Source organism: Candidatus Eisenbacteria bacterium (genome assembly GCA_016930695.1).
Taxonomy (GTDB): domain Bacteria; phylum Orphanbacterota; class Orphanbacteria; order Orphanbacterales; family Orphanbacteraceae; genus JAFGGD01.
In genome coordinates, this window is sequence record JAFGGD010000020.1 from 1 (window position 1) to 57,671 (window position 57,671).

Annotated in this window: 46 protein-coding genes (1 of these 46 running past the window's edge); 22 read left to right on the top strand and 24 right to left on the bottom strand. The window is 67.5% G+C overall.

All coding sequences use genetic code 11. The annotated features are described in order from the left end of the window. Window positions 1-404 precede the first annotated feature (404 nt). Window positions 405-3,239, top strand: a complete 2,835-nt coding sequence (locus tag JW958_03070) for a DUF2961 domain-containing protein (GenBank protein MBN1825221.1) — start codon at window positions 405-407, stop codon at window positions 3,237-3,239. 420 nt (window positions 3,240-3,659) lie between these two features. Here the strand turns inward: JW958_03070 and JW958_03075 are convergent, their stop codons facing one another. Next, window positions 3,660-5,621, bottom strand: a complete 1,962-nt coding sequence (locus JW958_03075) for a glycogen debranching enzyme family protein (GenBank protein ID MBN1825222.1) — start codon at window positions 5,619-5,621, stop codon at window positions 3,660-3,662. Window positions 5,622-5,798: 177 nt separating this feature from the next. Between JW958_03075 and JW958_03080 the strand changes: the two genes are divergently transcribed. Further along, on the top strand, window positions 5,799-8,480 hold the full coding sequence (locus JW958_03080; GenBank protein MBN1825223.1) for a bifunctional acetate--CoA ligase family protein/GNAT family N-acetyltransferase: 2,682 nt from the start codon (window positions 5,799-5,801) through the stop codon (window positions 8,478-8,480). Window positions 8,481-8,544: 64 nt separating this feature from the next. Here the strand turns inward: JW958_03080 and JW958_03085 are convergent, their stop codons facing one another. The 3 genes from JW958_03085 to JW958_03095 all read right to left on the bottom strand — a co-directional run bounded on the left by JW958_03085 (window position 8,545) and on the right by JW958_03095 (window position 10,708). Then, entirely contained in the window at window positions 8,545-8,973 is a 429-nt protein-coding gene (locus JW958_03085; protein MBN1825224.1) for a peptidylprolyl isomerase, read from the bottom strand. Between the two features lie 134 nt (window positions 8,974-9,107). Beyond that, the gene (gene add / locus JW958_03090; GenBank protein MBN1825225.1) at window positions 9,108-10,106 is read right to left on the bottom strand and encodes an adenosine deaminase; all 999 of its coding nucleotides are present in this window, start codon (window positions 10,104-10,106) and stop codon (window positions 9,108-9,110) included. Further along, window positions 10,103-10,708 (bottom strand): nitroreductase family protein, encoded by a 606-nt coding sequence (locus JW958_03095; protein ID MBN1825226.1) that lies wholly within the window; start codon window positions 10,706-10,708, stop codon window positions 10,103-10,105. The genes add and JW958_03095 overlap by 4 nt, the downstream gene beginning before the upstream one ends. A 273-nt stretch (window positions 10,709-10,981) precedes the next feature. Here JW958_03095 and JW958_03100 point away from each other — a divergent pair, with 273 nt between their 5' ends. Continuing rightward, a complete protein-coding gene (locus JW958_03100) occupies window positions 10,982-12,481 on the top strand; it encodes an SDR family oxidoreductase (protein ID MBN1825227.1) in 1,500 nt (499 codons plus the stop codon). Between the two features lie 4 nt (window positions 12,482-12,485). Here the strand turns inward: JW958_03100 and JW958_03105 are convergent, their stop codons facing one another. Then, window positions 12,486-12,833, bottom strand: coding sequence for a YkgJ family cysteine cluster protein (locus JW958_03105; protein MBN1825228.1), 348 nt, complete (start codon window positions 12,831-12,833; stop codon window positions 12,486-12,488). Between the two features lie 190 nt (window positions 12,834-13,023). Here JW958_03105 and JW958_03110 point away from each other — a divergent pair, with 190 nt between their 5' ends. The 5 genes from JW958_03110 (at window position 13,024) to groL (ending at window position 18,031) form a co-directional block, all read left to right on the top strand. Next, window positions 13,024-13,830 (top strand): NTP transferase domain-containing protein, encoded by an 807-nt coding sequence (locus tag JW958_03110; protein ID MBN1825229.1) that lies wholly within the window; start codon window positions 13,024-13,026, stop codon window positions 13,828-13,830. Continuing rightward, window positions 13,827-14,606, top strand: coding sequence for a ribonuclease Z (locus JW958_03115; protein MBN1825230.1), 780 nt, complete (start codon window positions 13,827-13,829; stop codon window positions 14,604-14,606). Before JW958_03110 ends, JW958_03115 begins: the two co-directional genes overlap by 4 nt. Further along, on the top strand, window positions 14,603-15,571 hold the full coding sequence (locus tag JW958_03120) for a Gfo/Idh/MocA family oxidoreductase (GenBank protein ID MBN1825231.1): 969 nt from the start codon (window positions 14,603-14,605) through the stop codon (window positions 15,569-15,571). The genes JW958_03115 and JW958_03120 overlap by 4 nt, the downstream gene beginning before the upstream one ends. A gap of 517 nt (window positions 15,572-16,088) precedes the next feature. Continuing rightward, entirely contained in the window at window positions 16,089-16,376 is a 288-nt protein-coding gene (gene groES, locus JW958_03125; GenBank protein MBN1825232.1) for a co-chaperone GroES, read from the top strand. A 23-nt stretch (window positions 16,377-16,399) separates the two neighbouring features. Next, on the top strand, window positions 16,400-18,031 hold the full coding sequence (groL, locus tag JW958_03130) for a chaperonin GroEL (protein MBN1825233.1): 1,632 nt from the start codon (window positions 16,400-16,402) through the stop codon (window positions 18,029-18,031). Here the strand turns inward: groL and JW958_03135 are convergent. Next, window positions 18,028-18,642 (bottom strand): hypothetical protein, encoded by a 615-nt coding sequence (locus JW958_03135; protein ID MBN1825234.1) that lies wholly within the window; start codon window positions 18,640-18,642, stop codon window positions 18,028-18,030. The two genes, groL and JW958_03135, sit on opposite strands and share 4 nt — an antisense overlap. After that, window positions 18,639-19,484, bottom strand: a complete 846-nt coding sequence (locus tag JW958_03140) for a metallophosphoesterase (GenBank protein ID MBN1825235.1) — start codon at window positions 19,482-19,484, stop codon at window positions 18,639-18,641. The genes JW958_03135 and JW958_03140 overlap by 4 nt, the downstream gene beginning before the upstream one ends. A gap of 168 nt (window positions 19,485-19,652) precedes the next feature. Here JW958_03140 and JW958_03145 point away from each other — a divergent pair, with 168 nt between their 5' ends. Genes JW958_03145 through JW958_03155 form a run of 3 tightly spaced genes read left to right on the top strand, consistent with a single transcriptional unit; the run spans window position 19,653 to window position 22,388 of the window. Continuing rightward, on the top strand, window positions 19,653-20,663 hold the full coding sequence (locus tag JW958_03145) for a Gfo/Idh/MocA family oxidoreductase (GenBank protein ID MBN1825236.1): 1,011 nt from the start codon (window positions 19,653-19,655) through the stop codon (window positions 20,661-20,663). A gap of 43 nt (window positions 20,664-20,706) precedes the next feature. Continuing rightward, window positions 20,707-21,363, top strand: coding sequence for a class I SAM-dependent methyltransferase (locus JW958_03150; GenBank protein MBN1825237.1), 657 nt, complete (start codon window positions 20,707-20,709; stop codon window positions 21,361-21,363). Then, on the top strand, window positions 21,360-22,388 hold the full coding sequence (locus JW958_03155; protein ID MBN1825238.1) for a flippase-like domain-containing protein: 1,029 nt from the start codon (window positions 21,360-21,362) through the stop codon (window positions 22,386-22,388). Before JW958_03150 ends, JW958_03155 begins: the two co-directional genes overlap by 4 nt. Here JW958_03155 and JW958_03160 read toward each other — a convergent pair. After that, complete coding sequence (locus JW958_03160) at window positions 22,385-23,722, bottom strand: NCS2 family permease (protein ID MBN1825239.1); 1,338 nt, start codon at window positions 23,720-23,722, stop codon at window positions 22,385-22,387. The two genes, JW958_03155 and JW958_03160, sit on opposite strands and share 4 nt — an antisense overlap. 144 nt (window positions 23,723-23,866) lie before the next feature. Here JW958_03160 and JW958_03165 point away from each other — a divergent pair, with 144 nt between their 5' ends. Further along, window positions 23,867-25,756 (top strand): tetratricopeptide repeat protein, encoded by a 1,890-nt coding sequence (locus JW958_03165; protein ID MBN1825240.1) that lies wholly within the window; start codon window positions 23,867-23,869, stop codon window positions 25,754-25,756. Here the strand turns inward: JW958_03165 and JW958_03170 are convergent. Further along, window positions 25,753-27,915 (bottom strand): DUF2723 domain-containing protein, encoded by a 2,163-nt coding sequence (locus JW958_03170; protein ID MBN1825241.1) that lies wholly within the window; start codon window positions 27,913-27,915, stop codon window positions 25,753-25,755. The genes JW958_03165 and JW958_03170 overlap by 4 nt on opposite strands. A gap of 279 nt (window positions 27,916-28,194) precedes the next feature. Between JW958_03170 and JW958_03175 the strand changes: the two genes are divergently transcribed. The 4 genes from JW958_03175 to JW958_03190 all read left to right on the top strand — a co-directional run bounded on the left by JW958_03175 (window position 28,195) and on the right by JW958_03190 (window position 31,516). Then, complete coding sequence (locus JW958_03175) at window positions 28,195-28,404, top strand: YXWGXW repeat-containing protein (GenBank protein ID MBN1825242.1); 210 nt, start codon at window positions 28,195-28,197, stop codon at window positions 28,402-28,404. A gap of 170 nt (window positions 28,405-28,574) precedes the next feature. Next, window positions 28,575-29,450 (top strand): TIGR02757 family protein, encoded by an 876-nt coding sequence (locus tag JW958_03180; GenBank protein MBN1825243.1) that lies wholly within the window; start codon window positions 28,575-28,577, stop codon window positions 29,448-29,450. Between the two features lie 296 nt (window positions 29,451-29,746). Beyond that, window positions 29,747-30,025: a hypothetical protein gene (locus JW958_03185; protein ID MBN1825244.1), complete on the top strand. Its 279-nt coding sequence runs from the start codon at window positions 29,747-29,749 to the stop codon at window positions 30,023-30,025. Between the two features lie 123 nt (window positions 30,026-30,148). Further along, window positions 30,149-31,516: a sulfatase gene (locus JW958_03190; protein MBN1825245.1), complete on the top strand. Its 1,368-nt coding sequence runs from the start codon at window positions 30,149-30,151 to the stop codon at window positions 31,514-31,516. On the opposite strand, the gene JW958_03195 is transcribed toward JW958_03190, so the two are convergent. The 3 genes from JW958_03195 to JW958_03205 form a co-directional block, all read right to left on the bottom strand. Next, the gene (locus JW958_03195) at window positions 31,504-33,486 is read right to left on the bottom strand and encodes a Na+/H+ antiporter NhaC family protein (GenBank protein MBN1825246.1); all 1,983 of its coding nucleotides are present in this window, start codon (window positions 33,484-33,486) and stop codon (window positions 31,504-31,506) included. The genes JW958_03190 and JW958_03195 overlap by 13 nt on opposite strands. A gap of 108 nt (window positions 33,487-33,594) precedes the next feature. Continuing rightward, window positions 33,595-35,328, bottom strand: coding sequence for a glycosyltransferase family 39 protein (locus JW958_03200; GenBank protein MBN1825247.1), 1,734 nt, complete (start codon window positions 35,326-35,328; stop codon window positions 33,595-33,597). Then, window positions 35,312-36,316, bottom strand: a complete 1,005-nt coding sequence (locus tag JW958_03205; protein ID MBN1825248.1) for a PAS domain-containing protein — start codon at window positions 36,314-36,316, stop codon at window positions 35,312-35,314. Before JW958_03205 ends, JW958_03200 begins: the two co-directional genes overlap by 17 nt. A gap of 157 nt (window positions 36,317-36,473) precedes the next feature. On the opposite strand from JW958_03205, the gene JW958_03210 reads away from it, so the two are divergent. Beyond that, on the top strand, window positions 36,474-36,956 hold the full coding sequence (locus tag JW958_03210) for a hypothetical protein (GenBank protein MBN1825249.1): 483 nt from the start codon (window positions 36,474-36,476) through the stop codon (window positions 36,954-36,956). Window positions 36,957-37,137: 181 nt separating this feature from the next. On the opposite strand, the gene JW958_03215 is transcribed toward JW958_03210, so the two are convergent. The 5 genes from JW958_03215 to JW958_03235 all read right to left on the bottom strand — a co-directional run bounded on the left by JW958_03215 (window position 37,138) and on the right by JW958_03235 (window position 40,229). Next, on the bottom strand, window positions 37,138-37,404 hold the full coding sequence (locus tag JW958_03215) for a hypothetical protein (protein ID MBN1825250.1): 267 nt from the start codon (window positions 37,402-37,404) through the stop codon (window positions 37,138-37,140). A 123-nt stretch (window positions 37,405-37,527) separates the two neighbouring features. After that, window positions 37,528-38,220, bottom strand: a complete 693-nt coding sequence (gene queC / locus JW958_03220) for a 7-cyano-7-deazaguanine synthase QueC (GenBank protein ID MBN1825251.1) — start codon at window positions 38,218-38,220, stop codon at window positions 37,528-37,530. Between the two features lie 5 nt (window positions 38,221-38,225). Further along, window positions 38,226-38,864, bottom strand: coding sequence for a radical SAM protein (locus JW958_03225; GenBank protein ID MBN1825252.1), 639 nt, complete (start codon window positions 38,862-38,864; stop codon window positions 38,226-38,228). Then, a complete protein-coding gene (locus JW958_03230) occupies window positions 38,861-39,340 on the bottom strand; it encodes an acyl-CoA thioesterase (GenBank protein ID MBN1825253.1) in 480 nt (159 codons plus the stop codon). Before JW958_03230 ends, JW958_03225 begins: the two co-directional genes overlap by 4 nt. Next, the gene (locus tag JW958_03235; protein ID MBN1825254.1) at window positions 39,330-40,229 is read right to left on the bottom strand and encodes a PDZ domain-containing protein; all 900 of its coding nucleotides are present in this window, start codon (window positions 40,227-40,229) and stop codon (window positions 39,330-39,332) included. The genes JW958_03230 and JW958_03235 overlap by 11 nt, the downstream gene beginning before the upstream one ends. A 597-nt stretch (window positions 40,230-40,826) precedes the next feature. Here JW958_03235 and JW958_03240 point away from each other — a divergent pair. Both JW958_03240 and JW958_03245 read left to right on the top strand, forming a co-directional pair. After that, window positions 40,827-41,624 (top strand): electron transfer flavoprotein subunit beta/FixA family protein, encoded by a 798-nt coding sequence (locus tag JW958_03240; protein ID MBN1825255.1) that lies wholly within the window; start codon window positions 40,827-40,829, stop codon window positions 41,622-41,624. Window positions 41,625-41,639: 15 nt separating this feature from the next. Beyond that, the gene (locus JW958_03245) at window positions 41,640-42,623 is read left to right on the top strand and encodes an electron transfer flavoprotein subunit alpha/FixB family protein (protein ID MBN1825256.1); all 984 of its coding nucleotides are present in this window, start codon (window positions 41,640-41,642) and stop codon (window positions 42,621-42,623) included. A 14-nt stretch (window positions 42,624-42,637) separates the two neighbouring features. Here the strand turns inward: JW958_03245 and JW958_03250 are convergent, their stop codons facing one another. Further along, window positions 42,638-44,470, bottom strand: a complete 1,833-nt coding sequence (locus JW958_03250; GenBank protein MBN1825257.1) for a sulfatase — start codon at window positions 44,468-44,470, stop codon at window positions 42,638-42,640. Window positions 44,471-44,634: 164 nt separating this feature from the next. Here JW958_03250 and JW958_03255 point away from each other — a divergent pair, with 164 nt between their 5' ends. From JW958_03255 to JW958_03265, 3 genes are all read left to right on the top strand, one after another. After that, a complete protein-coding gene (locus JW958_03255) occupies window positions 44,635-45,078 on the top strand; it encodes a polymer-forming cytoskeletal protein (GenBank protein MBN1825258.1) in 444 nt (147 codons plus the stop codon). Between the two features lie 127 nt (window positions 45,079-45,205). Then, window positions 45,206-45,724, top strand: a complete 519-nt coding sequence (locus JW958_03260; GenBank protein ID MBN1825259.1) for a cob(I)yrinic acid a,c-diamide adenosyltransferase — start codon at window positions 45,206-45,208, stop codon at window positions 45,722-45,724. Window positions 45,725-45,787: 63 nt separating this feature from the next. Continuing rightward, window positions 45,788-46,282, top strand: a complete 495-nt coding sequence (locus JW958_03265) for a MogA/MoaB family molybdenum cofactor biosynthesis protein (GenBank protein ID MBN1825260.1) — start codon at window positions 45,788-45,790, stop codon at window positions 46,280-46,282. Here JW958_03265 and JW958_03270 read toward each other — a convergent pair. The 6 genes in view from JW958_03270 to JW958_03295 are tightly spaced (at most 41 nt apart) and all read right to left on the bottom strand, a layout consistent with a single transcriptional unit that may run on beyond the window. After that, complete coding sequence (locus JW958_03270) at window positions 46,273-47,619, bottom strand: HAMP domain-containing histidine kinase (GenBank protein ID MBN1825261.1); 1,347 nt, start codon at window positions 47,617-47,619, stop codon at window positions 46,273-46,275. The two genes, JW958_03265 and JW958_03270, sit on opposite strands and share 10 nt — an antisense overlap. A gap of 13 nt (window positions 47,620-47,632) precedes the next feature. Next, on the bottom strand, window positions 47,633-48,019 hold the full coding sequence (locus JW958_03275; GenBank protein MBN1825262.1) for an STAS domain-containing protein: 387 nt from the start codon (window positions 48,017-48,019) through the stop codon (window positions 47,633-47,635). Then, window positions 48,016-48,567, bottom strand: a complete 552-nt coding sequence (locus JW958_03280; GenBank protein ID MBN1825263.1) for an ATP-binding protein — start codon at window positions 48,565-48,567, stop codon at window positions 48,016-48,018. Before JW958_03280 ends, JW958_03275 begins: the two co-directional genes overlap by 4 nt. 41 nt (window positions 48,568-48,608) lie before the next feature. After that, window positions 48,609-50,150, bottom strand: coding sequence for a SpoIIE family protein phosphatase (locus JW958_03285; protein ID MBN1825264.1), 1,542 nt, complete (start codon window positions 50,148-50,150; stop codon window positions 48,609-48,611). A 7-nt stretch (window positions 50,151-50,157) separates the two neighbouring features. Continuing rightward, window positions 50,158-52,224 (bottom strand): hypothetical protein, encoded by a 2,067-nt coding sequence (locus JW958_03290; protein ID MBN1825265.1) that lies wholly within the window; start codon window positions 52,222-52,224, stop codon window positions 50,158-50,160. Beyond that, a protein-coding gene (locus JW958_03295) for a DNRLRE domain-containing protein (protein MBN1825266.1) crosses the window boundary here: on the bottom strand, window positions 52,193-57,671 show its 3' portion. Its footprint extends 2,348 nt past the window's final position; only the last 5,479 of its 7,827 coding nucleotides appear in the window; its start codon lies beyond the right edge, outside the window — the gene reads right to left on this strand; it ends in the stop codon at window positions 52,193-52,195. The genes JW958_03290 and JW958_03295 overlap by 32 nt, the downstream gene beginning before the upstream one ends.

Sequence of the window (57,671 nt, forward strand, 5' to 3'; positions counted from 1 at the left end):
GAATCTGTCGAGCTTATCGGGGCGGGCGGAGGTGGGTCGGCGAGCGAGAAGAGGGAGGATGCAAAGCATCCGGACCGTGCCCCGAAGGGAGACCGGTGGGGGAAGGAAAGGCACCCTCACCCGAACCCTCTCCCGCCATACTCTCCGCCTCCTCCTCGGACGGACTCCGAGAGGGATTACCCGTCCGTCCTTTCTCCCCACATCGTGCCCCGAAGGGAGATCGGGGGTGGAAGGGATTCTCGATCTCGATCCCGATTCGAGTACGGGGGTATGTATGGAATGAATGAGCGGGGGAAGGGGGGATCCACTACCGTGATATCCGGTAACGATCTATGCGTTTTCCGCGTTTCCGCACGGGTTTCTTTCCCCTCGCGCGTGCGTCGGGATCGCGGTATGGTCGGGGCATGAAGGATTTCATCGGACGGGCATTCGCGGCGGCGCTTCTCGCCCTTTTTATCGGCGCCGGCGTGGCGGCGGGAGAGGAGGCGGACGTCTGGGCGTTCCTGGACGCCGATCTCTCCCGTCTCCCGGAGTTCTCCGACTCGAAAAGCGTCCTCTTCTCCAGCACCGACCGGACCGGCGGGAACGACGACGGTTTCAGCGGTCTCTACTCCCGCCTCAGGATCGACGAGAAGGGGGAACACGTTCTCGCCGAGATGGACGGACCCGGGTGCGTCACCCGTATATGGATGACCTGGCCCGGCCGGGAGACCCGCCTCCGGGTATACATCGACGGCGCGCGCGAGCCGGTCCTGGACGCGCCTCTGGAGGCGCTCTTCTCCGGACGCGTTCCCCCCTTCCTCGATCCCTTCGTCGGCGGCGCGAAGGAGAACGGCGGGGTGAACTTCTCCTACATCCCTATCCCCTTCGAGAAGAGCATTCGCATCACCACCGTCGATGGGATCCGCTTTTACCAGATCCAGGCGCACCGCTATCCCGAGGGGACGGCGGTCCGTTCCTTCCGCCTCCCCTATCCGGAGGAGGACCGGCGGGCGCTCACCAAGGCGATCGAGAAGCTCGCCCGCCTTCCGCGCGAGATCGACATGGAGATGCCTTGGACGGTGGAACGCCGACCTGGCGACCGTCTGGTGGAGGGGACGGTGGAGATGGCGGGCCGAGGGAAACAGGCCATCACGCAGAGCTGTATCTTCCGATCCGATGAGCCTGGGGAGATCGTGGAACTACGCGTCTCCTATGATGGGGAGGGCGACGACTGGAGGAAGGTCCGTCTCGTCGCCCAGTGGGACCGCAAACCGGACGAGGGGACAACCCCTGAGGGATACACGGACTTCGAGGGTCCGGTCCCGGTGAACGTCCCACTCGCCGATCTCTTCGGCAGCGCCTTCGAGCCGGTGTCGATGCGCTCCGCCGGCATCCTCTCCTCCGGGACGACCGGCGTTCTCCGTTTTCCCATGCCTTTCCGCACCGCCCGTCTCTTCTTGCTCCCGGCCCGAAAAGGAGGGAGCTGCCGCTACAAGATGCTCGTCCGTCCCCTCTCGGAGGAGGAGGCGGATCGGCGGATGCGTTTTCGCGCGGCCTTTTCGGATGAGATCATTCGAGAAAAGAACCATCCCGTGGCGGACGACGTCGGGCAAGGGTGTTACATCGGCACTATCCTGAGCGCCCGGGGCGTACGGGACGCCTCCTGCCTCGAGGGGGATGAACGGATCGTCGTGGACGGCGACTCGGTGAACGCTCTCCGCGGTACAGGCACGGAGGACTACTTCAACTCCGGGTGGTATTTCGCGCGCGGCGAAAAGAGCTTCCCCTTCCACGGCGTCACCTTCCGGAGCGAGGAGGGCGCCCCCCGCTTCTCCGCCTTCCGCCTCCACCTCGCCGACAGGATCGACTTCCGCGATTCCCTCTCCTTCGACTTCGAGGTGGGGGAGTGGGAGAGCGGGAAGGGACCGATCGAAATCAAGAACAGGCCGGTCTATGCATCCATCGCGCTTGCTTACGCAAAGGCTCTCCACCGGGAGAGGGTAGAAATGTGGGGGGCCTACATGGCCAAACAAGTCGCGAAGGAACGGTTCTTATTCGATAATAAACAATGGATCGACAGGATGATCGTGCAGCCGCGCTATCTGATTGGTGTCGGGGGGATCGGGGTAAAAGGTTTCCCCGGAACGGACAGACGCTATCGGATGTTCTTAGATGCGCCGCCTCATAGATGTGAATCGGGATATGCGGACGACTTTCCTTGGCCGCCGGTGCAACTGAATCTTCCGGACCATGATTTCGGAGAGTTTTTTCCTGGTTGGAATGGGCGGACTCTCCACCCGGTCTTTCATGGCTTCTGCGAAAAGTCCCCGTGGGAGTCCGCCGTAGACTTCTTCTGTACGATTCCCATCTCGCATTGGTCATTAGGTGTCGATGCGGGATATCCATCTGACGCCTACGATGTATCTCTTGTTTACACCCGAGCACCCGAGTTGGGTGTCCTGCGGTCTTGGTTCGGAAAGACGGAGATCCTCCCGCCGACCTCCTGCGCGTCCGATTTACTCGAGCCGGTGTTCATCTCGCCGCCGGCGCGAACACCTTTGACAGGACTCGGTGAGGCGCTCCGACTCCAGGTCGAACCTCCGAAAGGAGATTGGGAGCCCTATCGGATTCCCATCGATTCACATGCGCGCGCATACAAGGAGAGTGCCGAATACAAGGAGTGGGGGGAACCAGAAACCGCGGGCAAACTCCCCCTCCTCGCCCTCATCCACGGCATTCTGATCCGCCCGATCGGCGGGTACGCGGACCGCTGGCTGGTGGTCGGACCCTTCGCCAATGTCGCCGATTCGCGTTTCGATCACGCCTACCCGCCGGAGGAGGACTACCTCCTCGGGATGATCCGCACCGATGACGTCTACGCCGCCGCAGACGGGAGCCCCATCCGTTGGTCGACGGTCCGCGCCGCGGGGAACGGCTATGTCGACCTTCGCTCTTCCGTCGGTCCCGGCGTGCACTGCCTCGCCTACGCCCTTACCCGCGTGAAAAGTCCCCGCGAGAGGGACGCCCTCGTCTCCCTCGGCTCCGACGACGGGGTGATCGTCTGGGCGAATGGCGAGGAGGTCTTCCGGCATCAGGTGCTCCGCGGATGGGAGGACGACCACGACCGCTTCGTGATCCATCTGAAAGAAGGGTGGAACGCGATTCTGGTGAAGGTGACCCAGGGGATCGCCGGGTGGGGATTCTCCATGCGGATCAACGACCCCGACGGCGAACTCCTCTACGACCCGCCGGAGTAGGGCCGCTAACCAGATACCTAGGCCGTTCGGGCCCTCGGTACCAGATACCTTTGCGCTCGTTTCGCTCGCGAAAAGAGTATCAGGGACCGAGTTCTCCCCCTTCGCCGCCGGTCTCCCTCTCGGGGCCGTCTCGACCCGCCGGGCACCCGCCGGAGCCTTCCGAGCATCGCTCGGGAGGCGACGGTGGGATTCCTGCAGATTGGTGACGACAACCGATCACACGACAGGAAAACCGTAGGCGCGGCCGGGTGGCGGCCACGGGTGCCCGCGAAGGGCGCCGCCACCGAGTGCGAAGGCGCGAATGGCAGGCGCCTTTCGAGGGCGGATGGCCGACAGGACCCGGCCGTGTACGGAGTTTACGTACACGAATCCCAATCGATTGCGATTTCGATCCCGATAGCGATACCGACCGGCAGTAACTCACCTAGTCAGCATCCACGCCCGGAGCACCTCCGCCACGCTCCACGCCTGCGCCGGGCAGCCACGCGGTTCGTGGGGAGGGTCGCCGTCGAAGATCTCCGCCACCGTTCCGAGCCCGCGCCCGCCGACGTAATCCAGCAATGGATCGAGGAACGCCCGCGCTTTCTTCTTGTCGCCGTGAGCCTTCAGGTGCGCCTCCACGAAGGGACCGATGAGCCAGGACCAGACCGTCCCCTGATGGTACGCGCCGTCCCGCGCGACCCGGTCCCCGCCGTAGCGCGGCCGATACTCCGGGTGATCCGGCGCGAGGGAACGGAGCCCGTACGGCGTGAGGAGGTCGCGCTCCACCGCGTCCACCACCGCGCGCCTCCAATCCGGCGATAGAGGCGAATAGCGGAGAGACGCCGCGAAGATCTGATTCGGCCGGACCGACGGATCGTTCCCCTCCGGCCCGTCGATCAAGTCGAAGAGGCATCCGGTCTCTTCATTCCAAAACTTTTCGAAAGAGCGCTCCGCCTCCTCCGCGAGACGCGCGAATCCCTCGCCGTCGCCGCCCAGCCTCTCCGCGAACCCCTCCATCGAACGGAGCGCGTTCACCCAGAGCGCGTTGATCTCCACCGGTTTCCCGATCCGCGGCGTCACCACCCAATCCCCCGCCTTGGCGTCCATCCAGGTGAGCTGCACACCCGGCTCGCCTCCCGCGAGGAGCCCGTCGGCGTGATCCACGCCGATCCCGTGGCGCGTTCCATAGACATGCCTGTCCACGATTTCCCCGAGCACCGGAAAGAGTTCCGCGAGGAGCGCGTCGTCGCCGGTCGCCTCGACATAGGCCCGCGCCGCCTCGAAAAACCAGAGAGTCGCGTCGATGGTGTTGTACTCCGGCCTCTCCCCCTTGTCGGGAAAACGATTGGGGATCATCCCGGCATCCACGTGGCGGGCGAAGACGCGGAGGATCGACGCGGCGATCTCCGGGCGGCCCGTCGCGAGGGCGAGGCCGGGGAGGGCGATCATGGTGTCCCGTCCCCAGTCGGTGAACCAGGGATATCCGGCGATCACCGTCTTCCCGTCGGGATCGTCCGGCGTCGGACGCCTCGCGAGAAAGGAATCGGCGGCGCGGAGAAGCGCGCGGATCTCTTCCGCGCGCTCGCCGGCCGAAACGATCAGGGACGCCCCCCGTTCCATGAGATCGCGGTCGTGGTCGCGGATCGCTCGAATCGCCCCGTCCACGTCCGCGTCGACTCGCTCCTCCGCGCTCAGAATCAGATCGGCGCGCCCCCCTCTCTCTATGCGGAAACGGATCGGTCCGACCGAGGGGATGTCCTCCCGGCAGGGGAGGCCACGGTACTCCTCGACGGCGAGGTGGAGGTCCCGCTCCCACTCCACATTGTCCTCCACCGACGACGCGCGGGGGGCGAGGATCGCGAGGGGGGGCGCGGCGTCGTCGAAAGTGACGAGCAGACGGTCCGGCCCGGTCTCCATGCGCGGCGCCCGCTCCGTCCCGCTCGAAACGTCGTGATAGCCCCTGTGAGCGACGAGGACGCGGATCTCCAGGTCGATCCCGTCCCCCTCGATCAGCGTCCATCGGACGAAAGCCGCCGCGGCGTCCCTCACGAGCCCGATCCTCTTCTCGACGAGCGCGCCGCCGGCGCGGAAGGTCCAAACCGGCAGCCCTTCTTCCATGCGGAAACGCTCGATCCGCCGGTTACCGCCCGGCTCCGATCGGCCGTCGCCGTATCGATTGGTGTATAAAGGGAACTGCGCGCCCCCCGCGACGACCGTCTCGCGCACGCCGGGGACGAGCATCATTCTTCCGAGAGGGGGACGGAGCGCGGCGATGAGAAGCCCGTGGTAGCCGCGCATCCGTTCACCCGACACGGTCCCCAGCGCGAAGCCGCCGGTCCCGTTCGCGACGACCCACTCCGCGCCGCCCATCCGTTCGATCTCGTTTCCGCGGATCTCCATCCTCTTCTCCCCGTGCCCGCACGTTCCCGCCAGTGTACGCGTTCCGCCCGGCGTTGTCCCCCCCGGGGGCGGTTGGAGGCGCCCGTTCGCGGTGCTATACTCGGCCCCGCGCCGCGTTTCGCCCCGACCCCGGATCGGGAGGCGACGACGAACCGAACCGGCCGGGAGGATTCCGCCTTGAACGTGCACAAGCTCGACCCGATCTTCCGCCCCAAGCGGATCGCCGTGGTGGGCGTTACCGAGAACCCGATGAGCGTGGGGGGGACGGTGCTCCGCAACCTGGTGGGGACCGGCTTCCGCGGCGTGGTCTATCCGGTCAGCGCCGGCGCCGAGGCGGTCCAGGGGATCCCCTGCTATCCCGATCTCGACGCCCTCCCCAAAACGCCGGACCTCGCCCTCATCGCCGCGCCGGCGGAGCAGGCGCCGGAGTGGGTGCGCCGCGCGGGCGAACGCGGCGTTCGCGGCGTCATCGTCCTCTCCGCCGGTTTCGGCGAGGCGGGCCCGGAGGGGAAGGCGCTCGAGGAGGAACTGCGTCTCGCCGCCGCCGCCTTCCCCGAGATGCGGATGATCGGGCCGAACTGCCTCGGCATCATCGTTCCCGAACTCTCCCTGAACGCCACCTTCGCCAAGGGGATGCCCAAGGAGGGGAAGGTCGCCTTCGTCTCGCAGTCGGGCGCGCTCTGCACCAGCGTGCTCGACTGGGCGATCCGCGAGAACATCGGTTTCTCCTATTTCGTCTCCGTCGGGAACATGCTGGACGTGGAGTTCGGCGACCTGATCGATTACTTCGGCGAGGACGAGAAGACCGAGTCGATCATCCTTTACATCGAATCGATCAAGGACGCGCGCCGTTTCATGACCGCCGCGCGCGCCTTCGCCCGCACCAAGCCGATCGTGGCGTACAAGGCGGGGCGCTTCCCCGAGTCGGCGGCGGCGGCCGCTTCCCACACCGGCGCACTCGCCGCCGAGGACAGCGTGTACGACGCCGCCTTCGAGCGCGCCGGCGTCGCCCGTGTCTTCGAGATCGGGGAGATCTTCGACGTGGCGGAACTCGTGGGGAAGCACAAGGTCCCCGCGGGGCCGCGGCTCGCGATCGTCACCAACGCCGGCGGTCCCGGCGTGATGGCGACGGACGCCCTCCTCGCCCTGGACGGCCGCCTCGCCGGTCTCGCCGGCGAGACGATGGAGAAGCTCAACCGCGCCCTTCCGCCGATGTGGTCCCGCCGGAATCCGGTGGACGTCCTCGGCGACGCCCGCTCCAAGCGCTACAAGAAGGCGCTCGAAATCGTGCTCGCCGATCCGGGCGTCGACGCGGCGCTCGTCATCCTCACGCCCCAGGCGATGACCGATCCGGTACGCACCGCCCGGGCGACGGCGGAACTGAGCGCCGAGAGCCGCAAGCCGATCCTCGCCGCCTGGCTCGGCGGCGCCTCCATGACCGAGGGGATCGATATTCTGAACCGCGCGGGGGTCGCCACCTACTCCACGCCGGAGCAGGCGGTGCGCGCCTTCATGACCCTGGTCGGCTACGCCCGTAACCTCGAGATCCTCTACGAGACGCCGCGGGCGATTCCGGTCACCTTCACCGTCGACCGGGCGCGGATCCGGGAGCGCTTCGAATCGCTTTTGCGCGGCGGTGAGACCCTCGGCGAAACCGCCTCGAAGACGCTTCTCGACGCCTACGGCATCCCCGTTTCGGCGCCGGAGAACGCGGCGGACCCGGACGAGGCGGCGGCGACGGCGGCGCGGATCGGCTATCCGGTGGTGCTCAAGATCCTCTCGCCGGACATCACCCACAAGACCGACGTGGGAGGGGTGGCGCTCGGCCTCCGGAACGAGGAGGACCTGCGCGGCGCGTTCGACCGCCTCGTGCGGAACGCCCGCGAGAAGCGCCCCGACGCGCGCATCGAAGGCGTGACCGTGCAGAGGATGTTCGAGCGCGGCGACGGCGTGGAGATGATTTTAGGTCTCAAGCGTGACCCCGTCTTCGGGTCGGTGATCCTGGCCGGTCTCGGCGGCGTGAGCGCCGAACTCTTCGCGGACCGCGCCCTCGGCTTCCCCCCGCTCACGGAGCGCCTCGCCCGGCGCATGCTGGAGAAGCTGAAGGCGTGGCCCCTTCTGAACGGGTACCGCGGCCGGCCGAAGGCGAACACGGATCGCCTGATCGAGGTGATGCTTCGGCTTTCCTATCTCGCCGCCGATTTCCCCGAGATCTCCGAGCTGGACGTGAACCCCCTTCTGGTGACGCCGGAGGACGCCGTCGCGCTGGACGCGCGTGTGATCCTCGGCGCCGCCGCCGCTCCGCCCGACCGGGAGTACCGCCATCTGGCGCTCCGTCCTTATCCGGAGGAGTACGTGCGGACCGCGCGCCTTCCCGAGGGCGCCGAGACGACCCTGCGCCCGATCAAGCCGGAGGACGAGCCCCTCTGGATGGAGATGCTGGGAAGCTGCTCGCAGGAATCGATCTACGCCCGTTTCCGCTACGCCTTTCATTGGAAGAGCCACGACGTGGCGGTTCGTTACTGCTTCATCGATTACGCGCGGGAGGTCGCCATCGTGGCGGAGATGGAGGAGGAGGGGGGGCGCCGCCTGGCGGGGGTGGGGCGGCTCATCGCCGACCCGGACGGCGAGACGGTGGAGTACGCGATTCTCGTCACCGACGCCTGGCAGAACCGCGGTCTCGGCGCGCTTCTCACCGATCATTGCCTGGAGATCGCCCGAAGCTGGGGAATGCGCCGCATGGTGGCGCAGACCACGTCCGACAACGACCGGATGATCGCTCTTTTCCGTAAACGCGGTTTCGCCGTACGCGTCGATCCGGAGAGTTCGCTCGTGGAAGTCTCTCTCGATCTGGGCTGACGATCCCCCGGACGCCGACGCCCCCCGGTTTTGTGCGGCGTGCTTCCGCGCGCGCCGCCGCCGATCAGCCGATCGACACCATCTCCAGATCGAAGACCATGGTCTTCCCCGCCAAAGGATGGTTTCCGTCTAAAACGACATCCTCGCCGTCGACCTCGGTGACGGTGACCAGCGCCTTCGCGCCTCCCTCTTGGGTCAGTTCGTACCGCTGTCCCACCTCGGGATCCATCCCCCGGGGGAGCCGATCCTTGGAAACCCGGAAGAGCAGCTCTTCGACATGGGGGCCGTAGCCCTTCTCGGGGGTGACATGAACCGTCTTGGCGTCCCCCGCCCGCATGCCGATCACCGCCTCCTCGACGCCGGGGATGATCCGCCCCTCGCCGAGAGTGAACTCGAGGGGCTCTCCCCCCTCGGAACTGTCGAATACCGTGCCGTCTTCCAGCTTCCCGGTGTAGTGCACGCGAACGAGATCTCCTGTTTTCGCCTCGGACAAATCGCCCTCCTCGAGAATAAATATGCGCCGCCCGCGGCGTCGCTCGCCGCCAGCCTCTTATTCGAAGTAACACGCCCGGTCCCGATGTACAAGGGTTGCGGTTAAAAAACAGGGGGCGGCGCGCGGGGGGGCGATCAGGCGGACCAGGCCGGATCGGCCCGGAAGCGCGTTTCCATCTCTCTCTTTCGTTCCCGGGGAAGCCAGGAGGAACGTATTCCTTTAAGGATCAAGGAATGGATCCGGTCGAGGGGGAAGCCCGGTTCCTCCTCGAGGGCGGCGAACTCGCCGGCGAGGCTGTTGCCGAAGAGGGCCGGGTCGTCGGTGTTGACGGAGACGGGAACGCCGCGATCGAGGAACAATCGAATCGGGTGCGCCGCGAGGCGCGGGATCACGCCGGTCCGCAAATTGGAGCCGGGGCATGCCTCCACCGGCACCCTCCGCAGCGCCAGAAGATCGAGCACGCCGGGGTCCTCGGCGGCGCGGGCGGCGTGTCCGATCCGGTCGGGACGGAGCGCCTCCAGCGCGCCGCGGACGCTCTCCGGCCCGGCCCCTTCGCCGGCGTGAACGGTGGTCCGTAGGCCGCGGCGGCGCGCCTCCTCGAAGGCGGGCGCGAAGGGTTCCGGCGGGTGCTCCGCCTCGGTGCCGCCCAGGCCGATGCCGATCACGCCGAGGTCCTTCAGCTCCGCCGCCTCCGCGACGCGGTGAAGAGCCCGCTCCGGCCCGCCGTCCCTCACCAGGTCGAGGATGAGCGCCGTCTCCGTCTCGGGCGCCCGGTTCAGGCCGGCGCGCACCGCCTCGGCGATCCGGCCCGTCTCGAGGCCGAAGCGGTGAAAATCGGAAGGGGAGAAGTGAAGCTCGGCGTAAAGAATGTTTTGTGAGTGAAGATTTCGCGCCACCGCCTCGGCGATCCTCTCGAAGGCGGCGTGGTCCCGCAGAAACCCGTTTTTCCAGGTCCAGGTTTCCAGGAAGTGGGGGAAATCGCGGTAACGGAAGCGTTCTCGGAGGGAGTCGCGGTCCGGAACGGAAGGATCGCCCCCCCGCTCTTCGATCAGTTCCCAGAACGTGTCGAGGGGAATCGCTCCCTCGAGGTGGACGTGCAGCTCCGCCTTGGGGATTCGCTCGAAGCGGTTCACCCCCCGATCCCCTGTCCGTCGAGTCCGCCGCGCCGCGCCACCTCGGCGAGAGGCTTCCGGCCGCTCGGCGACTCCCGCTTCGCCAGGTTCTCCGGGAGCGCCGCGGGATCGCCCTTTCGCCCGACGGCGACGGCGGCGATCACCTCGTATTCCTCCTCCGGCGCGCCGAGCGCCTCATGGGCTTTCTGCCGGTCGAATCCGGCCATGCCGTGCGCGTAGAGGCCCATTTTTCTCGCCTGCAGGGCGAGGCTCATCCACGCGGATCCGGCGTCGAAGGGGGCGGTCCGGTTCGGTTTGCCGTTCTTCTCGAAGGCGCGCCGCACGAGCACGTAGAGAAGGAGAGGGGCGCGTTTCGCCCAGATCCGGTTCCCCTCGACGAGAGGCTCCAGGAAGCGGGCGCGCTCCTCGTCGGAAACCGCGTAGAGAAAGAGCCAGGGTTGCTCGTTCATGGATGAAGGGGCCCAGCGGGCCGCCTCGAAGAGGGAACGGACAGCCTCCTCCGGAATCGGATCGGGGCGGAAGGAACGGGGGGACCAGCGGTCGGTGAACTGCGGATCCACCTCCGCCTCGGCGCGGCGGGGATTGGGCGCGGGTTCGATCATGGTCGGGTGTCCTCCTATACGGCCGTGTTCTTGATCGAAATCCAAATCGAAATCGCAATCGAAATCGGAACGCTGTTCCCTTGCGTCGCTCCCATCCCGGCCCATGTCGTTACAAGAATCAAACGATTTCGATTTCGAATCGTCCCCCCCTTCAGCATGCCTCAATCCCCCGCGCGGAACCACACCTTCCTCCGCATTTCCTTGTTTCCGCCGAAGGGATGGTCTACCTCTTCGGATGAGGGCGTTCGGCGGGACGCCCGGGAGAATCGCCCGATGAGCGATCGAGTGAGCGACGCGCCGGATCGCGCCATCCTGTTGACCGGCGCCACAGGCTATATCGGCGGCCGCCTCGCGCCGCGCCTTCTCGACGCCGGATTCCGCGTGCGCTGCGTCGTTCGGAATCGCGCCAAGCTCGCCGCGCGCCCCTGGGTCGGCCGGGAAGGATTGGAGATCGTCGAAGCGGACATCGGCGATCCGGAAAACCTGCGCCGGGCGATGGAGGGGTGCGGAGCGGCCTACTACCTGGTCCACTCCATGATGGTCGCCGGCTCGGATTACGCCCGCCGGGACGAGGAACTGGCGAAGCGTTTCGCCTCGGCCGCGCGCGACGCCGGCGTCGGCCGCATTCTCTACCTCGGCGGGCTCGGCGAAACCGGCCCCGATCTCTCGCCTCACCTCCGCTCCCGCCGGGAGGTGGAGCGCGCCTTCGCGTCCGCCTGCGTACCGGTCACCGTCTTTCGCGCGGCGATGATCATCGGATCCGGATCCGCTTCCTTCGAGATCCTGCGTTATCTCGTGGAAAGGCTTCCGGTGATGATCACCCCGCGCTGGGTCTCCACCGAGAGCCAGCCGATCGCCGTGTCCGAGGCGCTGGACGCGATGGTTCTCGCCCTCGACGCGCCGGAGACGTCGGGGCGCACACTCGACCTCGGCGGGCCGGAGGTCCTCTCCTATCTGGAGATCATGCGGATCATGGCCGAAGAACTGGGACTGAGGCGGCGGCCGGTTCTCCCCGTTCCGGTGCTCACCCCGAAGCTGAGTTCCCTCTGGATCCACCTGGTCACGCCGATCAGCGGCCGGATCGCCCGCCCCCTCGCCGAGGGTCTCCGCAACCGGGTGGTCTGCCGGGACGACGCGGCGGAACGTCTGCTCCCGCGCTGGCGGGTTCCGATCCGCGAGGCGATCCGCGAAGCGGTCGCCTCGACCCGGAGCGGCCGGATCGAGACGAGTTGGACCGACGCGGGCCCCATGCCAGGCGATCCGGATTGGTCCGGGGGCGACGTCCGGAACGACGTGCGGGAAGCGGTGATCGGAGCGCCTCCGGAAACGGTCTTCCACGCGGTCTGCCGGATCGGCGGGGGGAACGGTTGGTACGCGGCGGATCTGCTTTGGCGGATCCGCGGATGGATGGACCGGCTCGCCGGCGGTCCGGGTCTCCGACGCGGGCGCCGCGATCCGGAGAGGATCGGCTACGGGGACGCCCTCGACTTCTGGCGCGTGACCGCCGTGGAGGAGAACCGTTACCTGGAACTGCGCGCCGAGATGAAGCTCCCCGGCGAAGCGCTCCTCTCCTTCCGTATCGAGCCGGTCCCGGGCGATCCGGGCGGGAGCAGGCTGATCCAAACCGCCCGCTATCTGCCCCGCGGTTTGGCGGGGCTTCTCTACTGGTATTCCGTTCTTCCCTTCCACGGCTTCGTCTTCCGCGGAATGCTCGGCGGGATTCGCCGGACCGCCGAGGAGGCGGCGCGGCCGGGGACATTCCTGCAAACCTGAACGATCAGACCGGTTCCATTCCCGGGCAGGTGCGCGCCCGGCGGTTCCACGCCTCCCGGCTCGCCAGGATCTCCGGCCAGAAGGGGAAGGAACGGCACTGCTCCGGCCGTGCTTCGTGAATCGTGCAGACGCCTCCCCGGAAGAAGGGGCAGGGGCGGCGGCGGGTCACGCGGATCCAGAACCCCTCGCCGTTCTTCTCGTCGATGTGGCGCTCACGGAAGCGGTGCACCGGAACGCCGACAAAGCGGGCGGCCCGGCGGAGGTCGGCATCCGTGAAGCAAACCCAGCCGGGCCGGCGGCAGCAGCGTCCGCAGGCCGTGCATCGGAAGCGGAGTTTCTTCCCGTCGAGCATGGGAGCGGATTCCCTCCACCACGAAGAACACTCCGGAAGGCGAAACGAAACCGAATTCATTTTACCATGAAGAGCGGGGTGGGCAGGGAGGGGAAGAGCCGCGGAGAACGATGGTCTGGAAAAAGTCGTCCTCCCCGCGATGCGCGATCCATTACAGTGGGCGACGGGCGAATGCCCTCGGGGAGCGATCATGGACGAAGTCGAACAGGCGGTCCTGCCGGCGGCGGGACGGGGGACACGTCTCGCGCGTGTCCGAGGCGACGGGCCGAAGGAATTGCTCGCCGTCGGCGGGATCCCTCTCATCGATCGCGCCGTCCGCGAGGCGTTTCTGGGTGGCGTGAAGAGGGTGATTCTCGTCCTCTCGCCGGAGAAGGCCGCCATGGGGGAACGTTTCCGCGACCTCGCCGCACTGGCCGCCCTGGGCGCCGGCGACGGAGAACGATCGGTGGAGACGGCCGTGCAGGAGCACCCCACAGGGCTCGCCGACGCGATCCGGATCGCCCGCGACAGGATGGAACCCGGCCCATTCGCCCTGCTCCTTCCGGACAACGTCTACGACGGCGACCCGCTCGGCGAGATGCTTCCCGCCTTTCGCGCCCGCCGGATCTCCGTCGCCGGGTTGCTCGACGTCCCGCCGGAGGATTGGAACGGCTTCGGGAACTGCGGCGCCGTGGAGACGAAAGCCGAAGAGGGGTGGCTTCGGATCGTCCGTCTCGGCCCGAAGGGGAGCGGCCCCTTCCGTGGGGAAAACCCGAACGCGCCGGCGCGCCGCTGGTTCGGCCGCTCCATCCTGACCCCCGCCTTTTTCGATGAATGGGGACGCGCCGCTTTTCCGCCCGGCGCGGAGAGAGACGACGTGCCGGTCCTGCAACGAATGGTCGCCGGCGAGGGGGTTCTAGGCGTGCCGCTTCGCGGGCGCGGCTTCGACGCGGGAAACGAGACCGGCCTCGCCCGGGCGCGGGCCTATTACGAGTACGAGAGGGGGTCGGACCGATGATTCGCTGGACCGTCCTGGGGAGCGGCACGCACATCGCGAGCGCCCGGCGCGGTTCGCCGGGGCACATGGTCGAGGTGGGGGGAACGAAGGTCCTCTTCGATTGCGGCGCCGGCTCCTTCCACGGAATCGCGCGGGCGGGCGCGGCGCCGGAGGAGATCGGCGCGGTCTTCATTACCCATCTCCACCCGGATCACACGGCGGATCTGACGCCTCTCCTCTTCCGCATGCGCTCGGCCATTCGCGCCTCCGGCGGCGCGAAGTACGTCGACCTGATCGGCCCCGTCGGTTTCGCGACTTACATGGAAACGCTCCGCGCGCTGCACGCGCCCTACCTGGAGACGCAGGGGCTGGAGTGGCGGGTCCGGGAGGTCGGCGCCGGCGAGACGCGGCTTCCGGAGCTCGCGGTGAGGCACCTTCCCGTTCCCCACGGCGTTCCCGCCCTCGCCTACGGCGTGGAGGACGGCGAAGGGGCGCGGGCCGTCTACAGCGGCGACACGGGACGATCCGCCGATCTGATCCGCCTCGCCCGCGGCGCGGATCTTCTGGTGATCGAGGCGAGCTTCCCCAACGGCCGGAGGGAGACGGGTCACCTGACGCCGGAGGAGGCGTCGGCGATCGCCGCAGAAGCGGGCGTAGCGGAAATGGTTCTTGTCCATATGAATCCGGAGTGCGACGAGGCGGACATGGCGGCCGAGTGCGGCGCGGCGTTCCGCGGGCGGATCCTCGTCGCCGAGGACGGCATGGTCCGCGTCGCGCGGAGAGGGGGGAGCGAGTGAGTGACGTCCGTTTCGGTTTGATCGGCGTGGGGAGGCACGGCGCGCGCTACGCCTCGCACCTTCTCGGAGGGGACGTCCCCGGAGGGAGCTTGGCGGCGATCACCCGGCGTGATCATCGCCTCGGCGCGGAGCAGGCCCGGGAGTGGGGGGTCGCCTACCACGAAGACGCGCTCTCTCTCGCGGCGGACCCGGCCGTGGACGCCGTGCTGGTCGTCTCTCTCTCCCTCTTTCATCCGGAAGGGGTGGAGGCCGCCGCCGGCGCCGGGAAACCGGTGCTGGTGGAGAAACCCCTCGCGAGAGACCTGGACGGCTGCGACCGCATCGAGGCCGCGGTCCGGCGGGCGGGCATCCCTCTGATGGTCGCCCAGACTTCCCGCTACGAGGGGGTGATCGCCGGCCTACTGGAGGCGCTCCCCTCGATCGCCCCGGTTCGGGAGGCGCTTTTCGACCTGCAAACCGAGGATCGGACCCACGTGAATGGTGTCTTTCAGGAGCGCCTGAACGACGACGGAGTGCTTCTCGATTCCGGGGTCCACTATTTCGATCTGATCCCCCGAATCATCGGACCGATCCGCGAGGTGTGGTGCGAGCGCCATTTCATGCGTGGCACGCCGATCGACGACGGTTACACGGCCCTCTTCCGCGCAGCGGGCGGAGCGCGCGCGGCGATTCACACGGCCCGTTGGGGCGGTTCGCGCGACGAGAGGATCCGGATCGCCGGAGAGGGAGGGCTGCTGATCGCTTCCCGTACGCCGCACCGTCTCCATCGAGTCGCCGGGCGAACTTGCGCGCCCCTCCCCTTCCCCGAGGTGCCGGGCACTCTTGTCCCCACTCTTTACGATTTTCTCCGGGTCTGCCGGGGGGAATCCTCGCCGCCGATCCCTCTCGCCGACGGACGGGCCGCCGTGGCGGTGGCGGAGGCGTGCCGGCGAAGCCGCGGCGCGTGGGTCGCGCTCTCGGGGTGAAACGAAGGACGGTCGGGAGTGGGCCGCGCAAGTCGTGAGGCTCACCACGAAGAGCACGAAGGGCTTTTTAATCGGGATCGCTATCGACATCGAAATCCCCTCGTAACCGGATTCACTTTTCCGGAGCGGAGCGGAGGAAAAGGTATCTGGTTACGAGGATCCGTCTTTTCCCATCCGTCTCACGCCTCCCCGCGACTCCCGCCCCCGCCGAAGAGGCAGGCCCATTCCGGTCGAGAAAGAGCAAAAAACCGCGCTTTTCTGTCAATATGGGCATGTCTCGTGTGCGCCAATAAGGCAGAATAAAAAACACTTGCACTCTCCGGCTGAGAGTGCTAATTTGTAGATTGTCTGCTGATAAGCAGTTACTTCACCGGGCCCTCTTCGGTATCGATTTTGCAATCTAATAAGGCCTGGAAATTCAGCGAACGCGCGCCCTTCCGGGCGCGCATACAGGTTCAACCTCCCGGAGGGGAGCGCCGGGCCCGCGAAGCGGGCTCCGTGGAAAGGAGTGAGAGGGTTGAAGATCAAACCTCTGAATGATCGGATCCTTGTCAAGCGTCTGGAAGCCGAGGACAAAACCAAGGCGGGAATCATCATTCCCGACACGGCCAAAGAGAAGCCGAACCAAGGAAAGGTCGTCGCCGTGGGCGACGGCTCCAAGGACAAAGACGGGAAGCGCGTCCCGATCCAGCTCAAGATCGGCGACCGCATCCTCTTTTCCTCCTACGCCGGGACGGAAGTGAAACTCGAAGAAGAGAGTTATGTGATTCTGCGCGAGGATGACATCTACGGCGTCATCGTCTAGCGAAACGAAAGGAAGCGTGCGATATGGCTGCGAAGCAGTTGAAGTTCCAGGACGATGCCCGTCGCTCCATTCTGAGGGGCGTGGAGCAGCTCGCCAGAGCCGTCAAGGTCACCCTCGGGCCGAAAGGCCGGAACGTGGTCCTCGACAAGAAATTCGGCTCGCCGCTCATCACCAAGGACGGCGTGACCGTCGCCAAGGAGATCGAGCTCGAGGATCCCTATGAGGACATGGGAGCCCAGATGGTCCGCGAAGTCGCGTCCAAGACGAGCGACGTGGCGGGCGACGGGACCACCACCGCGACCATCCTCGCCGAGGCGATCTATCGCGAGGGGTTGAAGAACATCACCGCCGGCGCCAACCCGATGGCCCTCAAGCGGGGGATCGACACGGCGGTGCGCACGATCGTCGAGGAGCTGACCAAGCTCTCCAAGAAGGTGCGCGATCCGATCGAGATCATGCAGGTGGCCAGCATTTCCGCCAACTCGGACCAGGAGATCGGCAAGATCATCAGCGACGCGATGGAGAAGGTCGGCAAGGACGGCACCATCACCGTCGAGGAAGCCAAGTCGATCGAGACCACCCTGGAAGTGGTGGAGGGGATGCAGTTCGACCGCGGTTACCTCTCCCCCTACTTCGTGACCAATCCGGACACGATGGAGGTCATGCTCCAGGACGCCTACATCCTGATCCACGAGAAGAAGATCTCCGGCCTGAAGGACATGCTTCCCCTCCTGGAGAAGGTCGCCCAGACCGGTCGTCCCCTGCTGATCATCGCCGAGGACTTGGAGGGCGAGGCGCTGGCCACCCTGGTGGTGAACAAGATCCGCGGCACGTTGCAGGTGGCCGCCGTCAAGGCGCCCGGCTTCGGCGATCGCCGCAAGGCGATGCTGCAGGACATCGCGGTGCTCACCGGCGGCAAGCTGATCAGTGAGGACCTCGGCATTAAGCTCGAGAACGTCAGCACCGGCGATTTGGGGCAAGCCAAGCGGATCAACGTCGACAAAGAGAACACCACCATCGTCGAGGGCGCCGGCAAGAAGACCGACATTCAGGGCCGGGTCGCCACGATCCGCCGCGAGATCGACGAGAGCACTTCCGACTACGACAGGGAGAAGCTCCAGGAGCGTCTCGCCAAGCTGGCCGGCGGCGTGGCGGTGATCAACGTGGGCGCGGCCACCGAGATCGAGATGAAGGAGAAGAAGGCCCGCGTCGAGGACGCGCTGCACGCGACCCGCGCCGCGGTGGAAGAGGGTATCATCCCCGGCGGCGGCGTGGCCTACCTGCGCGCCTCCAAGGCCCTCGACAAGCTCGAGTTGGACGGCGACGAGAAGGTGGGCGTGGACGTTGTCCGTCGCTCCCTCCGCGAGCCGATCCGGCAGCTCGCCACCAACGCCGGCGTCGAGGGTTCGCTGGTCGTCGAGCGCGTGGCCCACGAGCAGAAGTACGTGGGTTACAACGTGACCGCCGACAAATACGAGGACATGATGAAGGCGGGCGTGATCGACCCGACCAAGGTCGCCCGCTCCGCCCTGCAGAACGCCGCTTCCATCGCCGGTCTCATGCTGACCACCGAAGCGCTGGTCACCGAGATCCCCGAGAAGGAGAAGCCCGCTCCGGCCGCGCCGGGCGGCGGCGGCTACGGCGACATGTACTAGTCGATCGATCCGTTCGATCGTTCACGCGGAAAGCCCGCCCCTCGGGGCGGGTTTTCCTTTTCCAGGCGGATGTGATCGAGCCAGAGGACGGGGGGATCGCCCGGGCGGAAGAGGAAGACGACCAACTTCTCCACGCGGGAGAGGTCCATCAATCGACCTTCCGGCGCACGCCGGACATCCTCCAGGGGAACGCGGATCTCGGTAGAGCCCGGCGGGAGCGGGAAGCGGCCGTTGTATCGGTTGGAGAACTCTTCGCCTGATTCGGTGTCGTCGATCCGGACCACCAGGGTGAGGGTGTCCGCGCCGTTTTGGAAGATCGAGAAGGCGAGACGATCGTACTCCTCCCAGTTCTTCTCGAAGCCGTGGAAGCGGACGCCCGGATAATCGCCGATACCGAGATCGCAGCGGAGCGCGTGGTCGCCCGACGAGGCGTGTTCCGCCGTGAGAGAGAAGAGGTCGTGGCAGCTCCACCAGACCCGATCCAGATCTCGATCGTCCTCGAAGTCGAAGAGCACGCGGACCGAAGGGGTCTCGAAGAGTCCGCATCCGGCGGCGAAGACGGCGAGAAGGGCGGCGGCGTAGAGGGCGATTCGGACGCGGAGCCGGATCATTCCTCTTCCTCCGTGAAGCGGAGCACGGTGATCTCCGGCGGCATGCCGAAGCGGACGGGGAAGATGCTCCAGCCCACGCCGGAGTCGACGTGGAGCCAGAGGCCGCCGACGCGGAAGCGTCCTCGCCGGTAACGCCAATCCTTGTCCGACAGGAATCGTTCGAGCAGCGCCTTCGGCGCGGCGATCTGTCCCCCGTGGGTGTCGCCGGCCAGGAAGAGATCCGCTCCGGAATCGGCGGCGCGCTCCAGCATCCAGGGGGTGTGGGCGAGGATCACGACCGGGATCGAGTCGGCCGGCGCGCTCAAGAGGCGGTCCGGGTCTCCCCCTTGCGCCCGCGTGTCCATCTCGTCCAGGCCGATCAGCCGAAGCCGCCGTCCGTCTCTCTCCAGATCGATCGCCTCGTTGCGGAGCATGCGGATCGGTTCGCGGCCGCGGAGCGGTCCGCCGGGCCCGCCCACGTGGCAGAGCAGGCAGGACTCGCGGCTCCCGTCGTAGTCCACGTTTCCCAGGACGCCCCAAACCTCCGCACGCCCGGGGAAGCGCCGGAGCAGTTCGAGCGCCGGCTCCCGGGAACGGTTGGCGTGCACGTAGTCGCCGGTGACGAACACGTAGTCCGGGTCGATCTTCTCCAGCGCCTCGAGGAGGAGCCTCTCCCGCCGCCCGATTCCGCGGGTGTGCAGATCGCTGACGTGGACCACCGTGGCGCCGCCGAAGAAGCGGGCGAGCGGAGGGGAGGGGACGCGCACCTCGCGGACCACCAAACGGGCCGGCTCGATCAGCGTGCCGTAAATCAGGATCGCCGCGAAGGGGACGAGCGCGATCCACAACCACCGGAGCCGCATCGGATTCACCTCCCCCGCGCCCGGGCGCGGACCGGCACCACAATCCCACGGGCGGGGCCGACAGTCAACCGGAGCGGAGGGTGGGCCGTCCCTCCCCTTCGTGCTATCATGCGGAAAGGACCGGACCTGCCCCCGCGGCGGCGCCGCGGGTCGCGCGAGGAGTCAAGCATGATACGAATCGGCGTGATCGGTTGTGGATACTGGGGACCGAACATCATCCGCAACTTCGCGGACCTTCCGGAGGCGGACCTGGCCCTCGTGGCGGAGAGGGACGAGGAGAAGCGGAACCGCGTTCTCCGGCGCTATCCGTCGGTGCGGGGAGTCGCCGACGGGGAGGAGATCCTCCAAGACGAGTCGGTGAAGGCCGTGGCGATCATCACCGACGCGGAGTCCCATTACACCCTGGCCAAGCGCGCCCTCGAAGCGGGGAAACACGTGCTCGTCGAGAAACCCCTCGCCATGCGCCCCGAGCAATCGGAGGAGTTGGCGCGGCTCGCCGAAGAGAAGCACCTGGTCCTCATGGTGGGGCACACCTTCGAGTACAACCCGGCGGTGCGGCGGTTGAAGGAACTGACCCGGACGGACGGGTTCGGGGCGATCCGCTACATCTATTCGACACGCGTGAATCTGGGAATCTTCCGGCCCGGCATCAACGCCATGTGGAACCTCGCCCCCCACGACCTGTCGATCCTCTTCTACCTGCTCGATGAGGAGCCGACCGGAGTGATCGCCCTCGGCCGCTCCTTTATCAAGCCCGACGTGGAGGATGTGGTGTTCCTCTTCGTCGAGTTCCCCTCGGGGAGCGTCGCCCACGTGCACGTGAGTTGGCTCGACCCTTCGAAGGTGCGGCGGACGACGGTGGTGGGCGAGCGGCAGATGGCGGTGTACGACGACCTGGACAGCGAGCAGAAGCTGAAACTGTACGACCGCGGTTTCGAGAGCACCCTCTTCGAGGACGGGGGAATCCAGGACTATCAGGTCCGGCTTCGCGCCGGGGACATTTTGGCGCCGCGGATCCAGACCACGGAACCGCTGCGCGTGGAATGCGCCCACTTCCTGGAGTGCGTCCGCGAGGGTGGGCGTCCGCTCACCGACGGTTGGAACGGCCATCGCGTGGTGCGTACTCTTCACGCGGCGCAGCGCTCGCTCGAGGCGGGCGGCCGGCGGATCGAACTCTGACGGTGGTGGCGCGCCGGAGCGGGCCGACGCGGGAAAAGGGCGGATGAGACGAAGCGACTGGAACGCCTACTGGTCCCGCTCGGAGGGGGGACGCTTCACCCGGGAGAGCTGGTCCAAGCGGCGGATCATGGAACGCCTCGATCCGTACCTGCGCCCCGGGATGCGCGTGCTCGACGCCGGCTGTGGTTGCGGCCACTTTTGCCGGCGATTCCTCTTCCGCGGGTGCCGGGTGACCGCGCTGGACCGCTCCGAGGAGGCGCTCCGTATCGCGCGACGGGCGACCGGCGGCGAGGCCGAGGCTTACCTGCGGGAGGATCTCCTGGACGAGGGCTTCGCCGCGCGCCGGCGGGAGAGTTTCGACCTGATCTTCAGCGACGGCCTTCTGGAGCATTTCCCTGCGCAGGCGCAGAGGAAGATCGTGGCGAACCTGGTTGCCGCGCTCGCGCCGGGCGGGATGATCGCCACCTTCGTGCCGAACGCCCTTTCTCCCTGGAGAGTGGTCCGCCCATTCCTGATGCCGGGGATCCATGAGACCCCTTTCCGCGGCGGCCCGCTCCGTGAGCTGCACGCCGGCCTGGACGTTCTCGAAGCGGGGGGGGTGAACGTGCTCCCCTTCCGATGGTCGCCGGAGCGCGCCCTCGGGGGGCGCTTCGGCATGCTCCTCTACGTGCTGGCGCGCAGGCGGGACGGCGGATCGTGAAGAAACGCTACATCTTCAACGTCGGTCTCGGCCTCCTGGTCTTCTTCTATCTCGAGTACCGCCTCGGGTTCCGCCGGAGTTACGAGGCGCTCCTGGCGGTGGACTTCCGCTTTCTGGCGCCGGCGGTCGCCGCCTTTTTCCTCTCCCAGCTGGTCCGGTTGGTCAAGTGGCGCTTCTTCTATAAGAAGGGACGGATCCGCACCTCCTTCGCCGAGGTCGCCCTTTTTTATTTTAATTTGAAACTGTTCGGCATGCTGACGCCGGGGCGGATCGGCGAGTTTCTCCCCGCCCTTACCGCCCCCTCCGGCAAGGGATCGCTCTTCTCCTTCACCGGATACGACCGGCTTACCGAAGCGATGGCGACTCTCACCGTCGCGATCGTCGCTTTTACCGTACTCCTCCATGGGACGGCCTCCACCGGCCTCCTCCCCTGGGTGCTGCTGCTGATCTTCCTCATGGCGTTGCTCTCGTACTTCCTGGTGCGGAACGCCTGGATGATGGGCCTCGCCGAGCGTCTCGGCCGTCGCCTGGAGAAGCACAACCGCTTCAAGATCGTCCGGCGGATCCTCGCCCAGGAGGAGAGGATCGCCATCGAGATCCGATTCCTGCAGCGCACCTTCCGCAAGCTCTTCGCCCCCCACACCGCCGCACCGGTCTTCGTGATCACCTTCACCGCCCTCGCCGTGGACATGCTTTTCTGGTGGCTCCTCTTCCGCTCCATCGGCGTTTCCCTCTCGCCGATCACCCTCGTCGCCGCCATGGCGGTCTTCAACGTGACCGGCTTCTTCTCTCCCACGCCGGGAGGGATCGGGGTCTCGGACAGCTTCTTCGTGCTCTTCCTGAAGAAGATCGGGGTGGAGGGCGCCTTCGGCACCTTCGTGCTGCTGCTCCGGTTCTCGGTGATCGGCCTGACCGTGGTCTGCCGCTTCGGGGTCGGGGGATGGATCGCCTTCCGCGCCGCGCGCCGGCGGGCGGCGGAGCGAGAAGCCGCCGCGCCCGACTCCGGCCGCCCCTCTTCCGGTTAACGCAGAAACAGGTAGCGGAGCAGAAAGAGCGCCGCGAGCAGGTGCAGGACGGCGTGCGCTTCCCGCGCCCGACCGGTGACGATCTTGAGCGCCGAGTAGGCGATGATGCCGAAGCCGATCCCTTCGCTGATGGAGAAACTGAAGGGGATGATCACCATCGGGAGGAAGGCGGGGAGGTATTCGGTCGGATCGCTCCAGTCGAGACCGCGCACCGCCCGAAGCATGATCGCGCCGACGACGATGAGGGGGGGGGCGATGAATGGATAGAGCGTCGTCCCCCCCGCGTCGATGCCGCCGCCGATCGCCCGAAGAAGCGGGTAGAAGGCGAGGGAGAGGAGGAGGAGGGCCGCGGTGAAAAGGCTCGCGAGGCCGGTGCGGGCGCCCTCGGCGATCCCGGCGGCGCTCTCGATGTAGCTGGTGATCGTGGAGGTGCCGAGCAGGGCGCCGGCGACGGTCCCCGCCGCGTCGGAGAGGAGCGCCTGCTTGTCCCGGGGGAGCCGGCCGTCACGCAGGAGCCCGCCCGATTCGGCGACACCGAGTAGGGTGCCGATCGTGTCGAACAGGTCGAGGAAGAGGAGCACGAAGAGCACGGTCAGAAACCCCGGTTCGCGGAACACGCCCAGAATGTCGAGCCGCAGAAAAGCCGGTTCCTCGACGCGCGGGAAACCGACGAAACCGTCGAAGCGGAAGATCCCCCGGAGGAGCCCGACGAGGACCGCGGCGACGATGCCGAGGAGCATGGCGCCGCGCACGCGAAGCGCCAACAGGATGAGGGTCGCCGCCGCGCCGATCCACGCCGCCTCCGCCGCCGGCGATCCCAGGTCGCCGAGACCGATCAACGTCCCCGGCTTCCCCACGACGATGCCGCCGTATTCGAGTCCGACCAGCGTGATCAGGAGGCCGATACCGACGGCGATGGCGACGCGAAGGCTCGGGGGGAAGACGTTGAGGATCGCCGATCGGACTCCGGTGAGGCTGAGGATGAGAAAGAGGGCGCCGGAGACGAACACCGCGCCGAGACCGACCGTCCAGGGGTAGCCGTAGCCGCCGATCGCCGCGGCGCCGCAGACGGTGAAGGCGAAGAAGAAGTTGTGGCCCATGGCGGGGGCGAGAGCGATCGGCAGGTTCGCCGACAGCCCCATCAGGATCGTCGCGAAGGCGGAGGCGACGCAGGTGGCGATCACCACCGCGCCGTGATCCATACCGCAGGAGGCGAGCACGGAAGGCTGGACGAAGAGGATGTAGGAAAGGGTGAAAAAGGTGGTCGCCCCGCCGATCGCTTCGCGGCGGACCGAGGTTTCGTTTTCGCGGAGACGGAAGATCCTCTCGAACATCGGCGCGTCCTCCTCCGGGGCGTTCGTTCTTCGACGCGGCGATTGTAGGGAAGGGGAGAGGAGCGTCGCAAGCGCTTCCTCGCGCCGCCGTTGCGAATGGCGGGCGCGCGGTGCTATGGTCCGTGCCGGGAGGGCGCGCGTGCGATGAAAGCGAAGCCGGCCGGAGAGCGCGGGGGACAAAGGGACGGAGCGATTCTCTTTCTGGCCGCCGCCGCCGCCGGCCTGTTGAACCTCCGTTTCCTGTCCGGTGACCCGTTCCTTCAGCATCCGATCATCGACGCGGCGGAGTATCTCGCCGAGGCGCGCGCGCTGGTCGCCGGCGTCGCTTCCTGGGAAAGAGCGCCGATCCACGGCCCCGTCTATTCGCTCTTCCTCGTCCCCTTCGCCGCCCTCTTCCGTTCCCCGCTCCCCGCGATCTATCTCCTGCAGATCGCGCTCGCCGGCGCGTCGGCGGCGCTGGTCCGCTCCGCGGCGGCGTTGCTCGGCGGGCGCCGGGTCGGTTTTATCGCGGGCGCGCTCGTCGCCCTCGCCCCGCCGATTCTCTACTTCGAGGCGCAGGTTCTGCCGGTGATCCTCCAGGTCTTTCTACACGCCGTTCTTCTCCGGGCGCTCGTCGTTCCGGCCCGCGCCGCCCCGCGGAATCTGGTGATCGCCGGGCTCGCCGCCGGGCTCTCCTACGCGACGCATCCGGGGGCGGGGCCGTCGGTCGTCGCCATCACCCTCCTGCTCCTTTTCCGCGTCCGTCCCCGGCGGCGGTGGCTCCTCTTCGCCGCCGCCTGCGCCGCGCCGCTCCTTCCCGTTTCCATTCTCAATGCGCGCGCCGGCGAGGGAATGCTCCCCGCGCCTGGGAACGCGGGGCTCAACCTGTACATCGGGAACGGCGCCGGCTCGAACGGTACGGCGCACGTCCGGCCCGGCTACGGTTGGGAAAGGCTCACCGCCGCGCCTCTCTTCGAGGGGATCGAGGGAAACGCGGCGCGGAACCGTTACTACCTGGACCGCATGCTGCGCGATTGGCGCCGCGACCCCGCGGGCGCGGTCCGGCGGATCGCCGGCAAAACGGTCCTCTTCCTCTCCGGGTCGACCATCGACGCGAGCCAGGACTTCGACGCTTTCCGGAAGCGCTCGCCCCTCCTCCGTCTCTCTCTTTTCGACGCGGTCCTCCTTCTCCCGCTCGGGCTCGCGTTCCTTCTCTCGCCTCGCGCGCGCCGCGGCGGATGGATGGTGGCGTCCCTCGGCCTCGCCGGATACGGCGTCTCCGTCGCGCTCACCGTCTTCGCCGTCCGTTACCGCGCGCCGGTCTGGCCGTTCCTCGCCCCCCTCGCGGCCGGATCGATCGATGGGATCCTTCGTGGAACGCGCGCCGAACGAATCCGCACGGCGACGGCGACGGTCCTTCTCCTGCTGCTCGGGCTCGCCGATCCCTTCGGCGATCGGGGACGAAACCCGGTGAGGACCGATTACAACCTCGGCCGTCTCTACTATAGCCGCGGCGACTTCGGCCGCGCCGAGTCGTATCTTCGCCGCCTGGCGGAGAGGGCCGTCTCCCGAGCGGACGAGGCGGATGCCGCGAACGCCCTGGGCGTGGTCGCCATGGACCGGCCCGGCGGAGCGGATGCGGAACGATGGCTCCGCCGCGCGATCCAAGTCGCCCCCGACTACGCCGACGCACATTACAACCTCGGCCTTCTTCTGATGCGGCGAGGTGAGGGGAAGGAGGCGGCGGAGGAACTGGACCGCGCCATCCTTCTCGACCCGGGGCACGCGGCGGCGCTTTACGCGAAAGGGATTTTGCTCGAGGGGCGGGGGGAGACGGAGGAGGCGGAGCGGTTTTACCGGCTCTCCCTGAGGCGGGACCGGACCGCCCCGGAGGCGTGGAACGCGCTCGGCGTCCTTCTGGCGCGGCGCGGCGAGAGGGCCGAGGCGGAGCGGTGTTTCCGGAGCGCTCTCGCGCTGGATCCTCGGAATGAAAACGCGAAACGGAACATGGACATGCTCCGGCGCGCGGCCACCTCCGCCCTTCCGGTCCGCTAGCGCCTCTCCGGATTCCCTTCGAGGAAACGGTGCGCCTCGTCCGCCTCCGGACCGATGGGGAGAACCCGGAGCAGACGGCGATAGTGGCGCTCCGCGCCGCGTCGATCACCGCGCTCGACGGCGAGTCGGGCGAGAAGCAGTCGCGGACCGACCATCGTGGGATCGATGAGCAAGGCGCGGACCGCGTGCCGCGCCGCCTCTTCTTTTTCGTTCGTTTCCGCCTCGATCTCCGCGAGTGACTCGAATCCCTCCGCCGCATAGGGGTCCTCGCGGAGCGCCCGCTCGAGAAGACGGCGCGCCTCTTCCCGCTCGCCAAGCCACCGAAACGTGGTGGCCGCGCGGAGGAGCGTCTCCGGTCCGGCGTTCTCCGGCAGCCGGGAGAGAGCGACCCGCGCCAACCCCTCCGCCCCGCGGCGGAGGTGGAGCTGCGCCAGCAGGACGAGGGAGGGCGCATCCTCCGGAACGACCCTCCCGTCGACATGGAGCTGGAGCGCCGAGACCGCTTCCATCGTCCGATCCCGGTCTATGAGGACCGTCGCCCTCGCGTAACGGAGCGCCGCGTCTTCGTCGCCGAAAAACAGCCTCCCCTCCGTTTCGATCGCGGCGAGACGGAAGATCGCCGCCCGTTCGATCGTCCGCGCCGACCGCGACGCCGTCTCCAAATGGTTGATCCAAAGAGCGCGAAGTGGAGCGGATCCGGCCATCACTCCCCACTCCTTCGCCGGGAGCGGAGGTTCACCCGGGTCGATCGGGGGCGCGGCGTCCGGTTTCCTCCAGAGCGGCCAGTCCGGAATCGCCCCCGGCGCCGGGAAGGTGCGGTAGCGGGGCGCTCCGTCCCCCTCCGGTGGCGGGGGGAAAATCGAACCGTTCAATTGATAGAGGCCCACGTCCGGCCGGAGATTTTCCGCCGCCCGCAGGTAGAGAAGGGGGAAGACCATGTCGTCCCCCTCGGCGATCAGCCCGGCGTCGCGCGGAAGACGGGTGAGGATTCGGCGGGCATACTCCTCCGGCAGTCGGACGCGGTCGAAACGCATCCTCGGCAACACCTCTCCCGCGTGGAGGGCGACGACCGCCGCGAGGATCAATGCGCCGGCGGCGCGCGGCGCGTGCCCCGGGATCGCCCGGGCGAGGACATGGATCCCCTCGGCGATCCAGAGGGAGAGAATCGCGAGGAGCGGGATCAAAAAGACCGAGTTCTCCTCCACCCTGTCCGGCGCGAGGGGAAAACGGAGCGCGGCGAGGAGCGCCGGACCGGCGAGGAGGAACACGCCGGCCCGCGTCGCGGCGCTTCCGTTCCCTCTTCGGAGGAAAGATCCCACCATGCCGAGCAGGAGAATCGGTAGGAGGACGGTGGGGATATTCTCTCCCGAGAGGCGGCCCAGTCCGGCGGCGATCCGCCGCGCCGCCCCGCCGAATCCCGGGTCCGCGAGAATGACGTCTCCATATTGAAGCCGGAAAAGGTGCGCGAAAAACGCCCGTGCCGTTTCCGGATTCCCCCAGTCGACGGGCGGGTCGAGCGCGGAGCGCACCGGTAGATAGAGGAAGAGGGTGAGCGCCGCCGCGGCGGCGAGAAGGGGCGCGGTGGCGGCGAGGAGGGCGTTCCGCGTAGCGCGGTGTCTCCGGCGCGCGGACAATCCGGCGAAGGGGAGGAAGGGGAGGAGGAGCGCGCCGGTCGGGTGGGCCGCTGCGGCCAGCCCCGCGCAGTAGCCGCCTAAAAGCGCGTCCCTTTCGTCGCGGGCGCGGAGGATCGGAAACAGCGCCGCGAGGAAGAGGGCCGTTGCCGGCGCGTACACTTCGGCGACCACGCATTGCGACCAGAAGAGAGGAGCGGTTCCGAAGAGCACCGACGCGACGAAGGAGGGGAACGGACCGGCCAGGACGCGGGCGGCGCGATAGAGAAGGAAAACGGCGATAGCGCCGGTGATGGCCGAGAGGAGATTGAGGCGGAGGGCGACCGAGCCGATCGGCGGGAGCGAAGCGATTCGTCCCGACAGGGCGTAAAGGGGATAGCCGGGTGGGTGGGGGATGTCGAGACGGTAGGCGGCGGCGGTCAACTCCCCCGAGTCGCCGAGGAATACGCCGGGAGAGAGAGTGAACAGGTAGAGCGCGAAAAGAACGCCCGCGGCGAGAACGCCCGGAAGGTGAGGGATACGATTCACGATAGGAAGGCTCCCGATCCTCGCGACGAAATTTCGCGCGCGACCAAGGCTAGCAGAACCGCCGCGGCGCCGCAACACCGCGGTGTGCAGGATGGAACGATGGGGACGCATATCGTACGCACCGCGCTTCGCCGCCGCCGTCCGAAAAGGGCGTCGCGGGGACAAACGGGGCAAACAAAGGCGATTCCCGGAGGATTTTCCCGCGGGCGGGAATGGCATCCCCTTTGCAAAAGAAAGGGACGAGACTCGTCGACCCCGTTTGCAGAGAGGAGGTCCCCCATGCGTTGGATCGCTTGTCTTCTCCTCGCATTGACGCTCGGATCGGCCGGCTGCGCCGTGTACACCCGTCCGATTCCGCCGCCGGCGAGGTTGGAGGTGCGTCCCGCCGGCCCACGCTGTCCGGGCGCGGTCTGGGTGAGCGGGCATTGGAAATGGCAGGGGCGCCGGTCCGGCTACAACTGGATTTCGGGCCACTGGCGTTGTCCCTGATCCGGCTCCGCCGAACCGAATGTTCATACGACGATCCTTTCCCGCCCGGACCGGCCGGTCCGTGGAGGGGGAGGGTCGTCTTCTTTTTCCCCCGTTCCGCCCGCGACGCCGTATCTTCATGGAAACCCCCGAACAGCGAACGAGCCCCCGCCGGAGAGTGAAGGGCGCCGATGGATCGAACCGGACGATTTCTGGAGGCGGTTTACCGAAAGTACGCGAGGCCGGAGTTTCTCCACACCGACCCTCTCACCGTCGTGCGTCGCTACGAGGATCCGGCGGACAGAGAAACGGTCGCCTTCTTCGTCGCCCTGATCGCCTACGGGAGGGTGCGCTCGATTCGGGAACACGCCGAGGATCTCCTTCGCCTCTTCGGCGACGAGCCGGCGCGCTACGTCCGCGACTTTGATCCGGAGCGCGAACTCCCCCGCCTCCACCCGCTCCGCTACCGTTTCCACACCGGCCGGGATCTGGCGGCGGTCGCCGCCGCGCTCCGTCTCGCCATCGATCGGCACGGTTCTCTGGAGCGTTTCTTTCTCGACGGAGGCGGCGACGTCCGGACCCGCATCGCACGGATGTCTCGTCGTCTTCTGGAATCGGCGACCGGAGCGATCCCCGCCGGTCCGGATCGCGGTGTTTCGCGTGGGCTCCGCTTTCTGCTCGCCTCTCCGGAAAAGGGGGGCGCGTGCAAGCGCTGGAACCTCTTTCTCCGGTGGATGGTCCGACGGGACGATGGGATCGATCTCGGCTTGTGGAGTGGGACGGACCCGGCGGAATTGATCGTCCCTCTCGACGTCCACCTCCTCCGAATCGGAGGCCGCCTCGGATTCGTGACGGGCCGCGCGGCCAACTGGAACGCGGCCGAACGCCTCACCGGCTCCCTCCGAAGGTGGGACCGGAGGGATCCGCTCCGCTTCGATTTTCCGATCTGTCGTCTGGGAATTCTCGATCGATGTCCCGCCGAAGGATTTCGAGCCGAGTGTCGGGCCTGTGAGATTTTCCCGTTCTGCGAGAATTTTTCTAAAGAAGTCGGCAAAAAAATACGATAAACGAATGTACGGAAAAATGTTGACAGCTTTTCCACAACTTCCGTATATTGTGCCTGGTTTTCGGTAGAGCGATGGAGTGAGGTCAAGTGGATACTTTTAAGAGCGGAAATCAGACCACTCGCCGCGACGCGATCCGAGGCGGGTGTTGGTATAGATCTAAAGTGGTGGGGATGGGAGGAAAAAGCGTCGTGTTCGGCGGATCTTCTTGCTTGGTGAGCGCGATCGCGTTTCGATCGCGATTCGCCTCATAAGCTGGGGGATCTTTCTTCAACCTTCATGCATGGGAGGTAAGGAAGGTGGCCACGAAAAAGAAGGTAACCACTAAGAAGAAAGCCGTTACTAAGAAGAAAGTCGCGAAGAGGGTGACCAAGAAGAAAGTCACGAAGAAGAAAGTCGCCAAGAAGAGGGTCGCCAAGAAGAAAGTCGCGAAGAAGAAAGCCAAAAAGAAAGTCGCTAAGAAGAAAGTCGCCAAGAAGAAAGCCAAAAAGAAAGTCGCTAAGAAGAAAGTCGCCAAGAAGAAAGCCAAAAAGAAAGTCGCTAAGAAGGCCCGCAAGAAAGCGGCCAAGAAGAAATAAGCCGGATCGCGCCGGATCCCGGTCCATCGATCGGTCCGGGGCGTCCTTGCTTGCGGGGCGGGTCCTTCGGGACCCGCCCTTTCTCTATCCGGCCGGTCGGGGTGCGTTATGGGGCGGTGGACGATGCGTAAAAAGCGGAAGGCGCGGTGGGGACGGACGGCGCCGGTTCTGTTTTTCATGGCGATCCTCGCCGGTTGCGCCGGGCGGGAACGGCCGAGCGTGATTCTCATCACGATCGACACGCTCCGCGCCGACCGGCTCGGTTGTTATGGAGCGCCTCGGACCCGCACGCACGCCATGGACCGCATCGCCGCCGAGGGCGTGCTCTTTTCCGATTGCGTCACTCCCGTCCCCTCTACCTCGCCGTCGCACGCCACCATACTCAGCGGCCTCTACCCGCGGAGTCACGGCCTCCGCGAAAACGGCGCTCCTCTCGGTGAGGATGTTCCCCTTCTCTCCGAGGCGATGCGCCGCGAAGGCTACGCCACCGTCGCCTTCGTGAGCGGCTTCCCCCTGCTCGGCGAGTTCGGTTTCGACCGTGGCTTCGACCGGTTCGACGACCGTCTCGTCGACGGATTCGTCGACCGGGACGGCGAGCGGCGCGGGACCGAGCGAATCGCCGAGAAGACGGTGGACGCCTTTCTCGTCTGGCTCGAGAGGGAGGAAGGTCCTTTCTTCGCTTGGTTGCACTTCTTCGATCCTCACTCGGTCTACGCCGCGCCCGGTCCCTTCCGGCGGATGTACTACGACGGCCGGGAACGGGATCCGGCGAACCGGAGCCTGGAGGGGATCGAGATTCCCGCCTACCATGGACTGGCGGGCGTGACGGACGTGAATTATCCGATCGCTCTGTACGAGGGTGAGGTTTCCTACACGGACCACCAGCTCGAACGGTTGTTGGACGGTCTGGAGCGCCGCGGCTTGGCGGACCGGGTCCTCCTTTTGGTCACCGGGGATCACGGCGAAAGCATGACCGAGCACGGGTACTACTTCGGCCATTCCCACTTTCTCTACGAGCCCTCGCTTCACGTTCCCCTGCTGATCCGTTGGCCGGGCCGGCTTCCGGAAGGGGCGATCCGAACCGAGCCGGTTTCACTCGTCGACATTCCCGCCACACTGATGGACCTGCTCTCCCTGGGGGCGGTCTTTCCCACCGAGGGGCGGAGCTTGGCGCCGCTCGCCCGAGGGGAGGGGGACACGCGCGAGGAGGCCGTGTTCCTCGAACGCCCGCGGATCCGGTCCGCCGGTGAATTGCGGGGGGTGCGGAGCGGCCCGTGGAAATACCTGGACGACCCGGAGCGGGGCGAGGAACTGTATCGTCTCGACGTCGATCCGGAGGAGAGGGAGAACCTCATCGACACCGAGGCGGAAGAAGCCGCGCGGCTCCGCCGCATGCTGGAGGAACACATGCGGGGCGATTCCGCCGACGAGGAGTACACCGTGGACGAGGAGACGCGCAAGACGTTGCGCGGTCTCGGCTACGTGGACTGACCCGCCCCCGCGTCGATCGACCGGTCCGACGCCGGCCGCTTCCCCCGAATCAGAAGAATCCCGATAAGAACGGCGAGCCCCGCGGGGATCGTGATCGCCGGCGACACGCCCTGCGTGGAGGGGAAGTAACCGACGACGATCGCCACGAGCATCGACGTGATCGCGTAGGGGATCTGCGTGCGCACGTGGTCGATGTGGTCCGACGCGGAACTGACCGACGAGAGGATGGTGGTGTCCGAGATGGGCGAGCAGTGGTCGCCGAAGATGGAGCCCTCCAGGACGGCGCCGATGGAGAGCACGGTGAGGCCGAAGGCGCCCAGGGGCGACGCGTCGCCGAGTATCCAGGCGAGGGTGACCGAGTTGGGGAGGATGATCGCCATGGTGGACCAGGAGGACCCGGTGGAGAAGCTGACCAGGCAGGAGAGGATGAAGAGGATGATCGGGTAGAAGTGGGGGGAAAGCGACCGATGAAAGAGAGCCACCAGATAGTGGGCGGTGCCGATGTCCCGGCAGACGCCGCCGATGCACCAGGCGAGAAGGAGGATCAGAATGGCGAAGAAAAGCCCCTTGGTGGAATGATAGGAGGCGCGCAGGATCTCGCCGGCGGAGAGAATCCTCTGTCCCAGAAGGAGCGCGGCGGCGAGGAAGAAACCGGTCCACGCGCCGGCGGCGATCGCTTGAGTGGAGCTGGCGGCGGCGATCACGTCCCGCAGCGCGACGAGGGAAAAAACCTGGGAGAGCGCCTTCGGTTCTTCCAGCGCGCGATTGCCGGTCACCCATAGACCGATCAGCGTGACCAGCACGACCGAGACGAGGGGGAGCGCCGCGTTCCACCATCGAAGGGGGATCCCCTCCTTGGCGGCTATTCGGGTCATCGCGTCGGAAACCATCGGCCTCGCCCTCTCGTCGATCACCGCGCCGGTGGTCCTGGACCGGTTCTCGGCGTCGAGCATGGGGCCGTACTCGCGGCGGAGCAGGATCCCGCTCAGGATGAAGAGCAGGGTGAAGATGGAATAGAAACGGTAGGGGATGGTGCGCGCGAAAACCATGTAGGGGTTTTCGGTGATCCCCACCTCGGCGATCTGCGGAGCGAACTGGCTCACCTCGTAGGCGATCCACGTGGAGAGGAGGGAGAGGCCCGCGACCGGGGCCGCCGTCGAATCGACCAGATAGGCGAGCTTCTCCCGGGAGACCCGGAAGCGGTCGGTCAGGGGGCGCATGGTGCTCCCCACCAGAATCGTGTTGGCGTAGTCGTCGAAGAAGATCACGAGGCCCATGCCGAAGGTGACCATCTGCGCGGAGCGCCGCGATCGGACCCAGCGCATCATCACGCCGATCATTCCCTGCACGCCGCCCCCCTTGCTGATGATCCCCACAAGGGCGACCAGTCCGATCACGAAACCGATGATCTCGATGCGGAAGGAATCGAGCAGCGCCTCCTCCACCAGGTAGACACGCAGAAACGCCCAGAGGCCGAGAAGGGGATTGAAGCCGCGGAGGAGGGTCGCGCCGAGCCAGACACCGAGGAAGAGCGCCGGGATCGTGCGCTGCAGGATGAGGGCGATGAGGATCGCCGTGAAGGGGGGAAGGAGGGCGATCCAGGAGAGATGGCGCGCCGCCGCCTCCCGTTCCGCGCCGTCGCCGACGCTCCAGAAGACCCGCGTCTCTTTCTCCCCGACCAGGATCCGCGATCGGAGGGGCGGTCCTTCCGGCACGGGCGCGATCCCGCGTTCGACGAGCAGACCGACCAGTCGCGCGCGCGCCTCCTCCGCGATCGGCCCACTCCGTTCCTCTTCCAGGCCGGAGAGGGAGAGCTCGATCGTGCCCGGCGCCGCGCCGTTCATCCCCTCCGCGACGCGGGGGAGAAGGCTCTCCAAGGAACGCTCGGCGAGATAGAGGCGGTCGGGCGCGGGCGCGAGGAAGACCAGGGCGAGGAAGATCGCCACGATACCGATGCGGAGCTGGTTCATGGGCGCCGGTCCGTTCTCCTGTCGCCGTGGTGCCGAGCGCGGGGGAGTGCCCGCCGCGGGCTCAGTATAGCGGACCGTGGCGCCGACCTCCCGATAAAGAGGGGCGGATCAGCGCTTCACCGCTCCCCCCGTCATTTTCAGCGAGTCGGCCGCGGCCGCCGCTCGCGCGAGAAGAAGGCGGGCCGCCTCCATATCCGGCCGCAGCCGGAGCGCGGCCACCGCCTCGGCCACCGCCTCTTCCGGCCTCCCGAGCCTTTCCAACACCGCCCCGAGGGCGTACCGTCCGTCGGCGAAATCGGGGTGTTCTCGGGCCACCGTGCGCAGCTCCCGCTCCGCATCGTCCAGTCGATTCAAATAGGAGTAGCATAGTCCTAAATTGTATCGGGCGTTCCGATAGGCCGGCTCCTCCTCGATCGCCCCGCCGAACCAGGGGATCGCCTCCTCGAACCGGCCCGCCAGGAGAAGCTGGGCGCCGGCGTTGTAATAACCCTGGGCGTACCGTTCCTTTTCGAGCCCGAGCGGATTCCAGTTGGAAAGGAGCGCCGCGCCCGCGAAGAGAACGAGAGAGAGGGCGAGGCGCCCGTCCCGGTTCCGGCGGATCCTCCGCGGCCACTCCACGAGGGCCGTCGCCGCCGGGAGGAGAAGGACCGGGAGAAGGGGCATCCGGTAACGGGCGGTCACGAAAAAGAGGACGATCCCCGCGCCGTAGACGAGGAAGAAGAGCGCCGGGAGGGCGCGGCGGCGGTCCCATCGGATGAAAACGGCGCCTGCGGCGGCGAGGGGGAAGAGGATTCCCCAGCCGAGATGCATCAGCACCGCGAGGATCCGGGAGAAGCGGCGGAAGAAGTAGATTCCCTGATTGTTGCTCACCTCGAAGTCGTTCACCAGCAGGAAGGCCTTGCGCGCGAAAAGGCGAGCCGCGCCGCCCGGATCGTCGCGGAAGAAAGCGAATGCGCGACCCGTCCAGTAGGCGGAAACTCCGCGCCGCGAAAGCGGCTTTCCCTCGCTCTCTTCGGCGAAACGGATCATGTCGCGATAACCGCCCCACCACGTGCCGTCCGCGCCGGGCGCGATGGCGGTCATCCCGTCCGATCCCGGATTGTTGCCGATGTAGAAGTTGATCCCTCCCTGCCAGGCGATCCACACGGGCTCGCCGGCGGCGAGGTTGTGCAGGGCGACCGGCGCGATCGGCAGCGCCGCGCCGAGCAGGAAGGGGAGGACCGCCCGGCGGAGCGTCCTCGCCGGCCGCCCGTCCAGCGCGAACGCCCAGAAAGGGACCGCCGCGCCGAAGAGGAGGATGTTCGGCCTGGCGACGGCCGAAAGGCCGAGAAGGACGCCGGCTCCGAGCCAGAGCGCCGCCCTTTCCGGCCGGTCGGCGGAGCGCGCCAGGAGAAGCAGGACCGCGAGGTCGAGAGGGATGAGAATCGAGACGATCAGGAAACTCGCCTGGAAGTAGAGCGCCATGCCGTTCAGGGCGAGAAGGATCGCGGCGACGGCCGCGGTGGTGGACGGGAAGAGCCGCCGTCCGAGCCGGTAGAGGAGGACCGGGCCGAGCGCGCCGATCGCCGCCTGGACGATCCGCGGGAAGAGAACCCCGGCGCCGCCGATCCGGAAGAGAAAGGAGAGGAAGAGGGGATAGAGGGGCGCCCGGAAGTAGGGCTCGCCGGGGAACCAGGGTTCCCCCCGGGCGAGGGCGTTCGCCCAGCGGAGATGAATCGCCTCGTCGAGGACCGGAAGATTAAAGAAGGGGTTGGATTTGATTTCTAATAGATAAACTATTTGAAGCAGAAAAGAGAAGAGGTAGAGACAAAGGGGGAAAAGACGATCACGATTCGGCGACATCCTTCCCTCTCCGGTTCCGGCGGGGGCGGGAGGCCTTCTCCGCCTGAGAGCGCGCGCGAAACGGGCGCGTCGACGCGAGACTCTCCAAGCGGTCCATCTCCTCCCGGATACGATCCGCCTGGATTTCGAAGAGAAGCAGTTCCGCCTCCACACCGTTCCGACTCGGCGCCACGGCCTCCGCGATCGAGCGGCAGGAACGGTGGAGCGCCTCGATCCGGCCCTTGAGGTCGGCGCATGCCTCCCGGAGCGGCCCCTCCGTCTCTCGGGGGAGTAATGGGAGAGGTTCCGCCGGGCCGGCTCCCTCCCGCGCGACGATTCCGCCGTTTCGCGCCGTCCGCTCCAGCCGGAGAACTAGCCGGTGCGGTTCGCCCACCCGTTCCCCCCAGGGGGTCACCAGAACGTCGAGAAGGACCGGCTCCTCGCCGCCCATGCGGTGATAGGCGATTTTCTCCAGAAGGACCGGCGTCCCCTCGCGGCAGCATGCGGCAAGCGCTTCCCGGAGGGGGCGGTCCCGAAAACAGGAGACCTGCCCGCGGTAGGTCGCGGCGGAGAGCGGGTGGAGATGGAAGGGGCGGCCGACCAGCTCCGCCTTCTCTCTGAGCGAGAGAAGATCGCGTCCCGCCCGGTTCATCGAGCGGACCAGAAGCGACCGGTCCAATACGAGCACGGCGGTGTTCCAGTTTTCCACGAGTTCGTCGAGGTACCAGCGGAGGTAGTAGAACTCCTCGCGGAGGCGGGCATAGTCTTCCGATTCGTCGCGACGCATCGGCGTGCCCGTCGCCGGGCCGCCGCGGAAAAGCCGGCGGGCGACGAGGAAGTTGATAAGTGAAAGAACGCCGAACAGAACGGCGCCGATGCTGGCCGCCTCTCCGGCGGAGGGACCGAAACGGCGGATCGCCGTCAGACATCCAACGACCACGATCGCGTACTCGAGTATGACGATACCCACGATCCGGGCGGCGAGCCCGGTTCGGCGTTCAACGGTCATGGGGGGATCCATCCTCTCGGCCGCATTGTACCACAGTCCCGGCCGCCGCCGCAGCGCGCCGACATTCCGCTTGCGCGCTCCCCCCGGCGATCCTACAATGCATGCGGTGTTTTCATATCGGAGAGTGTGTTTCGTTGATTGCGACAGGGGGATAGACATGAAGGTTCGTTCCGCACTCACCTTAGGTTTGGCTTTACTCGTTCTCGCGCCTTCCGCGGCCTGGAGCGCCGGTCGCGGCGGGCGTTTCGGCATGGGATATTCCCGCTACCCGGTCGTGGGAGACATGGCCACCCTTCGCGTCAGTTCCTACAAGTGGATGGCGGAGGGGGGATTCGCGTTCTATGACTACGGCAGCTCCCAGATCACATTCGGCGGCAAGGTCGCCGTTCGTCCCTGGGAGTACAACGGCATCCCCGTCGAGATGGGCGGCTCCTTCGCCATCAAGACGGACGGAACCTTCAACGACAAGTTCGAGCCGGCCTCGCTCATCGAACTCGGATTCCTGATCGGATTCAACACGCTGGTGACGGAGAACGTGGAGATCGGCGCCGGCGTCTATCCCCTCGCCCTCGGTCTCGGTGGGGCGGAGACGGCGATGTATCTCTTCGCGCCCGTCTTCAACATCCACTTCCTCTTCTGATCCGAAGCGCGGGGGCAAGAACGCGAAAGGGAGCGGGGCCTGCGGGCCCCGTTCTTTTTTGCCGTGTGGAGCCGCGCAAAGGGTAAACGCAAGACGGGACGAGCCGAGTTCGGACCGTCCCGTCTGCGATGGAGGGCGCGCCTACAGCCCCGGCGCCGTTGGGGAACTCCTTCGGCGAAAATTAAAAGAGGAACGAGAAACAGGCCAGACAGGCGATTCCCGCGATCGCTCCGCCGACGAGCAGGAAAGGCAGGGTGATCAGCACGATCGGCATCGCGATCAGGAGAAGGAGCAGCCCGCCCACGATCCTCAGGGGAAGGAACACCAAATGCAGGGCGAAGGCGACCAGCTTGACCATGAGCAGGAGCGCTCCCAGCCCGACGAGTATCATCAACAGCTCGAACATCTCCGACCCTCCGTTCGCCCCGGCGGCCCAGCCGGGTTTCACCACTATCTACCCGGTAAGACGGGTTTTTCTTCAAAAAGGTTCAGAGATCGTGTCTTTTTTCCGGGGGCCGCGGCCGGGGCCGGAGGAATCCGGCCGGGCCCGTGATGGAGAGAAGGGGGCTATTTAGGGGGTCGGGGGGGGTGTGCCGGCGTAGGGGATCGGGTCGGCGACGCCGCATCCGCGGAACGCCTCGAGGCGGAGCCGGCAGGAATCGCAGAGACCGCAGGCGCGCTCCTCCTCGACGTAGCACGACCAGGAGAGATGGAAGGGGGCGTCCATTCGCAGGCCCAGGCGGACGATCTCCGCCTTGGAGAGATGGATCAGCGGGGTGAGGATGCGGAGTTCGCCGGCGCGGGCGGCGCCGAGACGGGCGGCCTTCTCGAAGGCGTCGAAGAAGGCGCGGGTGCAGTCCGGGTAGCCGGAGGAGTCCTGTTCCACCGCTCCGATGTAGATCCGTGAGGCGCCGATACCTTCGGCCCAGGAGACCGCGATCGCGGCGAGGTGGGCGTTGCGGAAAGGGACGTATGTGTCGGGAACGCGCGATCGGTCCACGCCGCCGGTCCGCACCGGCATCGACGGATCGGTGAGGGAGGAGCCGCCCACGGCCCGGAGGGACTCGATGGAGAGGGCGAGGCGCCGCTTCACGCCGTAGTGATCGGCGATCGCATCGAAGGCGGCGCGCTCCCGGCGCTCCGTCCTCTGCCCGTAAGAGACGTGCAGAAAGGAGGCGTCGCTCTCCCGGACGGCGATCGCCGCGGTGACCAGGCTGTCCATGCCGCCGCTTAAAAGAACCACCGATCCCGCCTGTTCCGCCATCGCCTTTAGACCCCCCTTTCCCGGTCCGGCCATAGGATCCTGTGCAGCTGGAGGTGGAGTCGCACCAGGAGACGATCCTCCAGAATCCAACCGGCGAGCCTCTCCGCCGGAAGCCGCCCGTGGACGGGGGAGAAGAGAACCGCCCCCGGGAAACCGCCGAGCCGCGCGGCCACGATCCCCTTGGCCCAATCGTAGTCCGCCCGGTTCGCCAGGACGAACTTGATCTCGTCCGCTCCTCCCAGGCGATCCAGATTCGACCAGAGCACGCGTTCCGACTCGCCGCTGGAGGGACACTTGATATCCATGATTTTTACGGCCCGCGGATCGATCCGGTCCACGGGAAGCGCGCCGCAGGTCTCGACGAGCACCTCGCCGCCCCCTTCGATCAGGACGCGGATCAGATCGGGCAACTCCTCCTGAAGGAGGGGCTCGCCGCCGGTCAGAAGGAAACGGGGGATGCCGAAGGCCGACGCGCGCCGCGCCACCTCCGCCGCGCTCGCCTCCTCCCCTTCCGCATCCCGCGCCCAGGCCGTGTCGCACCAGGCGCAGCGGTAGGGGCATCCGGCGAAGCGCACGATGACGCAGGGGACGCCGCTCGCCCGCCCCTCTCCTTGGATGGCGGCGTGGATCTCGAGGACTTTCATCGGTCTCCGTCCGGTGACGGTCTTTCCAAGGCGCGCCGGAGTTCATCGGGGATCCGGACGGGTCGCATCGCGCGGTCCACGCAGACGTGATCCGTCTCTCCCTCGACGAGGAGGGCGCCCTCCCTGAGGACGCGGTAGGCGAAGGTGATCGCCCGTGAGCGGAGGGCGGTGACGCCGGTTTCGACGAGGATGGGGTCATCGTACCGGGCGGGCGCGAGGAGGCGATAACGGACGCCCGATACGGGGAGATGGTAGCCGCGCCTCTCCAGGTCGGCGTAGGTCATGCCGCGCCCCCGCAGGAGCGCGGCCCGTCCCACCTCGAACCAGACCGGGTAATTGGCGTAATACACCACGCCCATCTGATCCGTCTCCGCGTAGCGCACCCGCAGCTCGACCCGGCCCGCGCCGCCGCCTCTCGGGTCGTTCCATGTTTCTCTTCCGCCATCGGCCGATGCGCCGCGCCTTCTACTTGTCATCGCGGATTTTGTCGATCTCCTTCCGGAGCTTCCCGACTTCCTTTTTCAGATGATCCATTTCCCGATCGATCCGCCCCCGCATCCCGTGGAAGCGGCCCCAGTCCGGCGGGGGAAACCGCATCGTCCGGAACCTTTCGAAGGGGGAGGTGGGAGCGCCGAGCGTCACCCGCAACGTGGTTTTCTTCCCCTTCCGGACGATCTCCACCTCCACCTCGTCCCCCGCTTCGCGGCCGGCGACGGCTTCGGCGAGGTCGGCGGCGCTTTGGACCGCGTCGTCTCCCAGGCGGACGATCACGTCGCCCCCCTTGACGCCCGCCCGGGCGGCCGGTCCCTCGGCCGGCACGCCGACCACCAGCGCGCCGCTTCCGGCGGGAAGGTCGAAGTAGGCGGCCAGATCGGCGTCGAGGTCGCGGGTTTCCACGCCGAGCCACGCGCCGATCCGGGTCCGATGATGGGAGCGTTTCTCGAGATTTCTTTCCCCGCGTCCGCGCTTCCCCTTGTCGACGCCCCCCTTCTTCTCCCGTTCCGCCAGCTCGACGCGCGTCGTCCGGCTTTCGCCGCGCCGGATCAGCGTGAAGGCGATCTCGTCCCCGATTTCGGCGTCGCGGACCATACGAATCAGCGCGCGCGGCGAGGGGATCGCTTCGCCGTTCCATGTGAGCAGCACGTCGCCGCGCTGCAGATCCGCTTCGGCCGCGGGGCTCCCTTCCGCGACTTCCGACACGAGAACGCCGGACGTTCCCTCCACGCCGAGGGCGTCGGCCAGGGGGGCGGTCAGGCGTTGCGCGCGCACCCCCAGATAGGGGCCGCCCTCTTCGGCCGACGCGCCGGCGACGGCGAAAAGAGGCAAGAGGGAGACGATCGCGAGCACTTTGTGGATCATTCGCATGATCTTGACCTCCGAATGGGGGCGAAATCGGGTCGTCTACATGGGGCGGGAAAGGCGAAGACCGAATGCGCGCGGCGCGCCAGCACCGGCTGCTTGACCGCTCCCGAGCGACAGTGCTATACTACCATCAACAAGTCGTTGGTTGGGAGCGATCCAACCGTCGAAGTTCTCACCGGCCTATTCAGGTCTCTTGCCTAAATAGAGAGCGGAAGAACGAGAGATCAGCCGAAGGGGAGAGGCGTCCGTCTCTCCCCTTCACCCGTTTCAGACAAAAAAACACCCCCCGCTTTTGGCTCGTGTCGCTCGGTGGCCTGGTTACAGGTGCCAAGTCCCTTCCGCGTCATAGTGATGAGGGACCCAGGAGCACGAGGGAAGCAGGGGGTGGTCATATGATATTTTGAAAATATTATGACAGATACGAATGGAAACGACAAGAAAAAAATGTACTAAACGGTACTTATTGCGATATATGGGGTTCGCGAACCGCCTCTCTTGACAGCCCCGAAAAGCGGATGCTAGCCTCTCGGGCAACGCTCTCCGGGGCCGCTCTTCCGATCCCCGGCTCGAGGATCTCCCGACGGAAAAGATGGAGGAAGCATGAAGGCGATCGTCTGTTTGAAAGAAGTCCCCGAGACACCCGACGGTGTTCGGGTGGCCGAGGAGGGATATCTGGCCCCTCGAGGGGACGCGGCCTACCTGGTCGACCCGATCGGGCCCTACGCCCTCGAAACGGCTCTTCAGCTCCGCGACCGTTCCGGAGGGGAGGTGATCGCCCTCTGCGTCGGGCGGCCCGGGGCGGCCAAGATATTGAAGGAATCGGCCCTGGCGGTCGGCGCCGACGACGCGTTCCTGCTCGCCGACGACGCGCTCGTGGGGGGCGACCCCGTCGCCGTCGCGCGGGCGCTGGCGGCGGCGGTCCGCAAGATCGACGGGGCGGACCTGATCGTGTGCGGCGACCGGGCGGCCGACGACAACGCCGCCACGGTGGGCGCCGCCCTCGCGGGTTTGCTGGGGATTCCCGTTCTCTCCTATGTGGACGAGATCCTGGAGTTCGACGCCGGTGAAAAGAAGATCCGGGTCGGCCGCGCCCTCGAGGCGGGCCGGGAGATCGTCGAGGCGTCCCTTCCGGTGGTGCTCACGGTGATGAAGGGGATCTACTTCCCCCGCTACGCCTCCCCGCTCGGTATCCGCAAGGCGGCCCGCCGGGAGATCCCGGTCTGGACCGTCGCCGATCTGGGGGAGAATCCTTCGCGGCTCGGCGTCGCCGGATCGCAGACTTTCGTTCGCGGGATCGAGTCCCCTCCGCCCCCGTCGGGAGTGGAGATGATCGGCGGGGAACCGGAGGAAGCGGTCGCCGTCCTCGTGCGAAAAATCCTGGACGCCAAGGTCCTGTAGAAGGAGGTGGGAGAGATGGCGAACGCGATTTGGGTGATCGCGGAGGCGACTCCGGACGGAATCTCTCGCGCCACGAGAGAACTGGCGGGGCGCGCCGTCGAACTGGCGGGAGGGGATCCCTCGGCCGTGACTCTTCTCTTTCTCGGCGACGGGTCGGACGAGCGGGTGGCGAGGCTCGCGGAGGTCGGCGCCGGCCGTGTGCTGGTGCTGGACGATCCGGACCTGGCGACTTATCGGGTCGGTCCCTACACGGCGGCGATCGCCGGAGCGGTCCGCGACGGCGTCCCCGAGGCGATTCTCGTTCCGGCTTCCCTGAACGGACGGGAACTGGGCGCCTCGCTTGCCGTCGCCCTCGACACCGGCGTGGTACAGGAGTGCTACGCCGTGGAGAGAGAGGATGGACGGCTGGTCGGCGCGCGGGGTGTGTTCGGCGGCAACTTGACCGCGCGGATCGAGTGTCGCGGCGGCGATCCGGCGATCTTCACGGTCCGCCCCAAGGCCTATTCACCCGCCGAAGGAGGCGGCGCGGCGACCGTGGAGAAACGCGCTCCCGCCGCCGCTCCGGAGGGCTTGGTCGCGCGCGTGTTGGAACTGAAACCGCACCCGGGCGAGACGGTCCAGTTGGAGGAGGCGGATGTGATCGTCGCCGGAGGGCACGGTCTCGGCGGCGCCGAGGGATTCGGGCCGCTTCGCGAACTCGCCGCCGCTCTCGGCGGAGCCGTCGGCGCCTCCCGGTCCGCCGTCGACTCGGGCTGGATCGAGTACCCCCACCAGGTGGGACAGACCGGTAAGACGGTACAGCCGAAGCTTTACATCGCCTGCGGTATCTCCGGAGCGATCCAGCACATCGCCGGCATGCGGAACGCGGACGTGATCGTGGCGATCAACAAGGACCCGAACGCGCCGATTTTCAAGATGGCCGATTACGGGATCGTGGGGGATCTGTTCACCGTGGTGCCGCTTCTCACGCAAGCCTTCCGCGAGTCGCTGAAGAGCTGAAGCGGGGAAGGGGACTACTCCCCTCCGGGAAGAACCCAATCGGGAGGCGGGGCGTCGCCGTCCGGACCGACCGGCGGCGTCTCCGCCGCCCACCCCTTCAAGAGCGCCGCCAGCTCCGCCGTTTTCTCCGGCATGGCGGCGGCCAGGTTCCGGCTCTCCGAAGGGTCGTTCTCCAGATCGTACAGCTCGAACAGAGGCCGCTCCGCGCCGGGTGTGCGGATCAGCTTCCATCCCTCCAGACGAATCGATTGGAGCCTCCCCGCCAGGCCGGCGACGGGCCGCCGCTCGTTGTGCCGGAAGAGGAGGGAGGGGCCGGTTTCGGCGAAGAGGGGGAAACTCCGCGGGCGGCTCGGACGCTCCACCACCGGCATCAGGCTCCGGCCCTCGGCGTCGTAGGGCACGTCGAAGTGGAGCACGTCGAGGAGGGTGGGGGCGAGATCGATCAGACGGACTTGCGATTCGATCACCTGCCGGGGGAGGTTCGGGGCGCTCAGCAGGACCGGCACGTGGAGCGTGGGGTCGTAGAGAAACTCCCCGTGATCGAAGTGGTACCCGTGTTCGCCCAGGCTTTCCCCATGGGTGCCCGCCACCAGCAGGATCGAGTCGTGGATCCGATCCCGCTCCCGGAGCGCGGCGAGGATCCGCCCGATCCGCGTGTCCATGGCCCGGATCTCGCCGTCGTACAGATCGACGGCGCGCCGTCGATCCTCCTCGTCCAGAGGAACGAGATCGAAAACGCGGCATCCCGGCGTCGGCCGATAGAAGAAGCGGTCACGATAGGGTCCTTCGTAGTCCGGGTCTCCGAAGACGCGCTCCTCCGGCGCCGGCGCGTAGGGCATGACCGGGTCGTCGTAGTGGATCCAGAGAAAGAAGGGCCGTTTCTTCCGCTCCAGGATCCAACGAACCGCTTCGGAGGTCAGCGAGTCGGCGTCCGCTCCCGCCGCTTCACGGAAATGGCCGAATCCCTGGCCGAAGCCGGAGGAGCCCGGCGGTCCGGCGAGGACGGCAAAGCCCGCCGTGTCGTATCCGCGGTCCTCGAGAACTTCCGCCAGCGTGGCCTGCCCCGTGGGGAGGCCGTCCTCGGTCCGGCGCACGCCGGCCGCCGCCGGATAACGCCCGGTCAGGATCGACGCAAGGGAGGGGCGGCTGAGCGGCGCCGCCGAAAAAGCCCGCGTGAGGAGAATCCCTTCCCGGGCGAAACGATCCAGGTGGGGCGTGGTCGTTCGTTCGTATCCGAAAACGCCCATGTGGTCCGGCCGGATCCCGTCGACGGTGATGAGAACCACGTTTTGTCCGCGGGGAAAGTTCTTCGTCCAATTGATATAGGCGCCGCTGTTCGCGACGGCGAGCAGAAAAAGGGGGAGCAGGATCACCCGGAGGGAGCCGAAGGAGAGAATCGCCTGGAAGGCGGGGTAAATCTCGTGAAAGACCCGGGCCGCCGCCAGGGCCGCGAGGATCAGGAGAAAGCGACGACCTTGGAGGAAGAGCGCGCCGCCTCCCGTTTCCTCGCCGCCGCCGAAGAGGCCGCTCTGCGTGATCACCAGCAGGAGCCCGATGAGGAAGAGGATCGACGTGATCCGCCGGAAGGAGCGGGGCGCGACCCGGTAGAGCACGAAAAGGAGCACCGCGCACGCCGCGCCGACGAGGGTGAAACGGAAGAAGACGGCGTTCAACCGCTCCACGAAGAGAGAAACCGCCAGGTTGTGGAGCTTGTAGGTGCCCAGATGGTTGGTGGAGATGGCCGCCGCGCCGCTGATCACGCCGAAGACCGTCGCGGCCGCCGCCGTCAGGGAGAGCCCCGCCTTGAGATTCTTCCTCGACCGCTTGCTTCTTTGGGAACGCAGCATCGCCGCACCTCGGGTTCGAGACGTCGAGAGTCTAGCATAACCCCGGGTTCGGTATCATGCCCCGCGACGTCTCTTTCCCTTCCCATCGGAAGGAATCCCGTTGACGCGCCCGCCTATCCCGGCCTAGGATGCGGGGAGACGGCCCCTGAGAAAGGGGATGGCATATGGCGCGAACGGATAATCCGGAAGGTACGGAAAAAGTGGCTTCGATCATCGCAGAAGGATGCACGTTCAACGGCACGGTCAACGTCAGCGGGAACATCCGGGTCGACGGGCGGTTCGACGGAAAACTGATCGTCTCGGACACGCTGGTCATCGGGAAAACCGGTAAGGTCCGTGCGGAGGTGGAGACCAAGGTCGCCACCATCGCCGGGAACCTGAACGGAGAGATCCACGCCCGGGAGGGTGTGAAGCTCCAGGCCGGTTCCCACTTCGAGGGAAACATCTACACCAAGAACCTGGTCATCGAAGAGGGCGTATTCTTCGACGGCGGTTGTTGGCGTTCGGTGGAGGGAAAGGGGAAGGCGGAGAGCCGTCCCCAGCCGAAGCCGGAGAAGCAGGCCGCGCCCGCCGGCGCCCCGACAGGGGTGTCCGGACCGGGACGCTGACGGACCGTTTCGAGCAAGGGAGCGCGGATCGGTGGGGGCGGGCGGCGCGCGGCGCCGCGGGTCGGTCCCCGGATCCGCGCTTCCCTCTCTCCGGGCAGGCGCCGACCAGGCGCGGGGCGGGGGCGGAATGAAACGGGGCTTTGTTCAGATTTACACGGGCGACGGGAAGGGGAAGACCACCGCCGCTCTCGGTCTCGCCCTTCGCGCCTCGGGCCACGGACTCCGCGTGTACATCGGCCAGTTCATGAAGGGCCAAGTGTACGGCGAGAGGATCGCCTTGGAGGGGAACGACCGGATCGTTCTCGAGCCATACGGCGATCCGCGGTGCATCCGCCGTGAGGAGGTGACTCCGGAGCACGTGGAGCGCGCGCGGCGAGGTCTCGCCCGGGCTCGTGAGGCGATGGAGTCGGGCCGCTTCGACATCGTCGTTCTGGACGAGGCGAACGTGGCGGTCTGGTTCGGGCTGCTCGCCGTCGAGGACCTTCTCGATTTCCTCGATCACCGCCCGGAGGGGGTGGAGGTGGTTCTCACCGGAAGGAAGGCGCCGCCGGAGCTGATCGCTCGGGCGGACCTGGTCACGGAGATGCGCGAGATCAAGCACTACTACCGCGACGGCGTCACGGCGAGGGACGGCATCGAGCGATAACCCGGGCTACGGAAGAGGCGCGGAGCGGGCCGGACGCTCCGCCCGTCGGACGGAAAGCGAATGATGGAAGCAAAATGGCGCGCGGCGGTGGTGACGGTGAGCGACCGTGCTTCGCGGGGCGAGAGCGAGGACCGGAGCGGCCCGCTCGCAGCCCGGCTTCTGGAGGAAGCGGGGCTCGCCGTCGTCTCTCGAGCGCTCGTCCCCGATGAACGGGAGAGGATCGAGGAGACGCTCCGCGCTCTCGTCGATCGGGAACGCCCTCTTCTGGTCGTCACCGTAGGCGGCACCGGTTTCATGCCCAGGGACGTGACGCCCGAGGCGACCCTGGCGGTGATCGAGAAGCGAGCCCCCGGCGTGGAGGAAGAGATCCGCCGGTCGGGCGTCGCCAAGGGAGTGGTCCCCGCGCCGATCGGGCGGGGCGTCTCCGGTCTGGTGGGACGCACCTGGATCGTGAATCTGCCGGGGAGCATGGGGGCGGTGCGGGACGGGATGGAGGCGATCCGTCCCATCATCGATCACGCGCTGAAGCACCTCGGCGGGACGGGCGGTCACGACTGACCGACGCCCTCAGCCGGAAAGACCGGTTCGGCGATCCCCTCTTCCTCTCCGTCCCGCGGCAGGCGGATGGTGAAGACGCTTCCGCTCCCCGGACTCGAGTCCACCGACACCGACCCTTGCTGCCCCTCCATGATCTCCTTCACCAGGCTGAGACCGATCCCGGCGCCGCCGTGGGCCCGTGTTTCCGAACCGTCCACCTGTCGGAAGCGATCGAAGATGAGGGCGATCTCCTCCGGCGGGATTCCGTCGCCGGTGTCGGCGATGGAGAGGGTGACCTGATCCCCCTCCAGCCCGCTCGCGACGCGGACCCGCCCGTTCTTTTTGGAGAACTTGATCGCGTTGTCCATCAGGTTGCGCACCACCCGCTTCGTCCGATCCATGTCGAACCAGCTCTCGGGGAGCGCTTCCTTCAGGTCCAGCTGCAGGTCGAGATTCTTTTCTTCCATCTCGGGACGCAGCGCTTCGGTCACTTCCTGCACGAGCCGGTTGAGATCTCCCTTGCCCGGGCGAAGCTTGAAGGTGCGGTGGTCCATTTCCGAAAGGTCCATCACCTGCTCGATCAGATTGGAGAGCTTGCGGCCCGCCCGGAGAATCTGATCGATGAATTCCACCTGTTTCTCCCGGTCCACGTCGGGGTAGCGGAGGCATTCGGCGAAACCGATCACGGCGGTGAGGGGGGTGCGGAGCTCGTGGCCCATGTTGGAGAGGAACCGGCTTTTCATCCGGTCCAGCTCCTTCATGCGCTCGTTTCTCTCCTCCAGGGCGAGGTTCGCGTCGCGGAGCTCCCCGACCAGTTCGGCGTTGTCCATCACGATTCCGGCCAGATCGAGGATGGACCGGAGCATCTGTTTTTCGAAGGGAGAGAAGGAGTCCTGCCGGATCCGATCGCCGAGCAGGAGGATGCCGTTCAACTTGCCGTTTCCCCGGATCGGCGCGGCGAGGCGGATTCGACGGTCGATGAGAAAGCGGACCGCTTCCCGCTCCCGCTCCGGAAGTCCCTCCTCGCGGAGAGGAACCGGTTCACGGGCGACGCGGAGGCGGCGGGCGAAAACGCCGGAGAGGCGGATGTCGAGCCGGTCCCGGATCTCTCCCTCGCGGAGGCCGCGGGCCACCACCTCGAATCGGTCTTCTTCGCCGTCGCGGGCGAGGAGAATCGCCCGGGAGACGGAGAAGAGCCCCATCGCCGTGAGCAGGAGAAAGTCGTCGATCCGGCGGCGGTCCCGCACCATGACCAGCGAGCGGGTCAGCTCTAAAAGGGTTTCGAGCCCGTAGATCCGCTTCTGCAACGTCGCCGCGTCGGGCCCGTCCAGGATTGCTTCGGGGTGCGGCTCGGCCATCGGCGTTTCCTCCTCAGATCCCGCCGGCGGTCTCGGCCGCCGTCAGGCGCTCGAGCGCGTCCGCGTCGTTGTCACCGATTTCGAGGAACTCGGTCACGTTCAGCACGTCGAAGATGCGGAGCACCGGAGCGGGGACGCGCAGGAAGACCACGCCCCCCTCGCCGCGCATCTCCTCCACCAGGGAGAGAAAGATGCCGATCCCCGCGGAGCCGATGAAAGAGAGCCCGCCCAGATCCACGAGGAAGCGGGTCGTCCCCTCCGCCCGGGCGCCGTCGATCGCCGCGATCGCCTCCGGAAGCCCTTCCGCGTCGAAGCGGCCCTGGAGGACGAGGCGGGTCACCGGCGGGTCCCGGTGAACGGTCTCCGCGGTGAGCCGAAAGTTCGTCTGTTCCGGGTTCATGCCACGTCCCCCCCGAGCCGGCCGCCCGGCCCGTTTCGCCGCGGGCGGTCTCGGTCAAAATATTTGATGAGTAGAAGATTGTTTTCCCCTCGAGGCGTTCTCCGATAGCGGACCAGGTCCATGGAGCGGCGGATGATCTGGATTCCGAAGCCGCGCCCGCGGAGCCGGATCAGCGGATCGTTTATATCCGGCGGCGGGATCCTCTCCGGATCCACGCCCTCGCCGTGGTCGGTGAAGGAGAGAACCGCCCGTTCCCGGTCCATCCGCGCACGCACGGTGATCCGGGCCGAGCCGTCGAAGTGGTAGGCGTGCTCGATGATGTTGAGACAGGTTTCGTACGCGGCGATCTCCACGCGGTGGATCTCGTCCGGAGACAGGCCGCGCCGTTCCGCCAGAAGCGTGAGAAACGCGCAGAGCGGCCCCACCGCGTCGATTCGCGCGGGGATCTCCAGGCGGAACCAGCCGCCGTCCTGTCTCGGCGGGAAGGGGTAACGGTCCGCCTCGGGCAGGACCGCGTCCCGGCAGGTGGCTTCGGTGGCGTTGCTCATCGGCTCTCCTTTCCGGTTATCGGTCCCCATCGCCTCCCCCTTTACGCGTCCACCGCGGCCGGGACCGCCGCCGCGCGCCGGATGCAGAGAACGGTGATGTCGTCGCTGGGCGGTTCGTCGCCGGTGAAGGCGCGCACCGCGCCGACCAGCCGGTCCACCGTTTCCTGGGCGGTCCGCTCCTCCACGCCGGCGAGCGACGCGAGGAGCCTCTCCGTGCCGAACTCTTCTTTCCGCGGGTTCGTCGCCTCGTTCACGCCGTCGGTGTACTGGACGAAACCGTCATCCGGATCGAGCGTGAAGGCGTCGTCCCGGATTCGCTCGTCGAAACGGTCGTCGCCGAAAAGGCCGAGCGGGATCCCCTCCGTCCCCAACGGATCGCCGAGGCCCCCCCGGCGCCGGAAATGGAGGAGTGGATTGTGCCCGGCGCTTGCGAAGACGAAACGGCCGGTGGGGATGTGGAGCACGCCGTAGAACATGGTGATGAACATTCCCCGGCGCAGATTCGGCCGGAGCATCCGGTTCAGTTCGGCGAGCATCGCCGCCGGCGAGTCGTGCCTCCTCGCGTGGGTGCGGAGGAGCGCGCTGGTCATCGCCATCACCACCAGCCCCGGGATTCCCTTTCCCGCCACGTCCGCCACGGTGATTCCCACGCGCTCGTCGTCGATCGGGATCAGGTCCCAGTAATCCCCGCCCACGGTGCGGGCGGACTGATGGAATCCGGCCACGTCGTATCCCGGAATGCCCAGGTTCGGGCGGGGGAGGAGTTTCTCCTCGATCTCGTGGGCGATCTCCAGCTCCCGGCCGAGCCGCTCCTTCTCGACCAGATCCCGCTGCGCCTCCCGGAGCCGCCCGGTCATCTCGTTGAAGGTGCGCGCGAGGACCCCCACCTCGTTCCGGCTCTTCACGACGATTTTGTAGTCCAAGTTGCCGCGGCCGATCTCCTCGGTGCCGCGGGTGAGCTGCTGGATCGGACGGACGACCCGCGAGGCGAGGAAGAGGGCGAAGACGAGGCCGACGCTGAGCGTTCCGAGAAGGACCGCCAAGGTGCTTCTCTGCGCCTCCCGGAGAACGGCGGCCAGGTGCTCCCGCTCCAGGCCGAGATGGACCGCGCCCAGTTCGCTTCCGTCCCGGTAGCGGACCGGAACGGTCACCTCGAGGATCCGGTCGTCGGCGCGGAACCGTTCGCCCGCTCCGCGGCCGAGTCCCGCCGTGAGCGGCCGGAAGTCGGGGCGGTCCTCGAAGGGGAGGTCCACGCGGCGCAGGTCCCGATCGCCGCGGATGCGGCCGTTGCGGTCCACCACCACCGCGTAGGAAAGCTCCCGGTTCTCCTCGAGCAGATCCTTGATGGCCGGGTGGAGGACGAACTCGGGAAACTCGTCGAGGAGCGCCGTCGCGCTCGTCGCGGAGAGGTTCCTACCCTGGGCGAGGAGGCGGCGGAGGGTCTCCTCCTCGAGCACCCCCTTCTCGCGTTCGATGATGATCCGCGCCGTGCCGAGTGTGAGCGCCGTGATCAGCACCATCACCGATCCGGCGAACACCCAGCGGAGCGGAATCGTTCGTTTCGCAACCGTTTCGCGTCGCACCTTCCCGCTAGCCTCCCGATAGCGCCTTCGCCTTGCGGATCTCCAATCGCGCCCTCCGGACGTAGGAGAGCGCCTTCTCGTCCTCCGGATCGATCTCGAGAATGCGTTCCCACTCCCGGATCGCCTCGCTCATGTCCCCTTCCGTGTATCGGTCCATGCCGAGGAAAAGATGGGCCTGTTTCAGGTAAGAGCGGACGTTTTCGTAGTCGGGCGCCAGCCCGTAAACGAATTGGAAATAGCGGACCGCCTCGTCGTAACGCTCGTCGCCGAGGGCGTCCACGCCGGATCGGTACATCCGCCCCGCTTCTTCGCGTTCCTCCGGCGTCGGCTCGCGCCGTCTTTCCGGCGCCGCTTCGGTCGCGGTCGCCGCGCCGCCCTCCCCCGCCGTCTCCGGTTCCGCGGCGGGCGCCTCGAGGCGGGCGATTTCCCGGACGAGATCGTCGCGATCCGGTCGGAGGGCGAGCGCTTCCCGGTAGCGATCCTTCGCCGTTTCCGGCCTCCCCCGGTCGCGGAACCAGGCCGCCTCTTCCACCAGATCGTCGATACGAAGCGCGATGAGCGAATCGGTCCTCACCCGGTAGGAACTCGCGTCCGGGTTGTCCGGCGCGATTTCGATCGCCGCGTCGAACTCGTCCCGGGCGCGGAGCAGGTCGGAGAGGGCGAGGTATTCCACGCCCCGGGTCAAGTGCTCGCTTACCTCGCGACTTCGCTCGGCGCTCCGGTTCAACCGGTCCGTCGTCTCGGCGAGTCGCCGCGCCGCCCTTTCGTCCTCCGGAGAAACCGCGAGCGCCGCCCGGTACGCCGCCACCGCCTCGAGCAGATTCCCCTCGGCGAGGCGGGCGTCCCCGTCCGCCACATGCCGTTCGGTGCGGGCCCTCCCGAGACCGGCGAGCGCTCTCTCATCGGCGTCGTCCCAGAGCAGCGCCCTCTCGAAGCGCGCCTCCGCGCCGATGAAGTCCCCCGCCTTCAGAAGCTTTTCCGCATCGAGGACGTCCGCGTCGATCTGTTCCCGCTCCTTCCTCTCCAACTCCTCGCCGGTCCGACGCGCGAGCCTCTCCTCCTCCTCGGCTCGGCGGCGTTCCCGAAGCGTGTCCAGAGGCGCGCCGAAGGAGAGAGTGACGCCGAAGCGGTGCGCGTCCCCCAGCTCCCGGGAGGCGAAGGCGTAATCAAAGCGGCCGGCGTGGAAAGAGAGGCCGAGACCGGCGGCCCACTCCTCGCCGTCGGCGCCGCCTCGGAAGGCGATCCCGCCGGGGAGGCGGTACTCGACGCCGAAGCGCGCTCTCCCGCCGCTCTCCTTCCCCTGATCGAGCCCGGCGAGTAGGAGCGCCTCGCCGCGGTCGCCTCCGGCGAGTGGAACGCGGAGGGCGGCGCCCGCGCGGAGGAGACGGGGGAGGCGGTCCTCGCCGTCCGCCATCGCGAGGGTCGGTTCGAGAACGTTCCGGATCGCGAGGCCGAAGCGGAGGTTCCGCCTCGAGAAGAGGCTCCGATCGCCGTCGTCGGCGCCCACCTGGATCCCCAGGTCCGCGCCGAAGGAGGTGGCGGAACGCCCGTCCAACGCGTGGGTCTCCGCTTTCAGGTTCGCGCCGATCCGGACCGGACCGAGGGGCGGGAGCGCGTAAGCGAGAATCCACTCGTTCTGGCGGTCCGTGAAGACCCCGTCCTCGGCGCCGCCGGCGTCGAAGCGGCGGATATCGTCCATGCCGTAACGGAGGTTCGCGAAGGAGACGGTTCCTCGGTCGAGGAAGGGGTGTACGTAGCCGAAGAAGGCGTAGCGGTTTCCTTCGACGAAAGGCGAGGTGTAAAAGAAAGTCATCTCTTTGCGCTTCGCCCCGGCCATTCCCGCCGGGTTCCAGGTCACGCCGGCCGGACCCTCTGCGAGGGCGACGTAGGCGCCTCCCAGGGCGAGGGCGCGCGCGCCGGCGCCGAAGGCGAAGGGAGACTCGGTGCCGCCGCTCTCCTCGGCGTACGCCGAAGGAGCGGTGGCCCACGCCGTGGCCCACGCCGCGAGGAAGAGCGCGCCGCGCCGGACGGCCCGTTCCGCGCTAATTGAGAACAGCGATCTTGTGGATCGCATGATCTCTCCCTCCTCCGTCGTAGACGATCTCCACCGAGGCGAGGTAGCCGCCGCTCAGCACGCGGTCCCCCTTGCCGTTCCGTCCGTCCCATTCGATCTCGACGAGCCCCGCCTCCGTCACCCTCTTTTCCAACGTTCGGACCGGCGCGCCGAGACCGGTGTAGATGCGGATCGACGCCCGCCCCGCGGCGCCGGCGTAGAAGGCGAAGACCGCGGCGCCGTCGGCCGGGGTAAAGGGATTCGGATAGCTGCGCAGGCTCTCCCGGAAGCCTTTCTCCGCGAGGTGAGTCCATGAGGAGGGGTTCGCGCCGCCGTCCCCGTTCGCCCGGTCCACGAGCGGTCCTTGCTCCTCGAGGAGGATCTCCTCCAGCGGAAGACGGACGCGAAAGGAGGAGACCGTGGGGCTTTCCGCCGTTTCCAAGTCGATCGCGAGCGTGAGGGTCTCCGCGGGCGCCAGGGTGAGCGCCGGGTCGAAAAGAAAGCGCAGGCGATCCGGGGCGAGGATCGCCTCCACCGGTTCCGCCCCTTTCGCCGGTCCCGAGGAGGCGCCCCGCACCGCTTCCGCGGGGGCGATCGTCGAGCCTCCCGGTCCCTCGAATCGCAGGGAGAACTCGGCGAGGTGCGCCGCCGCCGTCTCCTCGCCGCCGGAGGGGAGAAGGCGGAGCGATCCCGCGCCGGCGACGAGCGCGCCGGGAATGGCCACGGCGGGAAGGGTCAGGTCGATCCACGTCTCCACCCGATCGCTCGTCTTCCTTACCGAGAGGAGTGGGGAGCGGGCCGCCGTCGGGTCATCGCCGAGGAAGTGAACGGCCACGGGAGTCGACTCGTTCTCGTCCGCGGCGGCCACCGCGGTCGCGGGAAGGACGAAGCGATAGCCGCCGGGCGGGGCGTCCGCCTTCAGATCCGCCTGGACGCGGATGAGCGCCGAGCCGCCCGGTTCGACGGTCAACGTTTCGGAGAAGGGGAGCGCCAGCGACGCCGCCCCTTCCTGCACCGGCGCGGCCGAAGCGAGGGAGCGGTCCCCCTCGCGGACCCGGAGTCTCTCCACCAGCGACCGGATCTCCGTCGAGTCGCCCGCCTCGTTCTCCAGCCGGATCCGCACCCCGTCGAGGCGGACCGCGGCGCGCGTCGAATCCCCTTCATGAATGAAATGGATGTGGAGCACCTCGCGGTCCCTGTCGCCGGGCCTGGCGACGGAGGAGTCCGGGGGCGTCTCGACGAGCGCGGCGATGGAGTCGGTTCGCACCGAAACCTCCGACTCCATCGGCCCGGTGAGGCGGAGCACCACCTCCACGGTTCCCCCGTCGGCGGCCGGCTTGGGATCGACGAAGGTGCTCTCCGCCACGCCGAGGCGGAAGGGGCCGAGCGGCGCGAAGGAGTCCACGTCGCCGGCGATGAGGATCTCGATCGGGTTGTTCGGCGGTACGGTGAGTTGCGGATCCAGGGAGAAGACCGCCTCGCCGTCCCGCACGATCCAACCGTCGCCGTCGAAATGGGTGATCCCCGGTCCGGTGATCCGCGCGCTTTCATAGGGGAAGAGGCCGTCGGACAGGCCGATGTGAATCGCCGAGAGGACCACGTCGGCGGTGACGCCGGTGACGCCGCGGCTTTCCACCACGCAGCGGAGGATCCGGGCCGAGCGGGCGCCCCGGTTCACCCGCGGGGGCGGGCCTTCCGTCACTTCCACGACCAGGCTGTCCGGCGGGATGACCACCTCTGCCAAGCCGGTCGCGAAGGGGAAGCCGCCCCCCACCGGGACCGGCGCGTTCGAGTTGGCGTCTCGGGCGGCGAGCGAACCGGCGCCGGCGAGGATCGCGCGGAGCGCGGCCGCGCCCGGATCGCCGTGGAGGTCGATGGAGAGGCCGAGCGTCGCTTCATCGCCCGGCTCGAGGAGTATCGGTTCGTCGAGGGGGATCGCCGCCTCGGCGGCGCCGAACTCCGGCGCTTCGACGCGGCCGATGGGCCGCCCGCTTCGCTCCGCCGAAAGGGCGTCCAAGAGGAGGGCCGGATCGAGCGGAGCGCCCGTCTCGCCGGCGAGTGCGACGCGCACCGTGTCGATCCGGATCGGAGCGGCGTCGCTCGACGCCCCGTCGTCGTGGGAAAGGGTGAGGAGAAAGAGCGACACGCCGGTCTCGCCGCGGGCCACCGATCCGGGGAGGGTCGCCGTTGCCTGGACGGTGACACCCGAGGGGACCGCCTCCACAGTGAGCGTCGGGGAGATCGTCGGCAGGGCGCGGACCGTATCCCCGCCGGTTTCCACCGCCCTCGCCTCGCCGCTGAACCAGGCAGAGCCCGTGCTTTCGGCGCGCACCGTCCAGGTGAAGAGCGCCTCTCCGCCGGCCGCGAGGCTCTCCACCGAGGCGGGCGAGGGGCCGGAGAGGATGATCGCCTCCGGACCGAGGGGGGCGAAACCGACGGGCTCCACGTCCAGGAAGATGCGCGGGTCTTGAGCGGTCACGTTCTCCACCGCCATCTCCACCTCCAAGGTTTGCCCCACGCTCGCGCGGTCCGCGGAGAACCGGATGTCGGCGAAGACGGGAGAGGTTGATATGTAAAACAGAGACGCCGAGGGGACCGGGTCGTCCACCGGTCCGTCGTTGCCGGAGCGGAGCGTGAGACCGTTTTCGGGAAGGGCGAGCAGCACCGTCCGTCCCTCACGCGCGTCGGCGGAGGCGTCCACGCGAACGCGCAACGTCTCCCCCGGCGCTTCGACGGGGAGGCCGATCCCCTCGCGCGCCCAGACCGATCCGTTCCAGACCAGTTCGCCGATCACCTCGTCCGCGGCGCCCCCGGAGAGGACCAGACGGGAGATGTCGACCGCGTCCGCCGTCCCCTGACGGGCGATCCGCACGCCCTCCAGCGTGTCCGGGCGGCATCCGTTCGGGGGGACGACGAAGGAGAAGGCGAGGCATCCCGTCTCGAAGGGGGCGATGGCGCCGCCGCCGGCCGGGAGGACGCGGATCTGCGCCGCCGCCATCCCGTCCACCACCGGTTCCGCGGAGAGGAGGGGGAAGGCGCCGGAGAGGCTCCTCTCCCCGAGGAAGCCGAATGCGGCCGCCGATTCGATCGCGATCCGGACCGTGTCGCCGTCGGAGGCGCAGAGGAGGCCCACGTCGACGGAGAGGCGGAAGAGCGGGTCCTCGCCGGGCGGGATGAGCGCCGTGAAGCCCTCCAGCTCGGCGACGCCGTCCAGGAAGGGGGCGGACGCGATCGGATCGAACGCCGGGCTTACGTCCTTTCCGGCGCCGGATGGACCGAACAGATAAACCCTCGGCGTCGCCTCGTCCGGGTTCGGGCCGCCGCTCCGGTTGGCGACGAAGAGCCTTTCGAGGCGGACCGTGTCGGCGTACACATTGGAGAGCCGGAAGGAGAGCATCTCCCGGTTCTCCTCGCCGGGGAGCACCGGGCCGCCGGAGCCGCGTTCGGGATCGGTCAGCACCACCCGCTCCGCGCCGCCCAGCACGCGCAGTTCCGGGCAGAGCGCGGTGGTGTCCACCGGCCCGTCGTTGGCGGATGCGAGAATGACGCCGTCCATCGGCACGCCGAGCAGGACCGTGCGCCCGTCGACGGGATTATCCGTCACGCTCGCCGACACGAAGAGCCGGAAGCCGCCGGCGGGGACCTGTTGCGCCAGGCCGGATCGGGACCATCCGTCGCCGATCCAGTAAAGCGCGCCGAGATCCGTGTCGTCCTCTTCCCCGCGGTCGTAGAACCCGTTGCCGCCGTCCCGCCAGATCCGGAGTCCCGCGAGGTCCGTTCCCGCTTCCGCGTCTCCCAGGTTGCGCACCGTGAGCGCGCGGAGTTCGTCGACGGCGTAACCGTTCGAGGGGATTCGGATGGAGAGGACGAGGGAATCCTCCGATCCCGCGGGGAGGCTGGGCGGGAAATCGCCCCGAGGATCGAGCTGCCCGGCGACCAGTCCGTCGACGAAGTGGGCGCCCGGCGAGTCGAGGGGGAACGCGCCCGCCGGGGTGGCGCCTTCCGCGAAGACGAGATCGGAAGCGCCCTCCACGGCGAGATCCAGCTCCTCGCCGTCCGGCGCCTGGAGGAGGGAGAGGTTCCCGGTCACGAGAAGGGAGACGGTGTCCCCCGCGGGTACGGCGAGTTCGAGCCCATCGAGAAGGAGCGCGCCTCCGGAAAGCGTTCCCTCGCCGAGGACGGGATCGGTGGGATCGGCCGCGCCGTCCCGGTCCGCGTCTTCACGGAGCACGATCCGGTCCCAGAGGAGATCTCGGGCGGCGATCGACCCGGCCCCCGCGCCGGAGTCGGCGAGGCGGATGGAGGAGAGGTTTTTCTCTGAGAGGTAAAGGTTCGCCAGATCGACGCGGAGGAGGGGAACGTTCTTCGCGCCGGGGTGGACCACGACCCCCTCCAATGGGGGCGCCGTCGCCTCCACGTAGGGAGGGAGAAGGAGGAGCAGGTTGGCCGAGGCGCTCACGAGCTTGTCGAAGGGGGCGCCGTTTCCGTCGACGCCGTCGGTTTGGAAGAGGATCTCGTAATCGCCCGGGTCGAAACCGGCCGGGATGCCGCTGGGGTCGAAGAGGGCGATGCCGGATCCCCCGTCTCCTTCGAGGGAGAGGTCGGCGGAGAGGAACGCCTCGTAGGACGCGGCGCCGTCGGTGAAGGTGAATCGCGTGCCGCTCCGGAGCAGGAGGGAGGCGGCGCCGTCGTTCCGGAGGGCGACGGAAAACGCCGCGTCGTTCCCCGCCACCGCGCGGTTCGGCCGAAGCGTGCCGGCCAGGTCGACCAGCACGGGCGGGCCGGTGACGGTCCACCCGCCGACGGCCGACGCGTGGAGCGCCGCCACCGCGTCTCCCCCGGCGGCGAGGGCGGCCGACGCGGACCCGTCCACGGCGATCGGGATCCCGGCGACCGCGTTCTCCGCCACGTCCACCAGGAACAGAAGCGTGTCCGACTCCCCGTCCGCGAGCGGGCCGTCGAAGGGGATCGGCGTCACGGTGTAATCGCCGCTTCGGTCCTCGCCGCCGGAGGCGAAGGCGAGCGCCCCCTCGAGATCGAGGAGCGTGTCGCCGGTCCGGTTGGTGACGGCGAGCGCCACCGGGAGACCGCTCTCTCCGCGGGTCGCTCGCTCACGGGATTCCAGCACCGCGTCGACGACGAGGCCCAGATCGTCGAAAACGGTCACCGCCGCGGTGTCGGCCGCGCTTCCCGCTGAGGCGGCCACCGCACCCTCGCCGGCGCTCTCCGCGCGGAAGAGCCCTACGCCGTCGACGGAGCCGACGCCGCCGATCACCGTCCAGGCGATCGGGCCGGTCGTCGGGTTCCCTTCGCCGTCGTAAGTATGAGCCGTGAAGGATATCTCTTCGCCCGCGAAGACCGTGAGGGACGAAGGATCGAGAATCAGCGATCGCGTCGGGCCGGCGGTGACGGTGATGGGGCCGCTCTCGCCCGTCACGGCGCCGAGCGCGACCCTCGCCGTGTCCGTG

Coding starts and splice junctions, on each gene's coding strand:
- JW958_03070 (MBN1825221.1), top strand. CDS start 405: ATGAAGGATTTCATCGGACGGGCATTCGCGGCGGCGCTTCTCGCCCTT.
- JW958_03075 (MBN1825222.1), bottom strand. CDS start 5,621: ATGGAGATCCGCGGAAACGAGATCGAACGGATGGGCGGCGCGGAGTGG.
- JW958_03095 (MBN1825226.1), bottom strand. CDS start 10,708: ATGATCGAACCCGCGCCCAATCCCCGCCGCGCCGAGGCGGAGGTGGAT.
- JW958_03100 (MBN1825227.1), top strand. CDS start 10,982: ATGAGCGATCGAGTGAGCGACGCGCCGGATCGCGCCATCCTGTTGACC.
- JW958_03105 (MBN1825228.1), bottom strand. CDS start 12,833: ATGCTCGACGGGAAGAAACTCCGCTTCCGATGCACGGCCTGCGGACGC.
- JW958_03110 (MBN1825229.1), top strand. CDS start 13,024: ATGGACGAAGTCGAACAGGCGGTCCTGCCGGCGGCGGGACGGGGGACA.
- JW958_03115 (MBN1825230.1), top strand. CDS start 13,827: ATGATTCGCTGGACCGTCCTGGGGAGCGGCACGCACATCGCGAGCGCC.
- groL (MBN1825233.1), top strand. CDS start 16,400: ATGGCTGCGAAGCAGTTGAAGTTCCAGGACGATGCCCGTCGCTCCATT.
- JW958_03135 (MBN1825234.1), bottom strand. CDS start 18,642: ATGATCCGGCTCCGCGTCCGAATCGCCCTCTACGCCGCCGCCCTTCTC.
- JW958_03140 (MBN1825235.1), bottom strand. CDS start 19,484: ATGCGGCTCCGGTGGTTGTGGATCGCGCTCGTCCCCTTCGCGGCGATC.
- JW958_03145 (MBN1825236.1), top strand. CDS start 19,653: ATGATACGAATCGGCGTGATCGGTTGTGGATACTGGGGACCGAACATC.
- JW958_03150 (MBN1825237.1), top strand. CDS start 20,707: ATGAGACGAAGCGACTGGAACGCCTACTGGTCCCGCTCGGAGGGGGGA.
- JW958_03160 (MBN1825239.1), bottom strand. CDS start 23,722: ATGTTCGAGAGGATCTTCCGTCTCCGCGAAAACGAAACCTCGGTCCGC.
- JW958_03165 (MBN1825240.1), top strand. CDS start 23,867: ATGAAAGCGAAGCCGGCCGGAGAGCGCGGGGGACAAAGGGACGGAGCG.
- JW958_03175 (MBN1825242.1), top strand. CDS start 28,195: ATGCGTTGGATCGCTTGTCTTCTCCTCGCATTGACGCTCGGATCGGCC.
- JW958_03180 (MBN1825243.1), top strand. CDS start 28,575: ATGGATCGAACCGGACGATTTCTGGAGGCGGTTTACCGAAAGTACGCG.
- JW958_03190 (MBN1825245.1), top strand. CDS start 30,149: ATGCGTAAAAAGCGGAAGGCGCGGTGGGGACGGACGGCGCCGGTTCTG.
- JW958_03195 (MBN1825246.1), bottom strand. CDS start 33,486: ATGAACCAGCTCCGCATCGGTATCGTGGCGATCTTCCTCGCCCTGGTC.
- JW958_03200 (MBN1825247.1), bottom strand. CDS start 35,328: ATGTCGCCGAATCGTGATCGTCTTTTCCCCCTTTGTCTCTACCTCTTC.
- JW958_03205 (MBN1825248.1), bottom strand. CDS start 36,316: ATGACCGTTGAACGCCGAACCGGGCTCGCCGCCCGGATCGTGGGTATC.
- JW958_03210 (MBN1825249.1), top strand. CDS start 36,474: ATGAAGGTTCGTTCCGCACTCACCTTAGGTTTGGCTTTACTCGTTCTC.
- queC (MBN1825251.1), bottom strand. CDS start 38,220: ATGGCGGAACAGGCGGGATCGGTGGTTCTTTTAAGCGGCGGCATGGAC.
- JW958_03225 (MBN1825252.1), bottom strand. CDS start 38,864: ATGAAAGTCCTCGAGATCCACGCCGCCATCCAAGGAGAGGGGCGGGCG.
- JW958_03230 (MBN1825253.1), bottom strand. CDS start 39,340: ATGACAAGTAGAAGGCGCGGCGCATCGGCCGATGGCGGAAGAGAAACA.
- JW958_03235 (MBN1825254.1), bottom strand. CDS start 40,229: ATGCGAATGATCCACAAAGTGCTCGCGATCGTCTCCCTCTTGCCTCTT.
- JW958_03240 (MBN1825255.1), top strand. CDS start 40,827: ATGAAGGCGATCGTCTGTTTGAAAGAAGTCCCCGAGACACCCGACGGT.
- JW958_03245 (MBN1825256.1), top strand. CDS start 41,640: ATGGCGAACGCGATTTGGGTGATCGCGGAGGCGACTCCGGACGGAATC.
- JW958_03250 (MBN1825257.1), bottom strand. CDS start 44,470: ATGCTGCGTTCCCAAAGAAGCAAGCGGTCGAGGAAGAATCTCAAGGCG.
- JW958_03255 (MBN1825258.1), top strand. CDS start 44,635: ATGGCGCGAACGGATAATCCGGAAGGTACGGAAAAAGTGGCTTCGATC.
- JW958_03260 (MBN1825259.1), top strand. CDS start 45,206: ATGAAACGGGGCTTTGTTCAGATTTACACGGGCGACGGGAAGGGGAAG.
- JW958_03265 (MBN1825260.1), top strand. CDS start 45,788: ATGGAAGCAAAATGGCGCGCGGCGGTGGTGACGGTGAGCGACCGTGCT.
- JW958_03270 (MBN1825261.1), bottom strand. CDS start 47,619: ATGGCCGAGCCGCACCCCGAAGCAATCCTGGACGGGCCCGACGCGGCG.
- JW958_03275 (MBN1825262.1), bottom strand. CDS start 48,019: ATGAACCCGGAACAGACGAACTTTCGGCTCACCGCGGAGACCGTTCAC.
- JW958_03280 (MBN1825263.1), bottom strand. CDS start 48,567: ATGAGCAACGCCACCGAAGCCACCTGCCGGGACGCGGTCCTGCCCGAG.
- JW958_03290 (MBN1825265.1), bottom strand. CDS start 52,224: ATGCGATCCACAAGATCGCTGTTCTCAATTAGCGCGGAACGGGCCGTC.